We start from the raw sequence: 57,394 nt of genomic DNA, 5'->3' as shown, positions 1-57,394 counted from the left end.
GTAGAGCAACAGCCCGGCGTTGGTGACGTACGGGACGGCGTACAGACGCCCGTCGTATGTCGCCGTGTCGACGACCGGGGGCAGGAAGGAGTCGAGCGGAAAGCGGTCCTGTGCCAGCGGGCGAATCCAGCCGGCCGCCGCGAACTCGGAGGTCCAGGCGACATCGATGTTGAGGATGTCGAAACGGCCGCGGTCACCGCCGCGCAGATCGGTGATCATCTGTGCACGGGTCTCGTCGGCCGAGTCCGGCAACTCGACGAGGGTCACCTTCTCGTCGGGATGGGCGCGGTTCCATCCCGCCAGCAGAGGGCCTAGATACCCGGTGAGGTCTCCGGCGGTGGCCAGGGTCAAGGGTCCCCGGTCGCCCTTGGCCGCGTCGTCGGCCCGTGCGCCCGAGGCCACATATCCTGTCAAGATCACGACGAGGACGAGAAGACCCCTACCGGCGGCGTGTATCCACCGCATAGGTTCCTCCCTGTGCACCGGCGCCGAGCACCTTCGCCCGGAGTCAGAGGACATATATACCTGTTAGGTATGGGCGATACTAGGGTCTGCCGCACATTACAAGGACGCGAGGAGGAGAGAACGAGTGCGCCTGCCGCTCCTGGCACTCCTCGCGCGCGGACCGGCCCACGGCTACGAACTCAGGCAGGACCTTGAGCAACTGCTGGGCTCCGCGTACCCTCAGCCGAACATCGGCCAGATCTATGTGACCCTCGGACGACTTGAGAAGACGGGCCTGATCGAGGGCGAAGAGGTCGAGCAGTCGAGCCGGCCCAACAAGAAGATCTACCACCTCACCGACGCCGGGCGCGAGGCGCTGCACGCCTGGTACGAGGAGACGGCGGACGAGCCGCGAGTGCGGGACGAGTTCTTCATGAAGCTCGCCCTCGCCCCCCAGACCGGTCTGGCCGACCAGATCGCGCTGATCAACAAACAGCGGCGCCAGTACCTGAACACCATGCGCAACCTGTCGAAGCTGGCCGCCGCCGAGAACCGGGACAACCGGGTCGCCCACCTGTTGATCGAGGGCGCGATGCTCCATCTGCAGGCCGACCTCGACTGGTTGGAGCGCTGCCAGGAGGAACTGGAGGAGCCGGAGTGAGCGACAGCCCCACTCCTCTGCTGCGCGCCGAGGGACTGGTCAAGACGCACTACGGCGAGGGCGCCCCGGCACACGCCGTGCGCGGCGTCGATCTGTGCGTGACGGGGGGCGAGTTCGTGGCCGTCACCGGCCCGTCCGGCGCCGGCAAGTCGACGCTGCTGCACCTGCTCGGGGGGTTGCAGCGGCCGGACGGCGGCAGCATCTGGCTGGACGGCGAGTGCACCGACTCCTACACCGAGGCGCGCTGGGCCGTGGAGCGCCGTCGGCGCATCGGGATCGTCTTCCAGTTCTTCAACCTGGTCTCCAACCTCTCCGTCGCCGACAACGTCGAGCTGCCCGCCCTGCTCGCCGGGGCGCCGCCCAAGCGTGCCCGGGCCGAGCGGGAGGCGCTGCTGGAGGAGCTGGGTCTGGCCGGCAAGGAGCGCAGCATGCCGGGTGAGCTGTCCGGCGGTGAGCAACAGCGGGTCGCACTGGCCCGCGCCCTGGTCAACCACCCGCCGCTGCTGCTCGCCGACGAACCCGCGGGCAGCCTGGACAGCCGGGGCACCCGCGAAGTCATGCGGCTGCTCTCCCGCTTCCACCAGCGCGGCCAGACGATCGTGCTGGTCACCCATGACGCCCGACTGGCCAGCGCCGCGGACCGGGTCATCAGCTTCTTCGACGGCCGCATCGCGGACGACGCAGAACTGACCGGCACACCCTCGCGCCGAGTCGGCACGTCCGGCGTGCTGGAGCTGAAGGACTGACCCGCGGTGTACGACAAACTGGCGCCGGACGGACCGGGCGCAGACGACGAGCGGGCGGTCACTCGCCCGACCGCAGACGAGGAGTGGGCGGTCACTCGCCCGAGCACAGACGAGGAGTGGGCGGTCACTCGCCCGACCACAGACGACCAACCGGCAGTCGCTCGCCCGAACACAGACGACCAACCAGCTCCAGGCCACCCAGACGCCGACCGCGAACCGACGGCAGGCAGCCCGAGCACAGACGACGAGCCAGCACCCGGCCACCCAGGCACAGACGACCAACCGACGGCCAGCCGCCAGGGCACATACGGCGAACCGACAGCCAGCGGCCAGGGCACATACGGCGAACCGACAGCCAGCGGCCAGGGCACATACGGCGAACCGACGGCAGGTAGTCCGGGCGCGCGCGAGTCGGGACAGGCGGCGCTGAAGATCACGCGGCGGCGCTCTGGGTGTTCCGGCGCACCCGGGTTGGGGCAACCTGCCCCGCGGATGCGCCACCGCAACCACGCCCACCCCGACGCACACAGGCCGAACCAACCGGCCCTGCTGTCCCCGGGGCGCGGCCACAACCGCCCCGGCGCACCCGGGGCGAGTCAGCCTGCGTTGCGCGTCCCACCGTGCGGCCACCGCCGCGGCGCACCCGGCTCAAGGGGCTGAGGCCATGCGAGCAACCCTGCGCTGGGTGCACTCCGACCTGCGCACGCACCGCGGCGAGGCACTGTTCATCATGCTCGCCACCGCCGGAGTCGTCGTCTCCCTGCTCCTCGCGACGGCACTCTTCGGCTACGCGACCAACCCCTGGCAGCGTGTGTTCACCCAGTCGCGGGACGCGCACGTGTGGATCCACACCGGCCCCTCCGCCGACGCGCGCGAGCTGGCCGCACTGGACGGAGTCGAGTCCGTCGCGGGCCCCTACCCCACCGAGTCGGCCACCATCGCCTCCCGCGGCGTCCGCGCATCCGTCGAGCTGCGCGGCACGGCCGCCCGGCCCGCCGTCGGGCGCCCGCTGCTGACGTCGGGCCGCTGGCTGGACGACGCGCGCCCCGACGGTGTGGTGCTGGAGAGCCACCTGGCCGCCGCCCTGCTCGCCGAGCCCGGAGACGTCCTCGCCCTGCCCGGCACCGCGCGCACCCTGACCGTCGCCGGGGTCGCCGACAGCGCCGAGCCGTACTACCGCCCCGGTGAGCGCCCGGGACTCGTATGGGCACTGCCGTCCGCCGTGCGCGCCCCGGACGGCGAGGTCACCGGGCTGCGCCTGACGGACCCGGAGGAAACGGACTACGCCGTCCAGCGTGCCGTCACCGTGCTCGGCGCCGGCGCGGTCAGCGAGGTCTCCACCTGGCAGCAGGCCCGGTCCGAGGCGCAGGGCGACACCCGCCTCCTCGGCCAGGTGCTGGGCCTGTTCGGACTCGGCGCGCTGCTCGCCGCCGGACTGGCCGTGCACGGGGCGATCGGCACCCGCATCCGGGGCCATCTGCGCGACATCTCGGTCCTGAAGGCGATCGGCTTCACGCCCGGCCAGGTCGTCCGGGTCTTCCTGTTCCAGCACGTGGCCTACGCCCTGCTCGGCGCGGTGGCCGCGGCGGCGCTCACCCGGGCGCTGGGAAGCCGGATCCCGGGCCGTCTCGGTGACGCGGTCGGCGTGTGGCAGGGGCTGCCGGGGCACACCGCCGCCCTGCTCGCGATACCGGTGGGCGCCGTGCTGTTCATCGCCGCGACCACCGGGCTCGCGGCCTGGCGAGCGGGACGCGTGTCCCCGGTGCCCGTGTCGCGGACCGCCGCGCCGACGGGCGGCGGGCTGTCGGGCCCGGCGCGCGGAGCGCTCGGGCTGCGGCTGCCGCCGGCCCTGGTCCTGGGCTGGCACAAGGCGTTTCCCCGCCGGCCACGGACACCGGCCACCGTCGCCCGGCTCGCGCTCCCCCTGCTGCTGATCGTGGTGGCGATGAGCGCCTGGGCCACCATCGACCGCTTCCACAGCAGGCCCGACCAGGTCGGCCTCGCCGCCGCGCTCACCGTCCGCCCCGACGGCGAGGTCAGCGACCGCGATGTCCGGGCCCTCTTCGACCGCGATCCGCGCATCGCCGCAGCCCACCCGGGCGTCGAGGTGGCGGCCCTGGTACCGGGCCAGACCGCCACGATCGCCCTGCGCGGTCTCGGCACCCGCCAGGACCCTTACCCGTACGCCCTGGCCGAGGGCCGCCCCGCCCGCGGCCGGGACGAGGCGGTGGCCGGGCAGGGGCTGCTCGATCTGCTGGACGTGCGGGTCGGCGACTGGGTGCGCATGACCGTGGGCGACCAGCCGCAGATCCTGCACATCGTGGGCCGCAGCATCGAACCGGAGAACGCCGGCCGGGTCATCTCCACCTCCCTCGACACCCTCCGCGAGAACGACCCCCGGCTGCGTCCCACGCTCTACCAGTTGCGCCTCCAGCCGGGTGCCGCCCCCCGCGAGGTCGCGGGCGACCTCGCCACCGCCGCCCGCGGGCACGTGGACGTGCACGCCGTGCCGAATCCGGTGGACGGGCTGTCACCGCTGCGCGGAGTCGTGCTCGGGCTGATCGCCATCCTCGCGCTCATCGGGATCGTCGAACTGCTGACGATGATCGGCGGCACAGTCCGCGAGGGCGAGCGGGACCTGCTGGCGCTCAAGGCCGTCGGCCTGACCCCACGGCAGATCACCGCCGTCACCGTCACGGCGACCGCCTGCACCACCCTGGCCGCGGTCGTGCTCGGCACGGCGCTGGGGCTGCCCCTCGCGCACTGGCTCATCGACGCGCAGGGCAGGTCCAGCGGCATCGGCGCCGGGATAGCGCAGGGTCCGTCGCCCGTACTCCTGGTGCTGTTCGGCGCAGCCGCCGTGGTGGGCGCCGCCGCCCTCGCCGCCCTGCCCGCAGCCCGCGCGGCCGGCGGGCGACTCGCCGACACCCTGAGCGCGGCGGCGTAGAGCCGCGGTGGAAGCCGGCTCACCTGTTGTCTCAGGGTGCACGGGCACGCGTCGATGATCGCCAGGGAGTTCACGGGAAGCGGACGGCCTCGCGGCGTCCGCTTCCCGCATCGTGATCGCTACCGGCCGCGCAGCTCCCGGTACTTGGCGACCAGAGCCTTGCTGGACGCGTCCAGGCCGGGCACCTCCGCGCCCTCGGTCAGGGCGGGCTCGACCCGCTTGGCGAGGACCTTGCCCAGCTCGACCCCCCACTGGTCGAAGGAGTCGATGTTCCAGACGGCGCCCTGCACGAACACCTTGTGTTCGTAGAGGGCGATCAGCTGGCCGAGGACCGACGGGGTCAGCTCGCGCGCGAGGATCGTGGTCGTCGGGTGGTTGCCCAGGAACGTCTTGTGCGCCACCAGTTCCTCGGGCACACCTTCCGCACGCACCTCCTGAGGCGTCTTGCCGAAGGCCAGTGCCTGCGTCTGGGCGAAGAAGTTCGCCATCAGCAGGTCGTGCTGCGCCTTGAGTTCGTCACTCAGCTCGGCGACCGGCTCGGCGAAGCCGATGAAGTCGGCCGGGATCATCTTCGTGCCCTGGTGGATCAGCTGGTAGTAGGCGTGCTGCCCGTTGGTGCCGGGCGTGCCCCAGACGACCGGCCCGGTCTGCCACTCCACCGGAAGGCCGTCCCGCCCGACGTACTTGCCGTTGGACTCCATGTCTAGCTGCTGCAAGTAGGCGGTGAACTTGGACAGGTAGTGGCTGTAGGGCAGTACCGCGTGCGACTGGGCGTCGTGGAAGTTGCCGTACCAGATGCCCAACAGGCCCAGCAGCAGCGGCACGTTGGCGTCCGCGGGCGCGCTCTTGAAGTGCTCGTCGACGATCCGGAACCCGTCGAGCATCTCGCGGAACCGGTCCGGCCCGATGGCGATCATCAGGGACAGGCCGATCGCCGAGTCGTACGAGTACCGTCCGCCGACCCAGTCCCAGAACTCGAACATATTGGCCGGGTCGATACCGAAGCCGGAGACCTTCTCGGCGTTGGTCGACAGCGCCACGAAGTGCTTGGCGACGGCTTCCTGACCGGCCTTCAGCTCACCCAGCAGCCAGTTGCGGGCCGAGGTCGCGTTGGTGATCGTCTCGATCGTGGTGAACGTCTTCGAGGCGATGACGAACAACGTCTCAGCCGCGTCCAGGTCGCGGACGGCCTCGTGCAGGTCGGCCCCGTCCACGTTCGACACGAAGCGGACCGTCAGGTCGCGGTCCGTGTAGCTGCGCAGCACCTCGTACGCCATCGCCGGGCCGAGGTCGGAGCCGCCGATGCCGACGTTGACCACGTTCTTGATGCGCTTGCCGGTGTGGCCGGTCCAGGCGCCGGAACGGACCCGCTCGGCGAAGTCGGCCAGCTTGTCCAGGACCGCGTGCACACCCGGGACCACGTTCTCCCCGTCGACCTCGACCACCGCGTTCCGCGGGGCGCGCAGCGCGGTGTGCAGCACGGCGCGGTCCTCGGTGATGTTGATGCGGTCACCGCGGAACATGGCGTCCCGGAGGCCGAACACATCCGTGGCGGCGGCCAGTTCACGCAGCAGCCGCAGCGTCTCGTCGGTGACGAGGTGCTTGGAGTAGTCGACGTACAGGTCGCCGACCTGGAGTGTGTAACCGGAGCCGCGGCCGGGGTCGGCGGCGAACAGCTCGCGCAGCTGCACCTCGCCGAGTTCCTCACGGTGCTTGGCCAGCGCGGTCCACTCGGGTGTCTGGTTGAGCCGGGTACGGCTTTCTGCGTTCATCTCGGACTTCAGCCTTCTTTCCTACCTGTCCTGCCTGCGTACCTTGCCCCGCTGCCGGTCCCAACCTAGTTGATCAGCGCGTGACGTGAGCTGTCGTGGTGCCGTCCTGCCGTGCAACGACAAGTACGTTCGCCTTGAGCGCGGGTATCAGCGCGGTGACGGACAGGGCGAAGAAGGCTGCCGCGAGCAGCGCCGGGGTGTTCAGTCCCCACGCGGTGGCGACGGCTCCGCCCAGCAGGGCGCCCAGCGGTGCCCCGGCGACCCCGACCGTGCGGAAGGCGGCGCTGACCCGGCCCAGCAGTTCGGCGGGGCTGCGCTGCTGCATCAGGGTCGTGGTGTTGACGTTCCACACCATGCCCATGAACCCGAGCACGGCCAGGGCGGCGGCCAGCGCGACGAGGTTTCGCACCGAACCCATCACGACGAGCGCGCCGATCTGCACGGTCCCGGCGAGCAGCACCCCGCGGACCCGGCCCACCCGGGCGATCAGCGGTCTTCCGGCCACTCCGCCGGCCAGGCTGCCGACCGTGTACGCCGTCATCGCCACCGCGTAACCGGAGGTGCCCGCGTCCAGCCAGCCTGTGACCAGGAGCACCATGGTGGCGATGAGGGCACCCATGCCGATGTTGCACAGGGCGGTGGCGGCGCACAGGCCACGCAGGGTCTGGTCCCGCCACAGCGTGCGCAGCCCCTCCGCGATCTCGCGCCGCAGGGTGCTGCCCGCCGGTCTGGGCTTGCGCTCGGGCGGGGCTGTCCGCAGGGAGGCGACCAGTGCGGCCGCCACCAGATACGTGACCGCGTCGGCCGCGAAGGGCACCGCCGCTCCGGCCGCGATCAGCAGGGGCACGACCGGTGCGCCCAGCAGACCGCCCGCGAGACGCTGCCCGGTCATCAGGCGCGCATTCGCGCTGCCGAGCGCCTTGTGGTCCACCAGGGCGGGCAGCAGGGCCGTCGACGCGTTGTCGAAGAGGGTCTGGAGGGTGGTCAGGGCGAAGGCCAGCGCGATCAGCAGGGCGACCGAGGCGTGTCCGAGAGCCACGGCCGCCGCGAAGGAGGCGACCAGCAGGCCTCGTACCGCATCGACCATCCACATCGCGCGCCGCTGGTCCACCCGGTCGGCGACGGCGCCGCCCAGCAGTCCGAAGACGATCCACGGCAGATAGCCGCAGGCGGTCACCGCGGCGATCAGCAGCGGCCGGCCGGTCAGCGTCGCGGCGAGCAGCGGCAGCGCGGCCGTACGCAGCGCATCACCGAAGCTGGAGAGCACGGCGGCGCTCCACAGCCGCCCGAACCCGCCGCGCCACGCCGGCGCGCACCCGTCCCCCGTCTCGACCGCCGCCACGTATCCCCCTCACGATTCGCCCGATGCACAAACCGTAGAGGGCACCACTGACAATCGGCCGGGGCCCGGCGGCCCAGCGGCCCGCAAACAGCTCCGGCCAGGCACCTCTCGGTACCCGGCCGGTTCTCGACTCCTAGGCGTCCAGCGGGGCTTGGCCCGCCATCTGCCGGGCAGACCAGGCCCTAGATCTCGCCCCGCAGTTTGGCGAGTGCCTCGGCGAGGATCGCCTCGCCGTCCGCGTCGCTGCGCCGCTCCCGTACATACGCGAGGTGCGTCTTGTACGGCTCGGTGCGCGGCGGGTCCGGCGGGTTGTCCCGGTCCTGTCCTGCGGGGAAGCCGCAGCGCGGGCAGTCCCAGGTTTCGGGGACCTGCGCGTCGCTGGCGAAGCTGGGCTGCGTCTCATGCCCGTTGGAGCACCAGAAGGAGATGCGCAGCCGGGGCGCGGACTCGCCCCGCTCGGCCTCGCCCATCGGCCCCGCCCCGACCCGGCTTCCTCGGATCGCGTTGCCACTTGCCACGGTCGTAACTCCCTGCGTGATGGTGCCGCGAAGCGAGTCGGCGTTTCGCTTCGCTGCGAGCGCCTCAGTCTACGTAAGGCCCAACGCGCGTCCAGTGATTGGAGTTACAGCCCGCACACCTAGACGCAAGCCCCATGATAGGCCGCGCTCAGCTGCGCGTACCGAACATGGGGCCTTACGTACGGATTGTGCGTGCCGATCAGGCGTCCACCTTCATCAGGAGGCCGAGCACGACGATGCACGCGAACCACAGCAGACCGACGACCAGGGTGATGCGGTCGAGGTTGCGCTCGGCGACCGAGGAGCCGCCGACGGAGGACTGCATGCCGCCACCGAACATGTCGGAAAGGCCGCCGCCCTTGCCCTTGTGCATCAGCACCAGCAGCATCAGCAGCCCGCTGAAGACGATCAGGGCGATCGAGAACCCCATAACCACGGCTGGACCAACTTCCTCGGATCTGGATGGACGACAGGGGCACAGCCACCGGGCTGTGCCCCCGCAAGGGTACGACGTATCGCCGCTACCGCATACTCACTGGTCGCGGAAGCGCACGATCTTGACGAACTCGTCGGCATCGAGCGACGCACCGCCCACGAGCGCACCGTCGACGTCGGCCTGGGCCATGATCTCGGCCACGTTGCCCGCCTTGACGGAGCCGCCGTACTGGATGCGGACCTGGTCGGCGAGGTCCTGGGTGTACAGCTCGGCGAGCTTGCCGCGGATGGCGGCGCAGACCTCCTGAGCGTCCTCGGCGCCGCACACCTTGCCGGTGCCGATGGCCCAGACGGGCTCGTAGGCGATCACGATGGACTCGGCCTGCTCGGCAGGGACGTCCTTGAGGCCGCCCTCGACCTGGGCGAGGGTGTGGGAGACGTGGTTGCCCGCCTCGCGGACCTCCAGCTCCTCGCCGACGCACATGATCGGCGTCAGCCCGTGCTTGTAGGCGGCCTTGACCTTGGCGTTGACGATCTCGTCGGTCTCGGCGTGGTACTGGCGGCGCTCGGAGTGGCCGATCGCCACGTAGGTGCACTTCAGCTTGGCCAGCATCGGCCCGGAGATCTCGCCGGTGTAGGCGCCCGAGTCGTGCGCCGAGATGTCCTGGGCACCGTACTTGATCTTGAGCTTGTCGCCGTCGACCAGGGTCTGCACGGAGCGCAGGTCGGTGAAGGGCGGCAGGACGGCGACCTCGACGGCCTCGTAGTCCTTGTCGGCCAGGGCGAAGGCGAGTTTCTGGACGTGTGCGATGGCCTCAAGGTGGTTGAGGTTCATCTTCCAGTTGCCCGCCATGATCGGCGTGCGCGTGCTCATAAAGGGTCAGTCCTCCAGTGCGGCGAGGCCGGGGAGCGTCTTGCCCTCAAGGTATTCGAGGGAGGCGCCGCCACCGGTCGAAATGTGGCCGAATTCGGTCTCGTCGAAGCCCAGGATGCGGACGGCGGCGGCGGAGTCGCCACCGCCGACCACCGTGAAGCCCGGGGAGTCGAGGAGTGCCTGGGCGACCGCCTTGGTGCCCTCGGCGTAGTCGGGGTGCTCGAAGACGCCCATGGGGCCGTTCCAGAAGACGGTGGCGGCGTCGGCGAGCTTCGAGGCGTACAGCTTGCGGGACTCCGGACCGATGTCCAGGCCCATCTGGTCGTCGGGCATCGCGTCCGCGGCGACGGTGGCGGGGTTCGCGGGTGCCTTGCTCTTCAGGTCCGGGAAGTCTGTGGCGGTCAGCAGGTCGACGGGGAGGACCAGCTCGACACCGCTCTTCTCCGCACGCTCGATGTACTCGGTGACGGCCGGGATCTGGTCCTCCTGGAGGAGGGATGCGCCGACCTCGTATCCCTTGGCCTTGAGGAAGGTGTACGCCATGCCGCCGCCGATGAGCAGCCGGTCCGCCTTGGCGAGCAACTGGTCGATGACGGCGAGCTTGTCGGAGACCTTGGCGCCGCCGAGCGCGACGACGTAGGGCCGCTGGACGTCCTCGGTGAGCTTCTTCAGGACGCCGACCTCGGTGGCGATGAGGTAGCCGGCGTAGTGCGGCAGCCGGGACGGGAGGTCGTACACGGAGGCGTGCTTACGGTGGACCGCGCCGAAGCCGTCGCCGACGTAGACGTCCGCGAAGGCGGCCAGCCGGTCGGCGAACTCGCCGCGCTCGGCGTCGTCCTTGGAGGTCTCGCCGGCGTTGAAGCGCAGGTTCTCGATGACGGCGACCTGGCCGTCGGTCAGGCCGGCGACGGTGGTCGTGGCGGACTCGCCGACGGTGTCGGTGGCGAACAGGACGTCGGCGCCGAGGAGTTCGCCGATGCGCGCGGCGGCCGGCGCCAGGGAGAAAGCCGGGTCCGGGGCGCCCTTGGGGCGGCCCAGGTGCGAGGCCACGATCACGCGCGCGCCCGCCTCGGCCAGCGCCTTCACGGTCGGCAGGACGGCGCGGATGCGGCCGTCGTCGGTGATGACACCGTCGGCCAGCGGAACGTTGAGGTCGGCGCGGACGAAGACCCGTCGGCCGGCCACGCCTTCGGCGAGAAGTTCGTCGATCGTCTTCATGAGGGGACTCCTGAGTGGGCTCTGATGAATTCTCCCGCGAACACATCAGCCATTGATTGAGGAACCACGATGGCGAGCAGCCAGGTCCGCGAGAGCGGCGGCGGTTCAGCCGCAAAAAGGGGGCTCGGACAGCGCGTCAGTGCGCTGGCCGAGCCCTGCTCTCACATCGAGTTGCCTGCTCTGTGGATCAGAGCTGGTTGCCGACGAAGACCGTGAGGTCGACGAGGCGGTTGGAGTAGCCCCACTCGTTGTCGTACCAGCCGAGGATCTTCACCGACGTGCCCTCCTGGACCATGGTCAGGGAGGAGTCGAAGGTGCAGGACGACGGGTCGCTGACGATGTCCGAGGAGACGATCTCGTCCTCGGTGTAGGACAGGTAGCCCTGCAGCTCGCCCTCGGAGGCCTTCTTGAAGGCGGCGTTGACCTCGTCCTTGGTGACCTCGCGGGACAGCTCCACGACGAGGTCGGTGGCCGAGCCGGTCGGGACCGGAACACGCATCGCGATGCCGTCCAGCTTGCCCTTGAGCTGCGGCAGGACCAGGGCGGTGGCCTTGGCGGCACCGGTGGTGGTCGGGATGATGTTCTCCGCGGCGGCACGGGCGCGGCGCAGGTCCTTGTGCGGGAAGTCCAGGATGCGCTGGTCGTTCGTGTACGCGTGCACGGTCGTCATCAGACCCTTGACGATGCCGAAGTTCTCGTCGAGGACCTTGGCCATCGGCGCCACGCAGTTGGTGGTGCAGGAGGCGTTGGAGATGACGTGGTGGTTCGCCGGGTCGTACTTGTCGTGGTTGACGCCCATCACGATGGTGATGTCCTCGTCCTTGGCGGGAGCCGAGATGAGGACCTTCTTCGCACCGCCCGCGATGTGCTTCGCGGCGTCGTCCTTCTTGGTGAAGATGCCGGTCGACTCGATGACGATGTCGACGCCCAGCTCGCCCCACGGGATGTCGGCGGGGTTGCGCTCGGAGAGCACCTTGATGGTGTGGCCGTCGACGGTGATCGTGTCGGCGGTGTGGGTGACCTCCTGCTTGAGGCGCCCAAGGATCGTGTCGTACTTCAGCAGGTGAGCGGTGGTCGCGGTGTCACCCAGGTCGTTGACAGCCACGATCTCGATGTCTGCACCCTGCTCCAGCAGCGCGCGGAAGTAGTTACGACCGATGCGGCCAAAGCCGTTGATGCCTACGCGGATCGTCACGAACCGATCTCCTCGTTGGTACGCCGGTTTCGAGACCGGCGAGCTGTATGGGATGTCCCCGACCGCCTACGACCCTACCTCCCTGCGGCCTCGGTGGTGACATCGAGATGCCCCATACACGGCAGGGCGGCCCGTACCCGCCAGTAGGGGTACGGACCGCCTCGGCAGAGCGGCGTGATCCCTCACAGATCACTCGATTTCGCTACGAGGTGCCGGTCAACATTGACCGGCAGATTCACCCCTCGATCGCCTCCAACGCCTTGCCGATCAGGATCGTACGGCCGATGGGCGCGGCGACGTGCTCCAGGCCGAAGCCCAGCAGCACGGTGTCGTCCGTGGCGACAGCCCCGTACGTCTTGAACAACTCGCCCGTGCGTCCCCAGTCCTTGACCACCGCGGGACTGCCCGCGGGCGGTCCGGGGGTGCTCCAGGCACCGAGCGACGTCTCGAAGCCCTCGGTCTGGGCCGCGTCGCCGCCGACCACGACGGACGCGTTGTCGGCGAGGACGCCGCGGCCACCGACGCTGGAGTCGGACACGTAGCTGAGGGAGACCTCGACCGTCTTGCCGGCGTACGCGGAGAGGTCGAACGAGACCTCCTGCCAGCCGTCCGACGCCCCGGTGAGGCTGTTCCAGGAACCGGACGTGCCGGTGGGCGTGCAGGCCCCTCCGGCGAGGGTCAGATACCTCTTGAGGGCGGGATGCGCCTGGATGAAGTACCCGGCGCCGCACTCGGCGGGCACCGCGGTACTGGTCGCGCCCCCTGCCTCCGGCAGCGTGGTCCAGTCGTCGGCACCGGATGTGCGCGCCTCCAGGAGGACGTGGTCATAGGCCTCCTCGGTGTCCCACAGCAGCCTGGTGCGGAGAGTCGGCTTTTCGGACGCACTCACCGAGGTGAGGTCGATGGTGCGGGTGAGGCGGTTCCAGGCGTAGTCGCTGTGCGTGACGGCCGCCATGGAGGCGCCTTCGTACGGGCCGAACGGGTTGACGGTGCCGGGGTAGGCACCCGCTCCCGTGCTCTCGAACTGCGGGTAGCTGTCCACGGGCAGCGTGTCGGAGGTGACGCTGTACGACCCGGCCGCGTTCAGCGGGTTGCCGGGAGCGCCGCCCAGCGGTGTGCCGGCGCCCGCAAGCGGACCCGAGCCCTCGAAGGACGTGGCGTCCGGCAGGGGCGTACGGGTGTAGGCGCCCAGGTAGTACTGACTGAAGTCGTTCGACAGGGTGCCGCCGAGGTCGACGGAGCCGCCGGCCTGCTCGCCCGCCTCGATCAGCTTGCCGCCCTCGTTCAGGTAGGCGCGCAGCTGGAGCTGGGTGGCGTTGCCGGGGACGCCCGCGCCCGTGTAGTGGACGACCGTGTCGAAGTGGCTCAGCACGCCGAGCGCGTCGGGCGGGCCCTGTGTGGCGACGTCCCAGACGGTCGCCCTGCGGCCGTTGGCCTTCAGCGCGTCGACGTAGGTCTTCGCCTGCGTGGCGGCCGCGCCCTCTTCGGCGACCACCAGCGTGTCGGCTCTGGGCCGTTCGGCGATCGTGTAGGTGAAGTGCTCGCTGGAGACGGGCTTTCCGCTCCTGGTCTCGCCGGTGAACCAGACCTCGACCTTGTCGCCGGGTTCGCCGTTCTGGACCTTGGCCCGGTACTCGTCGAAGTGGATATTGTCCTCACCGCCGTACGTCTCACCGCCCTTCCAGGGCCGCAGCGCGTTGTCCCATGTACGGCCGCCGTTGACGCGGTACTTGAGTTCCTTGTCGCGCAACGACTTCCGTGCGACGACGGAGATTTCCTGGTCGGCGCCGCGGGAGTACGACGTCGTGAACGGCGCCGGCGTGAAGTCGGCGGCCTTCAGGCCGACCGAGGACGACGGCTGGTCGGGGTGCGCGGCGGACTCGGCGACGGAGAGCGCGAAGGGGATGTTCTTCGCGAACTCCTGCTGGATCAGCGTCTCGTCGTCCGGGAAGGTGAAGATCGACTGGCAGTCGTCCGGGTTCCACTGGTCGTCGGGGTTCACGTTCGAGGCGGTCTCGCAGGTCGACATCTCGGGGGTGAACATCGCCATGCCGTTGACGTTCGCCGCGTGGCCGTCGGCCTCGCCGTTGGTGACGTACAGCTCCGAGGAGACCTGCGGGTGGTAGCCGGGGATCGCGGAGTTCTCCGGGGTGCCGGCGAGGGTTTCGTAGACGACGTCGTCCGGGGTGGGGGTGGCGACCTGCCAGCCGACGCCGTAGAGGAGGAGTTCGGCTGCGGAGTGGTAGTTGATGCCGTACTCGAATCCGATCCGCTTCTCGAAGGCGTCCAGCGCCCGGGTCTCGGGCTCGGAGCCGGGGGCCGCGCCGCGGTAGGTCTGGCTGGTGGGATCGGGGGACGAACCCTCGTCGTCGTAGCCCCACTTGTAGGCGAAGTTGCGATTGAGATCGACGCCGTCGCCGGTACTGATGACTCCGTCGCCGTTGACGTCCCGCAGGTTCTTGCGCCACAGGCGGTTGTCGGAGTTCTCGAAGGTGTAGTCGTAGCCGTCCGGGTTGGCCGAGAGGACGAACCACAGCTCGGTCGAGTCGACGATCTTCTTGATGCGCTTGTCGGTGGCGTAGTTGTCCACGTAGTGGTGCATCAGCCGCCGGGTCATCTCCGGCGTGATCCATTCGCGAGCGTGCTGATTGGACATGTAGAGGACGGAGGGCTTGGCGCCGTCCTTCGTCTTCTTGGCGTTCTTGGTGAGCTTCAGCGCCAGGATGTCCTGGCCGTTGACCGTCTTGCCGATGGAGACGACCTTGGTCAGGTTTGGGTTGGCCTGCGCGGTGGCGAGGATCTCCTGCTGCAGTCCCCCGTCTCCGCCGTACGGGCGGAACACGCCCTCGGCCGCGGCCTCGACGCGGTCCTCGGCCTTGCCGGAGAGCGTGTGCTCGGTGAGGTCGACGCCCTGCTTCCCAAGCCTGTCGGCCTGTTGGTCGGTGAGATAGACCTCGACGGTGGCCGTGCCCTTGTCGGGCACCTGCTCGCCGAGTTCGTGGCCGTCCTGTCCGGCGGCCAGCAGCAGGGGTACCTGCTCCTTGGTGACGTCGGCGCGGAATACCTTGACCTCGTCCCCGCCGGAGGACGGAGTACCGCTCTGTGCCTGTGCGATGGGTGCGATACTCGCTCCGCCGATCAGGAGCGTGCCGACAGCGAGGATCGATCTCGCTCTGCGTCTCATGAACCCCCCTAGCAATGGTCGCCACAGCAGCGATCAGGTGCCAGGCTCATGACAATCCATGATCGAGTCAAGGGCGCCTCAAGGACGTGCAACACGCCGGTGCCGACGCCCGGTCAGGCGTCGGCACCGGCGTGTTGCGAGCGCGTCCGGTCAGCCCGCGTCGGCCATCTCCTCCGTGAGGCTGGACTCCGTGCCCGGGATGCCGAGGTCCTGGGCACGCTTGTCCGCCATCGCGAGCAGACGGCGGATACGGCCCGCCACGGCGTCCTTGGTCAGCGGAGGGTCGGCGAGCGCGCCGAGTTCCTCAAGGGATGCCTGCTTGTGCTCCATGCGCAGCCGGCCGGCCGCCGCGAGGTGCTCGGGCACATCGTCGCCGAGGATCTCCAGAGCGCGCTGGACGCGGGCGCCGGCGGCGACGGCCGCGCGCGCGGAGCGGCGCAGGTTGGCGTCGTCGAAGTTGGCGAGCCGATTCGCCGTGGCGCGGACCTCGCGGCGCATCCGGCGCTCCTCCCAGGCCAGCACGGACTCATGGGCGCCGAGCCGGGTCAGCAGGGCGCCGATGGCGTCGCCGTCACGGACGACGACCCGGTCGACGCCGCGTACCTCGCGGGCCTTGGCGGCGATCGACAGCCGACGGGCGGCGCCGACCAGGGCGAGCGCGGCCTCGGGCCCCGGGCAGGTCACTTCGAGGGAGGAGGAGCGGCCGGGCTCGGTCAGTGAGCCATGGGCGAGGAAGGCGCCGCGCCAGGCCGCCTCGGCGTCGCAGGTGGCCCCCGAGACCACCTGCGGGGGCAGGCCGCGGATCGGGCGGCCACGGCCGTCGACCAGGCCGGTCTGCCGGGCCAGCTGGTCACCGCCGGCGACGACCCGCACGACGTAGCGCGAACCGCGGCGCAGCCCGCCGGGCGCCATCACGATCAGCTCGGAGCTGTGGCCGAAGATCTCCAGGATGTCCCGCTTGAGCCGGCGGGCCGCCATCGCGGTGTCCAGCTCCGCCTCGATCACGATGCGCCCGCTCACCAGGTGGAGGCCGCCGGCGAACCGCAGAACGGCGGAGACCTCCGCCTTCCTGCAGCAGGTCCGGGTGACGGGGAGCCGGGAGATCTCATCCTTCACCGCTGCCGTCATCGCCATGGGCCGATCCTTCCATGCATCCGAAAAATACGGTCGTACGCGGCGGCCAGCAGCTCCGGGTCATGCCTGGGGCTCCCGTCCCTCCGGGCCACCGGCGCCAGCTCGACCGCCGCACCGAGCCGCTTGGCGGCCTCGGTGAGTAAACCGCGGTCGGGCACGGCGGCCTCGTCGGCCAGCACCACGTCCAGGGCGAGTTTAGGGGCGTGTCGTCCCAAAACCTCCAAATGACGCTGCGGGGAGAAGCCCTCGGTTTCTCCGGGCTGCGGGGCGAGGTTCAGGGAGAGTACCCGGCGTGCCTTCGTCTGCGTGAGGGCGTCCAGCAACTCGGGCACGAGCAGATGCGGGATGACCGAGGAGAACCAGGAACCGGGGCCGAGCACCACCCAGTCCGCGTCGAGGACCGCCTCGACGGCCTCGGGGACGGCGGGCGGGTCGTGCGGTACGAGGTGCACGGACTGCACCTCTCCGGGGGTGAGTGCGACGGTGGCCTGGCCGCGGACGGTGTCGATGTCCTCGGGCCGGTCGGGGGCGTGGCCCTTGACCAGGGCCTGGAGTTCCAGCGGTACGGCGGACATGGGCAGCACACGGCCGTGCGCGCCCAGCAGCCTGCCGACCAGGTCGAGGGCCTGGACATGGTCGCCGAGCTGTTCCCAGAGGGCGACGATCAGCAGATTGCCGACCGCGTGGTCGTGCAGGTCGCCCTTGGACTGGAAGCGGTGCTGGATGACGCGGGACCAGGTCTGGCCCCAGTCGTCGTCCCCGCACAGTGCGGCCAGCGCCTTGCGCAGGTCGCCGGGCGGCAGCACGCCCAGTTCCTCGCGCAGGCGCCCGCTGGAGCCGCCGTCGTCGGCCACCGTGACGACGGCGGTGAGGTCGCCGGTGATCCGGCGCAGTGCGGCGAGCGAGGCGGACAGGCCCATGCCGCCGCCGAGGGCGACGACCTTGGGCTGCGTGCCGCGGCGGCGCGCACGGCCGCCGCGTGCCTCGGCGGGCCGGCCGGCCCGGGCCTCGGGCACGGCCCGGCGCAGCCTGCTCAGCCGCGGAGTACGTCCTGTCATTCCCGTCCCATGTCCCGGTGTACGACCACTGTCTCCACACCCTCGGCCGCGAGACGCGCGGCGAGCTTCTCCGACATGGCGACCGAGCGGTGCTTGCCGCCGGTGCAGCCGATGGCGATGGTCACGTAGCGCTTGCCCTCACGGCGGTACCCGGCCGCGATCAGCCGCAGCAACTCGGCGTACCGGTCGAGGAACTCCTTGGCGCCGGGCTGGTTGAAGACGTAGGCGGCGACCTCCTCGTGGGTGCCGGTGTACGGGCGCAGCTCCGGGACCCAGTGCGGATTGGGCAGGAAGCGCATGTCCGCGACCAGGTCGGCGTCGACCGGGAGGCCGTACTTGAAGCCGAAGGACATGACGGTGGCCCGCAGCTCCGGCTCCTCCTCGCCGGCGAACTGGGCGTCCATCTTGGCGCGCAGCTCGTGCACGTTGAGGCTGGAGGTGTCGATCACCAGGTCGGCGTCGCCGCGCAGCTCGCGCAGCAGCTCACGTTCGGCGGCGATGCCGTCGACGATGCGGCCGTCGCCCTGGAGGGGGTGCGGGCGGCGCACCGACTCGAAGCGGCGGACCAGGGCGTCGTCGGAGGACTCCAGGAAGACGATCCGGCGTGTGACGTGCTTGGTCTCCAGGTCGGCGAGGGACTCGCGGAGGTTGTCGAAGAAGCGCCTGCCGCGGACGTCGACGACGACCGCGATCCGCGCGACGTTTCCCTGAGAGCGGGCGCCGAGCTCCACCATGGTGGGGATCAGCGCGGGTGGGAGGTTGTCCACGACGAACCAGCCGAGGTCCTCCAGACACTTGGCGGCCGTCGAGCGGCCGGCCCCGGACATGCCGGAGATGATCACCAGTTCGGGGATGGCCGCGTCGGGGGCCCCGGCCGTGTCGATGCCCGTACTCACTTGCTCTCCGTTGTCCTGCGGCGTGGGCTGCTGATCTTCCCGTGCTTCCTTGTGCGCTTGATCTCGCTGGGCTGTGGGTTGCTTTTCCTGCTCGCTCATCTCTCCATCCCCCGTCGCTCGTCCGGGGTGCCCGCGGACACGGGCTCCCCCGGGGTGCCCGCCGTCGTCTCGGACGCCCCGTCTTCCATGTCGTCCATGATCTCTCCGGTCGCCGTGTTCACAGCGGGTGCCGCCGAGGCCGCCTGGGCGAAGGCCACGGCGATGGTCTCGGCCGTCTTACGACCTATGCCCGGAACCTCGCAGATCTGGCCAATTGTCGCGGATCGCAACTTTTTCACCGACCCGAAGTGCTTGATCAATGCCTGTTTGCGTGTCTCCCCGAGTCCCGGCACATCGTCCAGGGGGCTCGACCGGAAGCGCTTGGCACGCTTGGTGCGCTGATAGGTGATCGCGAAACGGTGGGCCTCGTCCCGGACCCGCTGGAGCAGATAGAGGCCCTCGCTGGTGCGGGGCAGCACGACGGGGTCGTCCTCGTCGGGCACCCACACCTCCTCCAGGCGCTTGGCCAGCCCGCACACGGCGATGTCGTCGATGCCCAGCTCCTCCAGGGCCCGCTGGGCGGCCGCGACCTGCGGCCGGCCGCCGTCGACGACGACGAGCTGCGGCGGGTAGGCGAAGCGCTTGGGCCGTCCGTTCTCCTCGACGAGACCGTCCTCCTCGCTCCACTCCCCCGTCTTCTCCTTCTCTGCGAGGTACCGCCTGAAGCGGCGGGTGATCACCTCGTGCATGGAGCGGACGTCGTCCTGGCCCTCGAAGCCCTTGATCTGGAAGCGGCGGTACTCGCTCTTGCGCTGGAGGCCGTCCTCGAAGACGACCATGGAGGCCACGACGTCGTCGCCCTGGAGGTGCGAGATGTCGTAGCACTCGATCCGCAGCGGGGCGCTGTCCAGGTCGAGGGCCTCGGCGATCTCCTCCAGGGCGCGCGAGCGGGTGGTGAGGTCGGAGGCGCGCTTGGTCTTGTGCAGGGCGAGTGCCTGCTGGGCGTTGCGCTGCACCGTCTCCATGAGGGCCTTCTTGTCGCCGCGCTGCGGGATGCGCAGGGAGACGATCGAGCCGCGGCGGTCGGTGAGCCACTGCTGGACCGGTCCGACCGGGTCGGGCAGCGCCGGGACGAGGACCTCCTTGGGGACCGCGTCTCCCGTCTCCTCCCCGTAGAGCTGCTGGAGGGCGTGCTCCACCAGGGCGCCGGTGGTGATCTCCTCGACCTTGTCGGTCACCCAGCCGCGCTGGCCGCGCACGCGTCCGCCGCGGACGTGGAAGATCTGCACGGCCGCTTCCAGCTCGTCCTCGGCGACCGCGATGAGGTCGGCGTCGGTCGCGTCGGCGAGCACGACCGCGTTCTTCTCCATGGCCTTCTTCAGGGCCTCGATGTCGTCGCGCAGGCGGGCCGCCCGCTCGTACTCCATCTCCTCGGCCGCCACCGTCATCTGCTTCTCCAGACGGCGCAGGTACGTGCCCGTGCGGCCGGCCATGAAGTCGCTGAACTCCTCGGCGAGTTCGCGGTGCTCCGCGGCGGAGACCCGGCCGACGCAGGGCGCGGAGCACTTGCCGATGTAGCCGAGCAGGCAGGGGCGGCCGGTGCGGGCGGCGTTCTTGAAGACGCCGGCCGAGCAGGTGCGCACGGGGAAGACGCGCAGCAGGAGGTCGACGGTGTCGCGGATCGCCCATGCGTGCGCGTACGGCCCGAAGTAGCGCACGCCCTTCTTCTTGTGGCCGCGCATCACCTGCACACGCGGGAACTCCTCGTTCATCGTCACGGCGAGGTACGGGTAGCTCTTGTCGTCTCGGTACTTGACGTTGAACCGGGGGTCGTACTCCTTGATCCAGGAGTACTCCAGCTGCAGTGCCTCGACCTCCGTGGACACCACGGTCCACTCCACGGACGCGGCCGTGGTGACCATGGTGCGGGTGCGGGGGTGCAGGCCCGCCAGGTCCTGGAAGTAGTTCGCCAGGCGCTGGCGCAGGCTCTTCGCCTTTCCGACGTAGATCACCCGGCGGTGCTCGTCACGGAACCTGTACACCCCGGGAGAGTCGGGGATCTGTCCCGGCTTGGGGCGGTAGCTGGAGGGGTCGGCCATGTTTCACACCCTACTGGCGAGGGGTGACAGAGCGACGAGCCTGTGGATAACGCCCACCAAGCCTCGAAAAAGGTCAGGACGGCGAGGACACGGCGGGGGGAAGTCGGTGCCCTGCTGGACGTTCAGCCTGCTCCGGACGCTGGGGACGGACGTGCTTTCGACGGTGCCCGGTGACGCTGAGGCGGGACAGCGGGTCGTGGTGGCGCCGGGCGGAGAACAGCGTCGACAGCGGCACGCGCCGACACGACGACGATGCCGGTGCCGGGGGAGCGCCCGCGGATCTTGCGGGCCGCCTTCAGGCCCGCGGTGGGGTGTCCGGCGGCATCGTCATATCGACTATCCCGAGGTCGGGTCCGCGCTCGGCGATCAGTTCCAGGTGCCGTTACGCGTCACCCGCCCGGCCCACCACGCCGTATCCGACGTGCCGGCTTGACCTCGTGGACGACGGCACGGCCGGGAGTGCGCCGTCCGTTCCGCATCAGGTGTTGTCGGGGCCTGGTCGACACGCTTCAATGCGGGGGAACTCAGGGCGTTGAACGCAGGCGCACGGATGTGAAGACTTCCCCGGCGCCGACGGGGGTGGCCCCTGACAACCCGCGCGAACGGCCTGACCAGCCGTTGAACATCGACAGAAAGGCCCCTGCATGCCGCACGCCACCCAAGCCGCGGACGTCGCCGCCGCCGAACTGGACACGGCCCTGCGAGGCGGCCCGTTCCACGTCGCGCTGCGCGCCGCGATCGCCGCCCGTGCACTGCCGCTGCAGCGCGTGCAGCACCATCTGTCCCGCTACGGCGTCAAAGTCGGTGTGACGAGCCTGAGTTACTGGCAGCAGGGAGCACGGCGCCCGCAGCGCCCCGAGTCGCTACGGGCCGTACGGGCACTGGAGGAGATTCTCGGGCTGCCGGAGGAGTCCCTGATCCGGCTGCTCTCCGACACCGACGAAACCTGCGCCGCGCAGCGGCCCGCCGGTCGCTCCTACCGCGCCTGCGTCGAGGCCTCGGGCGTCCTGGAACGGCTGCTGGCCGACCTCGACTCGCCGCCCGACGGCGGGCTGCATGCCCTCGGCCACCACGAGCGGATACGGATCGGGGCGCACCGCGAACTCCAGGGCCGCGAGTCGCACCACATCGTGCGCGCCCACCGGGACGGCGTCGACCGCTTCTTCGCCGTCCACCACGGCGACGAAGGATGCGCTCCGGAGCGTGTGGCCGTGCACGCCCTTGAGAACTGCCGCACGGGACGCGTCCGTTGGGATCACGCCACGGGTGTGCTCGTGGCCGAGCTGCTCTTCGACGCCCGGCTGCGGGTCGGCGACACCTTCCTCTTCCGGTACGGCGTCGAGGACGGCACCGCCGGCGTGTCCCGCGAGTACGTTCGCGGGTCCGGGCCCGCGGGCGGCCAGTACGCCCTCCAGGTGCGCTTCGACGAACACGCCCTTCCCGTGCGCTGCCACCGGTTCCACCAGCACTCGCCGGCCGCACCGCGCAGCAGCCGCCAGGAGCTGACGCTCAGCGGACGGCACCACTCGGTGCACATCGTCGAGCCGCGACTGCGGACGGGGACAGTGGGGATCGGGTGGGACTGGAAGTGACGGGGCGAGGCCGCGGGCCGACTCCGGTTCAGCCAGGTCAAGCCGGTATCCCGTCCGAACGGCAGACCTAGACGTAAACGCTTGCGCAAGCGTTTACGTCTACTGCCGGATGGGATACCTTCCCGGTCGGAGGGCTTGCGCGGGCCCGAGGAAGGGGAACGGCAAGTGCCGACCATGGCCGATGTCGCCCGGAGCGCCGGCGTGTCCGTGGCGACCGTGTCGCACGTGCTGAACGACACCCGCCCGGTGCTGCCCCACACCCGTCAGGCAGTCCTGGATGCCATGGAGGAGCTCGGCTACACGCCGAACACCCTCGCCCGCTCGCTGGTCACGTCCCGCACGCGCTCGATCGGGCTCGCGGTGTCGGCGATCAGTAACCCGTACTTCACGGAGATCCTCCAGGGTGTCGAAGCCGGCGCCCTGGAGCACGGCTACGGCCTGCTCATCGCCGACCCGCACGACGACCCCGGGCACGAGCGCAAGGTCGCCCAACTCCTGCACGAGCGACGCGTGGACGGCATGATCATCGCCCCCTCCGCGGATCCGCGTGAACTCCTCGCGTACCTCGACCGGCACGCCGTACCGACCGTGCTCCTCGACCGGGTGGTCGACACCGGCGGGGCGCCACGCTTCGACCAGGTCTGCGCCGAGAGTGCGGCACCGACGACGCAGTTGGTCAGCCATCTCGCCGAGCTGGGCCACCGGCGTATCGGCCTGGTCGCGGGCCTGCCCGGGCTCAGCACCACCGCCGAGCGGATCACCGGCTACCGGCACGGCCTCGCCGCCGCCGGGCTGCCGTACGACGAACGCCTCGTCGTGCACGGCGACTCGCAGTCGAAGGGCGCCGAGCGGGCCACCGCTGCCCTGCTGTCCCTCGGCGCACCACCCAGCGCGCTGGTCACCGCCAACAACGCGATGACGCTCGGCGCCCTGCGCGCGCTGCGCAAACACGGCCGGTCCGTGCCCGACGACATCGCCCTGTGCTGCTTCGACGACTTCGCCTGGGCGGACCTGTTCTCGCCCCGGCTCACCGCGATCGCGCAGCCCAGCAGGGAGATCGGGGCCGAGGCGGTCCGGGTGCTGCTGGACCGCCTCACCTCGCCGGACCGGCCCGCCCGGACCGTTCGGCTCGACTGCACTTTCGTCCACCGCACGTCGTGCGGCTGCGCCGAGCAGCCCGTACAGCCCCGCACGCCCGAGAGAGGAACCGACTCGTGATCGTCGTCGCCGGTGAGGCCCTGATCGACCTGGTACCGCAGGGCCGGGGCGCCCTCGCGGGCCTGAAGCCGGCACTCGGCGGCGGACCGTACAACACGGCGGTCGCCCTCGGCCGTCTCGGCTCTCCCACGGCCTTCTGCTCCCGGACATCGCACGACGCCTTCGGCGAGGCGCTGCTCGACGGGCTCCGGCAGGCGGGCGTGGACGTGTCGGCCGTGCAGCGCGGCGCCGAACCGACCACCCTCGCGGTCGCCACGATCGACGGGAACGGCTCCGCCGCCTACTCCTTCTACGTCGAGGGCACTGCCGACCGGCTCTTCAGCGCGCCCGACCGGCTTTCCGAATCGGTCCGCGCGGTGTCCTTCGGCACCTGCTCGCTCGTCCTGGAACCAGGTGCGACCGCGTACGAGGGGCTGATGCGCACCGCGTCCGCGCAAGGCGTGTTCACCGTGCTCGACCCGAACATCCGCGCCGGACTGATCCCTGATGCGGACGCCTACCGCGCTCGCTTCAAGAGCTGGCTGCCGTCGGTGTCCCTGGTCAAGCTCTCCGAGGAGGACGCCCTGTGGCTGGGCGGCACTCCGCGCGAGTGGCTGTCCGCGGGACCCTCGGCGGTCGTGATCACGCAGGGCGGCGACGGACTGACCGCCTTCACCCGGGACGGCGCGGTGCATTCCGTGCCGGGCGAGGCGGTCGACGTCGTCGACACGATCGGCGCCGGTGACACCGTGAACGCGGCCCTGTTGCACGGCCTGTCCGCGTGGGACGCCCTGTCTCCGGAGGCGCTGACGGAGCTGGGTGCCGAGGGCTGGACCCGGCTGCTGCGGTTCGCTGCGCGGGCAGCGGCGATCACCTGCTCACGGGCGGGGGCGGAGCCGCCGTACGCCTCTGAGCTGGATGATCTGTAGCCGATGCTTCCGGTGGGGTGCCGCCACGCAGGGTTTCCGTGCGCGGCGGCACCAGCTCTCGGGCGGACCGGCTCAGGCCTTGCGGGCCCGCGTCGTCTTCTTCGCGGGCGCGGCCTTCTTGCTGGCGCCGGCCGCCTTCTTGGTCGCCGTGTTGTTGGCAGTCCTGGCCGTGGCCGTCTTCTTCGCCGTCGACTTGGCCGCGACCGTCTTCTGGGCCGTGCTGCGCGGGGCCTTGACGTCGGCCGCGTCGCTGATGCGGTCGGCGCCGAGGATCTCCTGCAGGAACTTGCCCGTGTGGCTGGTGGGAACTCCGGCGACCTCCTCGGGCGTGCCCTCGGCGACCACGAGGCCGCCGCCCGCTCCGCCCTCGGGGCCCATGTCGACAACCCAGTCGGCCGTCTTGATCACGTCGAGGTTGTGCTCGATGACGATGACGGTGTTGCCCTTGTCGACCAGGCCGCCCAGCACCGCCAGCAGCTTGCTGATGTCCTCGAAGTGCAGACCGGTCGTCGGCTCGTCCAGGACGTAGACCGTGCGTCCGGTGGAGCGCTTCTGGAGTTCGCTGGCGAGCTTCACGCGCTGGGCCTCACCGCCGGACAGGGTGGTCGCGGACTGGCCGAGACGGACGTACCCGAGACCGACGTCGTGCAGCGTCCTGAGGTGGCGGGCGATCGCGGGGACGGCCTCGAAGAAGTGCAGGGCCTCCTCGATCGGCATGTTCAGGACCTCGGCGATGGACTTGCCCTTGTAGTGGACCTCCAGGGTCTCCCGGTTGTAGCGGGCGCCGTGGCAGACCTCGCACGGGACGTACACGTCCGGGAGGAAGTTCATCTCGATCTTGATCGTGCCGTCGCCCGCGCAGTTCTCGCAGCGACCGCCCTTGACGTTGAAGGAGAAGCGGCCCGGCATGTAGCCGCGGACCTTCGCCTCGGTCGTCTCGGCGAACAGCTTGCGGATGTGGTCGAAGACACCGGTGTACGTCGCCGGGTTCGACCGCGGCGTACGGCCGATGGGCGACTGGTCGACGTGTACGACCTTGTCGACGAGGTCGTCGCCGTCCACGCGCGTGTGCCGCCCCGGAACGCTCCGCGCGCCGTTCAGTTCACGGGCCAGGTGGGTGTACAGGATGTCGTTGACCAGCGTCGACTTGCCGGAGCCGGACACGCCCGTGACGGCGGTGAACACGCCGAGCGGGAACGAGACGTCGATGTCCTGGAGGTTGTTCTCGCGGGCGCCGTGCACCGTGAGCCGGCGCGTGGGGTCGTGCGGACGCCGGATGTCGGGCAGCGGGATGGACTTCCTGCCGGACAGGTACTGCCCCGTCTGCGACTCGGCGTTGTCGAGCAGCCCCTTCAGGGAACCGCTGTGCACGACCTTGCCGCCGTGCTCACCTGCGCCGGGGCCGATGTCGACGACCCAGTCGGCGACCTTGATGGTGTCCTCGTCGTGCTCGACGACGATGAGCGTGTTGCCCATGTCGCGCAGCCGCACCAGGGTCTCGATGAGCCGGTGGTTGTCGCGCTGGTGCAGGCCGATGGACGGCTCGTCGAGGACGTACAGGACGCCGACGAGGCCGGAGCCGATCTGGGTGGCCAGCCGGATGCGCTGGGCCTCGCCGCCGGAGAGCGTGCCGGCCGCGCGGTTCAGCGAGAGGTAGTCGAGGCCGACGTCGACCAGGAATCTCAGCCGCTCGTTGACCTCCTTCAGTACGCGCTCGGCGATCTTCTTGTCGCGCGCGCTGAGCTTCAGCTCGCCCAGGAATTCGGCGCAGTCGCTGATGGACATCGCGGAGACCTCCGCGATCGACTTCTCCATGATCGTGACCGCTAGGACGATCGGCTTCAGGCGCGTGCCCTCGCAGGTGGGACAGGGCACCTCGCGCATATAGCCCTCGAAGCGCTCGCGGCTGGCGTCGCTCTCGGCCTCGCTGTGCCGGCGCTTGACGAAGGGGACGGCGCCTTCGAAGGGCGTCGTGTACACGCGCTCGCGGCCGTACCTGTTCCGGTACCGGACCTCGATCTGCGTCTTGTGGCCGTACAGCAGGGCCTTCCTGGCACGCTGCGGGAGCCCCGCGAAGGGGATGTCCGTCCGGAATCCCAACGCATTCGCGAGGGCGCCGGTCAGGCGGCCGAAGTAGTCCTTGGTGTGGCCGTGCGACCAGGGGTGGATGGCGCCCTCGTCGAGGGACTTGTCCTCGTCCGGGACGATCAGCTCGGCGTCGACCTCCATGCGCGTGCCGATGCCGGTGCACTCGGGGCAGGCGCCGAAGGGCGAGTTGAAGGAGAAGGAGCGGGGCTCCAGCTCCTCGAAGGACAGATCGTCGTATGCGCAGTAGAGGTGCTCCGAGTACATGCGCTCGCGCTCGGGGTCGTCCTCGGGGAGGTCGACGAAGTCGAGCACGACCATGCCGCCGGAGAGGCCGAGGGCGGTCTCGACGGAGTCGGTGAGGCGGCGCTTGGCGGAGTCCTTCACCGTGAGTCGGTCGACGACCACCTCGATGGTGTGCTTCTCCTGCTTCTTCAGCGTGGGCGGGCTGGAGAGCTGGATGGTCTCGCCGTCCACCCGCGCGCGGGAGTAGCCCTTGGTCTGGAGATCTGCGAAGAGGTCGACGAACTCGCCCTTGCGCTCGCGCACCAGCGGCGACAGCACCTGGAAGCGGCTCCCCTCCGGCAGCTCCAGGACCTTGTCGACGATGGCCTGCGGCGACTGCCGCGAGATCGGGCGGCCGCACTCGGGACAGTGCGGCTTGCCGATGCGGGCGAAGAGCAGGCGCAGGTAGTCGTAGACCTCGGTGATGGTGCCGACCGTGGAGCGCGGGTTGCGCGAGGTCGACTTCTGGTCGATGGAGACGGCCGGGGACAGGCCCTCGATGAAGTCGACGTCCGGCTTGTCCATCTGCCCGAGGAACTGGCGGGCGTACGAGGACAGCGACTCCACATACCGCCGCTGGCCCTCCGCGAAGATGGTGTCGAAGGCCAGCGAGGACTTGCCCGACCCCGACAGGCCCGTGAAGACGATGAGCGAGTCGCGTGGCAGGTCGAGCGAGACATTCTTGAGATTGTGCTCGCGCGCGCCACGGACGATGAGACGGTCGGCCACGCCGGTCCGCACCTTTCTTGAGAGAAGTGACAGGGGCGAGGCCCCCGTGCTTTCTCAGACTAGGGGGAGCCACTGACAACGCCGGGTCGGATTCCCGAAGGCATAACAATGCCGAGCCATCCAGCATGCCCGACACCGCTCCCGACGATATAGCACGGGCATTCGATTTACGGCACCCGTTCACCACCTTCACCCAAAGGTGTGGCGGAGCTAGGGTCAGCACCATGATTGATCACGCTCGTGACCTGGTGTCTGTACGTGACGCGACGGAGCGGCTGCTCACCGCAGCCGCCAAGCTGGACGACGCGGCACTGACCGAGCCGTCACTGCTCCCCCGCTGGACCCGTGGCCATGTACTCGCCCACCTCGCCCGCAATGCGGACGCCCTCGTGAACGTCCTTGAGGGCCGGCCCATGTACGTCTCCGGCGAGGCCCGGGACGCCGACATCGAGCGCGACGCCCCGCGCCCCCTCGACATCCAGCTCGCCGACGTACGCGACACCGCCGCTCGCTTCCAGGAGGCGGGGGCCGCGCCCGCGGACTGGTCGCGCACGGTGGAACTGCGGGGCGGGGTGACCGACTCGGCGTCCCGGGTGCCGTTCCGGCGGTGGATGGAGGTGGATCTGCACCATGTCGACCTCGGGATCGGGTACGAGCTGGAGGATCTGCCGGAGGAATTCGTCGAGCGGGCGGTCGACTTCCTCGCGGCGCGGTTCACGGGCCACCCCGACGTGCCGCCCACCCGCATCACGGACGGCACGCGCGCGTGGAGCACGGGCCGGGGGGCCGGTGCCCCGGACATCACCGTCACGGGGAGCCGGCCCGACCTGCTCGGCTGGCTCGCCGGGCGCCGGGACGGCTCCGGGCTGACCGCGGGCGGTGGTCCACTGCCTGCGCTGCCTTCGCTGTAGGGGCGTGGCCGGTTCTCGGGACACCTGCCCGCTATAGGCTGCCGCCATGACGTACAGCGGAGAGGTGACGGTCGGCGGCCCGGCGGACGTGCACGAGCTGAAGGACCTGATGATCACCAAGATCGCGGTCGGTCCGATGGACAACAACTGCTATCTGCTGCGCTGCCGGGCCACGGACGAGCAGCTGCTGATCGACGCCGCCAACGACGCGGAGACGCTGATCGGCATGATCGGCGACGACGGCATCGCGTCCGTCGTCACCACGCATCAGCACGGGGACCACTGGCAGGCACTCGCAGCAGTCGTCGCGGCCACCGGCGCACGCACCCACGCCGGCCGGAACGACGCCGACGGAATCCCCGTGCCGACCGACGTCCTGGTCGACGACGGCGACACCATCCGGGTGGGGCGCGTGGAACTCACCGCACGCCACCTGGTCGGACACACACCGGGCTCCATCGCCCTCGTCTACGACGACCCGCACGGACATCCCCACGTCTTCACCGGCGACTGCCTCTTCCCGGGGGGTGTGGGCAACACCCGCAAGGACCCGAAGGCGTTCGCCAGCCTGATCCACGACGTCGAGACGAAGATCTTCGACGCCCTCCCGGACGAGACCTGGGTCTACCCGGGGCACGGCAACGACACGACCCTGGGCGCGGAGCGACCGCATCTTCCGGAGTGGCACGCGCGCGGCTGGTGAGAGCGGGGGTGGTGAGCCCGGAACGGGAGAGGTGGCCATGGGAGAGGTGAGCGCGCACCCGGCGCTCACCTCGTAGCGCGTCGCGCGCACAAGCCGCTCCCACACACCCCGCGCCGGCGTCCCGCACACGCGCCCCGTGTGAACCTTTCACACGTGCCGGAGCCATGCGCACGCTCCCGGCGTATGTGGTTGCGCGGTCAACTGGAAGCAGCCCCACACAGGATGACGGCTCCTGCGTGGCACGGGCCGCCGGTCCTTCGATCCCCGCCCTCGGCCGGCGGCCCCGGCGTATGCCTCACAGTGGGTGACGCGGATCGTGAAAGCGGGCGGCGGTAAGGGGCGGTCGCCAGGCTGACGGGACTTACGCCTCGGCCCGTGCCGCGCCCACGAGCGCGGCGACCCGCTCCACGCCGAACACGTACCCCTGGACCCCGCACCCCGCGATGACCCCGTTGGCACGCAGGGAGACATACGAGTGGTGCCGGAACGACTCGCGCTGGTGGATGTTGGAGATGTGGACCTCCAACACGGGCATTCCGTCGCACGCGTTGAGTGCGTCCAGAATCGCTACCGATGTGTGTGAGTAGGCGCCGGGGTTGATCACGATGCCGCAGTGGTTCAACCGCGCCTCGTGGATCCAGTCGACCAGCTCACCCTCGTGGTTGGACTGCCGGAAGTCCACCGTGCCGCCATGCGCTGCCGCTGCCTTGGCGCACATCGCCTCGATGTCGGCAAGCGTGTCGGAGCCGTAGATCTTCGGCTGGCGCTGACCGAGGAGGTTCAGGTTGGGGCCGTTGAGGATCATGATCGGGGCGTTGGCCAGGGTGCGGGGCACGGTTCCTCCGGGTCCGTCGCGGGTGGGGCGATCCGTGGAGGATCGCTGCTCAGACCCGGTTTATCACGGTGCACCGACAGCGCGACCGGTCGTACCCTCCCCGGATGACGACGATCTCGTACGCGCCCAAGCCGTCACCCGGTGACCTTATCGCCGTGATCTCGCCGTCCGCGGGTCTCCCCGGGCTCTTCCCGCGCCCTTACGAACTGGGTCTGGAACGGCTGCGCAAGGAGTTCGGCCTCGAACCGGTCGAGTACCCGGCGACCCGAAGGACGGGCTCGACGCCTCAGGAGCGCGCCGCCGACATCCACGCGGCCTTCGCCGACCCGGACATCAAGGCGGTCATCGCGTCCATCGGCGGGGATGACCAGATCACCGTGCTGCCGCTGCTGGACCGGGAGTTGATACGGGCGAACCCGAAGCCGTTTTTCGGGATGAGCGACAACACGAACCTGCTCGCGTATCTGCGCAACACGGGAATAGTGGCTTACCACGGCGCATCCGTGATGGTCGAGCTGGGCCGTCCCGGCGCCATGCATCCGCAGACCGCCGACTCCCTGCGGGCGGCGCTGTTCACCTCGGGCGAGTACGTGCTGCGGCCCGCCGAGCACTGGCGGGACATCGACCGGGACTGGGCCGATCCGGCGACCTTCGACGCGGAACCGGAGACCCGGCCGGGCACCGGATGGACCTGGCGAAACGCCGACCAGGTGGTCGAGGGCCGCAGTTGGGGCGGCTGCCTGGAGATCCTCGGCATGCTGCTGATGGCCGACCGGGAGATCTCGCACGACCTCACGGAGTACGACGGCGGAGTGCTGTTGCTGGAGACCTCGGAGGAGTTGCCGAGCAGCGACGAGGTCTTCCGCACGCTGCGGAACATGGGCGAGCGCGGGCTGCTCCAGCGGTTCGGCGCGCTCCTGATGGGCCGCCCCAAGACCTGGTCGTTCGAGCGCCCCAACAGCCCCGAAGAGGCCACGCGTTACGCGGCCGGGCAGCGCGAGGCCGTAGTGCGCGCGCTGGAGGTGTACGCCCCCGATATCCCGGTCATCTTCGATGTGGACTTCGGGCACACCGATCCCCAACTCGTCATCCCCTATGGAGGCACGATCCGCGTCGACGGCCCGGCCCGGCGCATCACGGTGACGTACTGACGCACGTCCCGCGCCCCCGCGCGCTCCCGTAACCGTTGATCACCGTGGGTAGTTGACGCGACATGCAAGACGTACGCACCGTAAGGGCACCTTCCATGCTGCGGCTCGCGACCGCCTCACTCGCCGGGACGGCCATCGAGTTCTACGACTTCTTCGTCTACGGGACCGCAGCGGCGCTGGTCCTGGGGCCATTGTTCTTCCCGACGTTCTCACCGGTGGCGGGGACACTGGCCGCGTTCGGAACGTTCGGCGTGGGCTTCATCGCCCGGCCGCTCGGCTCGGTGCTGTTCGGGCACGTCGGGGACCGGCACGGCAGACGTCCGGTCCTGGTCGTGTCGCTGCTCCTCACCGGCGCCTCAACGGTCGCGGTCGGCTGCGTGCCGACGTACGACACGATCGGTGTGGCCGCTCCCGTGCTGCTCCTCGTCCTGCGGTTTCTGCAGGGGCTCGGGCTCGGCGGGGAGTGGGGCGGGGCCGTGTTGCTGACGGCGGAGCACGCGCCCGCCGAACGGCGCGGGCTCTGGTCGAGCTTTCCGCAGGTCGGGCCCGCGCTGGGCTTCCTACTCGCCAATGGCGTGATGCTGGCGCTGTCGGCGACGCTGACCGACACGCAGTTCGCGAGCTGGGGGTGGCGGGTGCCGTTCTGGGCGGCCGGGGTGCTCGCCGTGGCGGGGCTGTGGCTGCGTTCCTCCCTCACCGAGAGCCCCAGCTTCCTCGGAATCGACGACCACGCGCGCGTGCCGATCGCGGAGGTGGTGCGCGACCACTGGCGGCTCGTCCTGCTGACCGCCGGTGCGCTCGCGGTGGGGTACGCGATCTTCTACGCCGTGACGACCTGGTCGCTCGCCTATGCGACCGAGCGACTCGGGGTGAGCCGAACCGTCATGCTGACCTGCATCATGGCCGCGGTGGTGGTGAAGGGGGCCCTCACACCGGTGGCGGCGCTGCTGGGCGACCGCTGCGGCCGGCGGCCCCTGTGCCTGGCGGGGTGCGCTGCCGCCGCCCTGTGGATGTTCCCGATGGTCGCGCTGCTCGCGACGGGGGCGCCGCTGCTGATGTTCCTCGGCTTCCTGGGGGCGATGCTGGCGTTCATCACGATGTTCGCCGTGATCGCCGCGTATCTGCCGGAGCTGTACGAGCCACGGGTGCGCTGCACCGGCGCCGCGGTGGGCTACAACCTCGGCGGGGTCCTCGGCGGCGCGCTCACACCGATCGTGGCGACCGCGCTGGCCGAGCAGAGCGGCCGTGTGCCGTGGGGTGTGGCCGCGTATCTGACGGGGATTTCGCTGCTCAGCCTGGGGTGCTTCGCGCTGCTTCCGGAGACCCGCCCGGTGCGGGTGGTGGCGACGGAGGCTGCGACGGGATGAAAGCTGACGCGTAATCGCTTGCGTAAGCGCTTACGCAAGCGATTACGCGGGTGGAGTCAATGAATCCGCCTCATGGATTGATCGCCGGCTCCAAGTACGCCGCGAACAGCACCAGATGGACCCCTCCTTGGAGTGGCGTGGCCCGTCCCGGCACGGCGGTCAGAGCCTAGCGAGCGCTCTGCCTACTTGAGCTCGCTCATGTCCAGCACGTCGCAGTTGGTGCGTTCACCGATGCTCGACGCGCCCAGTTGTTCCGCCAACTTGGTCGTCTCGGGGTCTTCGCTGTTGCGCATGGCCTCGTCGTACGAGTCGAACTTGAGCAGGGCGAGGTAGCGGCCGGGGTTGTCGCGGTCCCTCAGGAGGATGCGGTGTATTAGGCCGCCGCCCTTGCCCGCGTTGTGCTGGACGAACTGCTGGAGTTGCTGCTCCATTTCCTCAAGACGCTCGGTCTCGAAGTCGATGATCTGCACGAACTTCATGGGCCTCCAGCCGGACGCGGCGTCCCCGGGCCGAGGAACGCGCTCACGACCAAAACAAGCACCGGGAGCGGTGCCCGGCAATTCGCCGCGCGCCGCTCCCGGTGATGGTGTTTCTACGTCCGAAGCGGTCAGGCTTCGATGTCGGCCTTCGGAGCGCCTTCGGTCTCCTTCTGCGCCTCGTCGGCCGCCGCCTGCTTCTTCGACGCCCGCAGACTGGTGATCGTGGTCACGATGAGCACCGAGCAGATCACGCCGAGCGACACCGGAATGGAGATCTCGGGGACATGCACCCCGGACTCGTGCAGTGCGTGCAGCACCAGCTTGACGCCGATGAAGCCGAGGATGATCGACAGGCCGTAGCTGAGGTGGACCAGCTTCTTCAGCAGACCGCCGATCAGGAAGTACAGCTGCCTCAGACCCATCAGTGCGAACGCGTTGGCAGTGAAGACGATGTACGGGTCCTGGGTCAGGCCGAAGATCGCGGGGATCGAGTCGAGTGCGAACAGGACATCGGTGGAGCCGATGGCGAGCATCACGACCAGCATCGGGGTCATGACCCGCTTGCCGTTCTGCCGGATCCACAGCTTGGTGCCGTGGTAGCGGTCGGCCACACCGAAGCGGCGCTCGGCGGCCTTGAGGAGCTTGTTCTCCTCGAACTCCTCATCCTCCTCGTCGGCCCGGGCCTCCTGGATGAGCTTCCAGGCGGTCCAGATCAGGAAGGCACCGAAGATGTAGAACACCCACGCGAAGCTGGCGATGATCGCGGCGCCCGCGGCGATGAATATCGCGCGCAGTACCAGGGCTATGAGCACGCCGACGAGCAGCACCCGCTGCTGGTACTGCGAGGGCACGGCGAACTTCGCCATGATCAGGACGAACACGAAGAGGTTGTCGACGCTCAGCGACTTCTCGGTGATGAATCCGGCGAAGAACTCACCGGCGGGTTGTCCGCCGCTGAAGACGAGCAGACCGAGCCCGAAGAGGCCGGCGAGGGCGATCCAGACGATCGTCCAGATTCCGGCTTCCTTGATGGATACGTCGTGCGGCTTGCGGCCGATGAAGAAGTCGACCGCGATCAGGGCGGCAAGCCCCAAGATCGTCAGGACCCACAGGGTCACGGAAACATCCACTGCGCCTCCGGCAGTACGTAACGGCAAATGTCAGCGTCGTCGCTGCCGGAGGTCTCTTCCACCCAAATGGGCCGACGCCCCGGGATCTGGCCTGATCCGTATTGACGGGTACGCCGCAGTAGACAGGGAGTACTCCCCTCCGCACGGAAAACAGTACCCCAATCACCAAGGAACGGTAAAGCGCTTGGCAAAAGAAAGGCCAAAAACCCTGGTCAGTGAGGCTTTACCTGAGCTTGGTGCGGGCCATGGCGACTTGGGTGAGCACCTGCTGGAGCACCTGGCTGCCGTGCGGCACAAGGCACGGCTCATACGTCCACGCATGGCCGACCCACGGGTCGGCGAGGTGGTCGTCGGGCACCGGGGTGAGTCGCATCAGCGAACGCCACAGCGGGTCGAGCAACGGGCCGTAAGCAGCGGCCTCCTCGCGGTCCGCGACCATCATCAGATGGACCCCGACGGCCGGACCCTCGTCCGCGAGGTAGCGCAGCTGGGTCACGGCCCGGTCATCGAAGCCGTGCGGGAAGTCGTTGACGATGAGCAGCTGCTCGGAGGTATCGAGGCCGGGCGGGAGCGAGTCGGCCGCGCCGCCGCGCACCGCCATCTGCACCAGGTCGACGCGCTGAGTGAGCCGTACGAGGACCTCCGACACACCGGCCGCCCCGATGGCAGGCGGCGCGGCGAGCACGCCGGTCTGTACGAGCGGCGCGAGCGCCTGTGCACCCGAACCCGCGGGGTCGATGGCGTGCACGGTGAACTCACCCGCCGGGTAGACGGCGAGCAGCCGGGCTGCATGCGCCACCGCTGTCTCCATGGCCAGCTGCCGCAGGTCATGCGAGTCGTTGTACCCACCGTCGAGCGATCCGGCCCGTCCGCTGTCGATCCACAGGCCCCGCTCCAGCGGCAGCCGGACCAGCATCGGTATGCGCAACTCGGGACACTCGGGCAGACGCAGGTCGCCGAGGCGCAGGGCCATGGGAATCTCCATCGGCACCCGGTAGCCGTGCCACACGGGATTGTCCCAGCGGGCGAACGCCAGAGGCAGCGCCGGCTCGACGACTTCGACCTCGGCGGTGAGCTGGGCGAGGTCCCGGTCGAGGGCTGTCCTGGCCCGGTCGACGAGCTGGGTGTGCTTTGCCCGTGCCGCCTCCCGGGCGGCGTCACCCTGGCCCCCGATCCTGCTGCGCGGGTCGGACAGGACCTGGTCGAGTTCCTTCTCCATCCGCGAGTCGGCGAAGTCGACGGCGCTGCGATAGGCGGCCGTGGTGCGGGCCAGGTCCTCGAAGATGCCCCAGACCTGGTTGTAGAGCCGCTCTTCCATGGACCAGCCGGTCGCGTCGCCCGCGACGGGCCGGGCGGGCTGCCCCGGCTGGGCCGCGGGTGCGGTCGGCGGTGGCGGGGGCGGAGCCGCGTTCCGCCGGCGTGGATGGCTGTAGTCGATCGGGCCGCCGGCGCCGGACCCGGACGGCTGGGCGACGGCCGAGGGGTCCACCGATCCGGTGGGATAGCCAGGCCGGGGCTCCGCGGCGCCCTGAGCGCCGTACGGAGAGCCGGTCTGGTCCGGGCCGAAGGCTGGTGCGGCCGCCTGCCGGGAGCGGTCGCCGTCCGGGGTGCGCGGCGCCTGCACCGAGCGGGCCATGCCCTGGGCCACCGCCTCGTTGATCCCTCCGGCGAGCTGGTGGGCCTGGGGCAGGCCCTGGTCGGCGAGCAGCTCGGCGAGGCCGCCGGCATACCCCTGGCCGACCGCACGCACCTTCCAGGCGCCCTGTCTGCGGTACAGCTCCAAGGCGACGACGGCCGACTCGGCCTTCAGGCCGGTGATGGTGTAGCTGGCGATCTCCGTGCCGTCGAGGCCGGTGACGGCTACGAAGGGGGCGGCGACGGCGCCGAACTGGACCGGGCCACCCGCCGCGGAGGGCAGGGCGAGCAGCACACTGACCCGGTGCACGGCCTCCGGCATGGCGCCGAGGTCCACCGCGAGGCGGTGGTCGGCGGCGGCCTGCCGGGAGACCTCCAGGCCAGGCAGGGTGGGTGTGCCCGGGTGGGCCACCCACTCGACGCCCTGCACCTTGCCGTGCTCGTCGCTGAGCGTTGCTCCGGCGACGATCGGCTTGCCGGCCGAGACCCGGATCTCGATGCGGGCCTGGGAGAGCGGGTGGTTCTGCCCCCGCACCAACTCGGCCGTCATGCCTGCTCCCCCTGTGCTTCGTGATGTCGTGTGCCGCCCCGCCGAGCGCTTTACAGGTGCGGCAGGATCGCCGGCATCAGGTCCTGGAAGGTGCGGCCGTTGGCCGGGGTACCCAGAGCCGTCATCGTCCAGCCCGGGCCCGTACGGTGCACCTTCGCCATGATCTGGGCCGTGTAGGCGCCGCCACCGGCGAGTGTGTACCGGGCGAGCTCCTGGCCGTTGCTCTCGTCGACCAGGCGGCAGAACGCGTTCTGCACTTCCTGGAAGGTCTGGCCCGTGAAGGAGTTCACGGTGAAGACGATCTGGTCGATGTGGACCGGGATGCGGGCCAGGTCGACGAGGATCGCCTCGTCGTCGCCGCCCTGGCCGACACCGCCGACCAGGTTGTCACCGGTGTGCCGCACCGAGCCGTCATCGCTCACCAGGTGGCGGAAGAAGACGACGTCGACCGGCTGTTTGTCCGCGAACAGCACGGCGGAGGCATCGAGGTCGATCTCCCGGGTGCGCGAGCCGAACAGGCCGCGCCGGGGAGCCGCCTGCCAGCCGAGACCCATGCGCACCGCAGTCAGGCTGCCACCGTCGTTCTTCTGCAGACTGATGGCCTGACCCTTGGTCATATTGACGGTCACGCGCTGATTCCCCTCTCGAGCTGTCCCCTGTTGCCGCGGAGTCCGCGGATGACGTGAACCCTACGCAGAGCCACGGACGGTGACGTACCCCGGTCCGCACTTTGTGTCGGTCTTGCAACACAGCGCGTTCGACGCGAGATCAGGACAGACCTGCCTCCTTCATCTGCCGCAGTTCCTTCTTCATCTCGGAGACCTCGTCGCGCAGCCGGGCCGCGATCTCGAACTGGAGGTCTGCCGCGGCGGCACGCATACGCTCGGTCATCTCTTCGATCTGCCCGGCCAGCTCGGCCGCCGGGCGGTCGGTCGGCACCGTCTCCTTGGCCTTGCCCTTGGCGGACTTGCCGCCCTTGGCCGCCTTGGCGCCGAGCGAGGGCACGGGGGCCTTGGCGCCCTTGCCGTCCTTCATCTTGCGATAGCCCGAGCCGAGCAGCTGCTCCGTGTCGACGCCCTCACGTGCGATCTGCGCGACGATGTCATTGATCTTCTTGCGGAGCGGCTGGGGATCGATGCCCTTCTCCTTGTTGTACTCGATCTGCTTCTCCCGGCGGCGGTTGGTCTCCTCGATGGCCTTCTCCATCGCCGGGGTGATCTTGTCGGCGTACATGTGGACCTGGCCGGAGACATTGCGCGCCGCGCGGCCGATGGTCTGGATCAGGGACGTCCCCGAGCGCAGGAAGCCCTCCTTGTCCGCGTCGAGGATGGCCACCAGGGACACCTCGGGCAGGTCGAGGCCCTCCCGGAGGAGGTTGATGCCGACGAGCACGTCGAACTCGCCCGAGCGCAGCTCGCGCAGCAGCTCGACGCGGCGCAGGGTGTCGACGTCGCTGTGCAGATAGCGCACCTGGATGCCGAGTTCGAGGAAGTAGTCCGTGAGGTCCTCGGCCATCTTCTTGGTGAGTGTGGTGACCAGAACGCGCTCGTCGTTCTCGGTGCGCTTGCGAATCTCATGCACCAGGTCGTCGATCTGGCCCTCGGTGGGCTTGACCACGACCTCCGGGTCGACGAGGCCGGTGGGCCGGATGATCTGCTCGACGGCTCCGTCGGCACGCGACAGCTCGTACTTGCCGGGGGTGGCCGACAGGTAGACGGTCTGCCCGATGCGCTCCTGGAACTCCTCCCACTTCAAGGGGCGGTTGTCGAGCGCGGAGGGCAGCCGGAAGCCGTGGTCGACGAGGGTGCGCTTGCGGGAGGCGTCGCCCTCGTACATGGCGCCGATCTGCGGGACGGTGTTGTGCGACTCGTCGATGACAAGCAGGAAGTCGTCCGGGAAGTAGTCCAGCAGGGTGTTCGGCGGGGAACCGGGGAGTCGGCCGTCGAAGTGCATCGAGTAGTTCTCCACGCCGGAGCAGGAGCCGATCTGGCGGAGCATCTCGATGTCGTACGTGGTGCGCATCCTCAGGCGCTGGGCCTCCAGGAGCTTGCTCTGCTTCTCCAGCTCCGCCAGGCGCTCCCCGAGTTCCTTCTCGATGTCGTTGATGGCCCGCTCCATGCGCTCGGGCCCTGCGACGTAGTGGGAGGCCGGGAAGACGTACAGCTGGTTGTCGTCGCTGATGATCTCGCCGGTGACCGGGTGGAGTGTGGACAGGGCCTCGATCTCGTCGCCGAACATCTCGATGCGGACGGCCAGCTCCTCGTAGACCGGGAAGATTTCGATGGTGTCGCCGCGGACGCGGAAGGTGCCGCGGGTGAAGGCCATGTCGTTGCGCGTGTACTGGATGTCAACGAAGCGGCGCAGGAGCTGATCGCGGTCGATCTCGTCGCCGACGTTGAGGGGGACCATGCGGTCCACGTACTCCTGTGGAGTACCGAGGCCGTAGATGCAGGAGACGGAGGCGACAACGATGACGTCGCGGCGGGTGAGCAGCGAGTTGGTCGCGGAGTGGCGCAGTCGCTCAACCTCCTCGTTGATGGAGGAGTCCTTCTCGATGTAGGTGTCCGACTGAGGGACGTAGGCCTCGGGTTGGTAGTAGTCGTAGTACGAGACGAAGTATTCGACGGCGTTGTTCGGCAGCAGTTCCCGGAACTCGTTGGCCAGCTGGGCGGCCAGCGTCTTGTTCGGGGCCATCACCAGAGTGGGCCGCTGAAGTTTCTCGATCATCCACGCGGTGGTGGCGGACTTGCCGGTGCCGGTCGCGCCGAGGAGGACCACGTCCTTCTCACCGGCCTCGATGCGCCGGGCTAGCTCGGCGATGGCCTGTGGCTGGTCGCCGCTGGGCTGGTAGGGGCTGACGACCTCGAAAGGCGCCACCGTGCGTTCGATGCTGGAAACGGGCCGCATGGAATCCACCGTACGACCACCCACTGACAACGCGGCCTGATCACCTGTTTTGCGGGGTGCGGGAACTCCGGCTGCCCACTGTGCGGCGGGCGCGGATCACCGGGCGCCGGGTGGTGTGCCGGACGGTGGAGTGGGCCGGGATGCCGGGCTTGTTCTCGATGGGGGCCCCGGCGGGCTTCCCCATGACCATGAGCGGGTCGAACATCACCACGACGCCCGCGAGGAGGAGGAAGGCCAGCGGGCCGACCATGATGAGCGCAAGGAAGCCGGCCGACGAGTCTCCCGAAGTGGGGGCGCTCGCGGTGTGGAGGTGGATGTTGAGGGCGGCCATGCCGGTGTAGTGCATGCCGCTGACGGCGAGTCCCATGACGAGGCTCGCACCCACACTCCACATGAAGCCTCTGACCTGTCCGGCCGCCCAGAGGGCGGCGGTGGCCGCCACGATCGCTATGACGACGGACGCGGCGACGGTCAGGGTGTCGTACTCCAGTTTTCCGTCGAGGCGCATCCCGGCCATGCCCAGATAGTGCATGGAGGCGATGCCCAGGCCGGTGATGGTGCCTCCGGTGAACAGAGCCGATCCCCGCGCGCCCTTGTAGCCGACCATGAAGATCCCAATGCCCACCATGACGATCGCGACGCCCAGGCTGGCGAACGTCGTCAGCACGTCGTAGCGGATCGGCGTGCCCACGACGGTGAAGCCCATCATCGCGACGAAGTGCATGGTCCATATGCCGGAGCCGATCGCGGCCGAGCCGAGGGCCAGCCATCCCGGTCTCCAGGACCGGAAGACCAGCATGGACCGTGTGGTGCAGCGCAGACCGAGCGCACCGCCGAGGCAGGCCATCAGGTAGGCCACCAGCGGTGTGACGAGTCCGTAGCTGAATCCGTCGACCGTGCCCTGCATGCGCGGCTGCCCTTCCACCTGATACGTCCCGGACTGCTGAACCAAGCCCCCCTCCTACGACCACCGACCAGCGGTCAAGGTTGTGGCAGAGAGTATGTCTCTCCCGGAACGGTCGAACGATTTCCCCGCAAAGAAACACGCCCTTGCCGCACTTGTGCGGCACCAGTGAGCGGATTCCGGCAACACCATTCAACCTGTGGCCATTCTGTACCCCTCCGCCGTTGACCCTCCGCTGTCACAGTCGACCTGTCCGTGATCGCTCGACGCGAGGAGTACGCATGCACGCGCGCGCAGTTGCCACCGCGAGCACCGCGCTGGTCCTGGGCACCGCCGCCCTCTTGCTCGCCACCTCCGGCGCGCGGGCCGACGCCGCCGCCGAGCCCCCTGCGGTCATCGCACACCGAGGGGCCTCCGCGTACGCGCCCGAGAACACTCTGGCCGCGATCGACAAGGCGGCCGAGCTGGGCATCGACTGGGTCGAGAACGACGTCCAGCGCACCAAGGACGGCGAGCTGGTCGTCCTGCACGACGACAGTCTGGCGCGCACGACCGACGTCGAGGACGTCTTCCCCGGCCGGGCTCCCTGGAAGGTGAAGGACTTCACCGCGGCGGAGATCGCCCGTCTCGACGCGGGCAGCTGGTTCGACCCCGCCTACGCGGGCGCGCGCGTGCCGACGCTGCAGCAGTACGTACGGCACGTGGAGCACCACCACCAGAAGCTGCTCCTGGAGATCAAGAACCCCGGGCTGTATGACGGCATCGAGCGGGAAACCCTCAAGGTCCTCGCAAACGAGGGCTGGCTGGACCGGGGGCACGTAGCAGGTCGGCTGATCGTGCAGAGTTTCAGCGCGGACAGCATACGGACCGTCCACGAGGCCAAGCCCGACGTCAAGACCGGCTTTCTCGGCACGCCGTCCGTGGCGGACCTTCAGGAGTACGCACGCTTCACCGACCAGATCAACCCGTCCCACCTCGGCGTTTCGACCGGCTACGTCTCCGCCGTCCACGGGTTCACCGGTCCGCACGGCAAGCCGCTGGAGGTCTTCACCTGGACCGTCGACGACGCACAGACCGCCCGCCGGGTCGCCGGGTACGGCGTCGACGGCATCATCACCAACAAGCCGGACGTGGTACGGGACGCGGTCGAAAGGTCCTGAGTCCCACGCAGCCGAGGTGTTGTCAGTGGCGGGCCGTACGGTGGAGCGCATGGACAGCCATGGGCAGTATGAGCAGCAGGTCGTGTGGACCGTCGTCGGCACCGACATCGGTCCGCTGCTGCTGGCCGCGACCCGCGACGGCCTGGTAAACGTCGTGTTCCACGCCACGGAAGCGGTGCGCGACAAGGCGCTCGACCGGCTCGGATCCCGGCTCGGCAGCGAGCCCGTCGAGGCCCCGGACTCCCCACTGCTGGCCGAGGCGATACAGCAGGTCGAGGCGTACTTCGCGGGTGAGCGGCGCGGCTTCGAGCTGCCGCTTGACTGGTCGCTGATCGCGGGGTTCAACCGAGAGGTGCTGCGCGAGCTTGCCTCCGGCGTGCCGTACGGCTCGGTCGTCGGCTACGGCGATCTCGCCGGGCGGGTCGGCCAGCCCGGCGCGGCCCAGGCGGTCGGACTGGCGATGGGCGCCAATCCCCTGCCGGTCGTCGTGCCCTGCCACCGGGTCGTGGAGAGCGACGGCGGCATCGGGGGGTTCGGGGGTGGCGTCGAGACCAAGCGGCAGCTGCTCGCGCTGGAGGGCGTGCTGCCCGAGCCGCTGTTCTGAGGGGTTCGGGCGGGCACGCATCTCCAAGACGGCGTCGGCTCCGCTGCTCCGCTCCGGCGCGGAGGCCGGCCGGAAGGCGTAGCCGGTAGCAGACTCCGCCATGCGCACAGCCACCGGCATCCGAGGGCTCGGAGCCGAAGGGACGGCGATCGCGCATTGAGCGTGTGCACATCGCCAAGGCGGTCAACGCGACCGTCATCGGCCTTGAGGACGCGCCGCGCGGCTGCGCCGGGTTCGGCCAGGGCGCGAGCCGCAAGCACATGCTCGATCCGCATGCGGCACTGAAGGCCGTACAGCCGGTCTGAGCGTCCGGCGAGGGGGTGCCCGCGCACGTGAGCGCCCCCCTTGAGTGGACCTAGTCGTAGTGGCGGGCCTCGAAGACGTTCCCGTCCGGGTCACGGAAGTAGAAGCTGCGCTTCGCCGGGCCGCGGGCGCCGAAGGAGTCGTACGAGATGTCCGACACGGGGACGGCGCGTTCCGCCAGGCGGCCGCGGAGGGCGTCGAAGTCGTCGGCGGTCAGGGCGACGCAGACGTGGTTGACCGGGTGTCCGGCGCTGTCCGCGGCGCCGGGGAGCATCTTCATGCCTTCTGCCATGGTCTGCGGCATCAGGTCGAGGATGGTCTCCTCGTTGAGGCGTACAGAGGGGAAGGGGACCTGGCCGGCGGCGAAATCGGTGAGCCTCAGGGGCTCCATGCCGAGGGTCTTCTCATAGAAGTCGGCTGAACCGATCGGGTCGTTCACCCAGAGAACGACATGGTCGAGACGTGCGGTGCTGTCCGTCATGCATCCCAGGCTGGTGCTGTCCCCCACAGGTCGCAAGGGTTTGACCTGGCGTGCCGCCCGCCAGAGATGAGGGAAGACCCAACGACAGGAGGCAGGCGCGTGGTGCTGATGGTGTCGGAGGAAGTGCGGGCGGCGATCGACGCGCGTCGACCGGTGGTGGCCTTGGAATCCACGATCATCGCGCACGGGCTGCCACGCCCCCGCAATCTGCAGGTGGCGCTGGAGCTGGAGGGCGTCGTACGGCAGCACGGTGCGGTACCGGCGACGATCGCCGTGCTGGACGGGCGGCCCCATGTCGGCCTGGACAAGGAGCAGCTGGAGCGGGTCGCCAACGAGGACGGGATCCGTAAGCTGGGCCATCGTGACCTGCCGCTCGCCGTGGCGTCGGGCGCGAGCGGGGCGACCACGGTGTCGGCGACGGCGCTGCTGGCGGCCTCGGCCGGCGTCCGGGTGTTCGCGACGGGTGGTCTGGGCGGGGTTCACCGGGAGTGGACGGTGACGCAGGACGAGTCGGCCGACCTGGGGCTGCTGGCACGTACCCGGATCACGGTGGTGTGCGCGGGCGTGAAGTCGATCCTGGATGTGCCGGCCACGCTGCAGCGGTTGGAGACGCTGGGCGTCGCCGTGGCGGGGTACGGCACGGACCGCTTCCCCGGCTTCTATCTGTCCGACTCGGGGCATCCGGTGGACTGGACGCTTGAGACGCCGGAGCAGGTGGCGGACGTCATGCGCGCGCAGGACGCACTCGACGGGCCCGGGTCGGCGCTGATCGTCGCCAATCCGGTGCCCGAGGACGAGCAGCTGGATCCCGAGCTGCACGCGCGCGTACTGGCCGACGCGCTGCACGCATGCGAGGGGGAGGGTGTCAGTGGACAAGCGGTCACGCCGTTCCTGCTCGGCTACCTGGTACGCCACACCGAGGGGGCCTCGCTGAGCGCCAATCTGGCAGCGGTGCACGGCAACGTACGGCTGGCGGCGCGGATCGCGGCGGCCTGGGCCGGGGCGTGACCGCGGGACCGCACGGCGCGCTGCTGGTCGTCGGGGATGTCGTCACGGACGTCATCGCCCTGCACCGGCGGCCGCTCGCGTCGGGTACGGATACGGCCGCGACGATCCGCACGGTACCGGGCGGTGCGGGCGCCAATGTGTCCTGCTGGGCGGCTCATTGGGGCTGTCCCGAGGTACGGCTGCTCGGCCGGGTGGGCGCTGATGCGAGCGCGTGGCACGACCAGGAGCTGGTCGACAGCGGAGTCCAGCCCCGCCTCGTCGTGGACCCGCAGGCCCCGACCGGAACGGTGATCTGCCTGGTCGACACGGATGCCGCGGCCCAGCGGACATTCCTCACCGACAGCGGGGCGTCGTTGCGGCTTGAGCCCCGGGACTGGTCGCCGGCGCTGCTGGACGGGGTCGCATGGCTGCATCTGTCGGGCTACCTGCTCTTCTCCGCCCCGAGCCGAGCACTGGTGGCCGTGGCCCTGGAGTCGGCACGCGCGCGTGCCGTGCCGGTGAGCATGGACCCGGCGTCCGCCGGCTTTCTTGCCGAGCTGGGCGTCGACCGCTTCCTTGCCCTGATGGAAGGTGTGGACGTCCTGCTGCCCAGCCGTGACGAGGCGTACCTGCTGACCGGGCTGCCCGACTCGGCGGACGCGGCGGCCAAGCTGAGTCGCCACGTCCCGCTGGTGATCGCCAAGCAGGGCGATCAAGGCGCGCTCGTGGCCCGGTCCGGCACCGTGTCCGCCCACATCCCCGCGACATCGGCGACACCGAGGGACACCACGGGAGCGGGCGACGCCTTCACAGGCGCCTTCCTCGCGACGCTCCTGGCAGGCGCCGGGCCCGAGGACGCGGCGGCGGAAGGGTGCCGCGCGGGTGCGCTGGCGGTCGAACGGGTGGGGGGCAGACCGCCGGTGCGGGAGTGACGCCGGGGCGGGTGACAGACCAGCGGTGCATGACGGTCGAGAGGCAGATGCCAGACCACCGGTGCGCGAAAGACAACGAGGCGGATCACAGACCAACGCTCCACGACGGTCGAGAAGGCAGATGCCAGACCACCGGTGCATCGCTGACGACGGGACAGATGCCAGACCACCATGGCAGACGGAAGACGGGCGTATGACGGACCACTGGTGCACGACAGACGATGCGCTGCCCCCGCTCGCGATGCCCCCCGCCACCCGGCACCCCGCCACCGGCCCTGCGCCCTATGCCCCGTGCCCTATTACCTGCGCCCCCACGCCGAGATCATCGGTGCGGTGGCCAGATCCATCGTGCCGGAGGCGACGTTCGTCAAGTGACGGTCAATGTCGGCGTCCGTGGCGAGGTCCGCGGTGACGAGCTGGTCGCGGATCTGACGGATCGTCGCGGATTCGAGGGCGGCACAGGCGGGTGAGGCGACCGGGAAGTACGCATCGGCCTCCACACCGCGCAGTCCGGCCTCCCGCAGCAGGCGCGGGAGCCGTCGGCCGTAGGCGAGGTCGGCACCGCGGTCGGCGAGCAGTTGGCGGAAGCCGGTCCGCAGCCGGTTAGCCAGCTGCTGGTCGGGGCCGTACTCGTCAGGGCAGGTCAAGGGCTGCAGGGCGGGGTCGGCGTCCTCGATCAGGAGCCGTCCGCCGGGACGCAGGGCCTTGACCATGGAGCGCAACGCCCGTTCCCGTTCCGGCACATGGACGAGGACGAGCCGGGCGTGCACCAGGTCGAACCCCTCTCCCGGCGGCTCGTGGACACCCACGTCATGGACGCGGACCTCGACGGGAGGTCGGGCGGCCGGGGCGAGGCAGGAGATGTCGATGTCGGTCGCGACGACCTTTCCGGTCGGACCGACCTTCTTGGCCAGCCAGGACACCACGGAGGTGCCACCGGCGCCGACCTCCCAGCAGCGCCAGCCGGGTCCGATGCCGAACCCTTCGAGGTGCCGGAACGTCGTGGGATCGAAGAGGGTGGCGAACGCGTCGAAGCGCTCGGCCGCCTCGGTCTGCCGGTTGTCGAGAAGGTATCCATCGCTTCGCGTCATGCCGTGATCATCCCATTCGCTCCACTTGCCCCGACCCTCGACGCTCCGGTACGACGATCTGTTCGGAGGCGTCCCCGCCCTGTCTTCTCAACACGTCGCGCGCGACGCCAGACGTTGTCCACAGTCGGGAACAAAGCGGAATTCGCTGCTCCCACAGGCTCGCCCAACAGTCCGACGGAGCTGGCAAACTGGCACGCCAGGGCGCAGAAATGCGGCGCGGAGATCCACGCAAGGAGATCCATATGGCGATGGCCGGGAATCTGCGGAAGGTGACGGGCCTCGGCAGGGTCGGTGGCCTGCGCAGAGTGGCACGGCTGGCCCGGCGGCGCCCGCGTGTCGACCTGAGCCATCCCGCCCGGTCCCCGCTGGGTTCCTCGGTGGTGAACTGCGTGACCTACCGGGACGGCGCCCGGGATGTCGTCGGCGGCGATCTGGTCGATGCGGTGCGGCGGGTACGCAAGCACGGCGACGGTTTCGTGTGGCTCGGGCTCCATGAGCCGACGGACCAGGAGTTCGCGGGCATCGCCGAGCTCTTCGACCTGCATCCGCTGGCGGTCGAGGACGCGATCGAGGCCCACCAGCGCCCGAAGCTGGAGCGCTACGACGAGACGCTGTTCGCGGTGTTCAAGACGGTCTGCTACGTCGAGCACGAGGAACTCACCGCGACGAGCGAGGTGGTGAACACCGGCGAGATCATGGTGTTCGTCGGCAGGGAATTCGTGATCACCGTACGGCACGGACGGCACGGCTCGCTGGGCCCGCTCCGCGAGGAGCTGGAGTCCGCCCCCCAGCAACTCGCGCAGGGCCCCGCGGCGGTGCTGCACGCGATCGCGGACCACGTGGTCGACGACTATCTGAGCGTCACCGACTCGGTGCAGGCGGACATCGACCTGGTCGAGACGGCGGTGTTCGCGGAGAACGGCGCTCGGGTGGACCCGGGGCGCATCTACCAGCTCAAGCGCGAACTCCTCGAACTGAAGCGGGCCGTGGTCCCACTCAGCCGCCCCCTCGAAGATCTCGCCACCCGGCAGATCCGGGTGGTCGACCCGGAGATACAGGCCTATTTCCGTGACGTCTCCGACCACTTGCTGCGCGCCAAGGAGCAGATAGCCGCTTTCGACGAGCTGCTCAACTCGATCCTGCAGGCGCATCTGGCACAGGTCACGGTCGCGCAGAACGAGGACATGCGGAAGATCACGGCGTGGGCCGCGATCATCGCCGTACCGACCATGGTCTGCGGGGTGTACGGCATGAATTTCGACCACATGCCGGAGCTGCACTGGCGACTCGGCTACCCCTTGGTCATAGCCGTGATATCCGTCGCCTGTCTGACGCTGTACCGCGGTTTCCGGCGCAACGGCTGGCTCTGAGCGGCTCATGGCGGACGGTGCCCGCCCCCGTCCGGCACCGTCGTCCGGGCGGGGGCGGCGTCAGCGGACCCGGTCGAGGTGACCGAGCGGGTCAGCGCGTGCCGGTCCTCGCATAGACGGACTCGGCCCAGGTGGCGATCTGATCCTCCGTCAGATGCTGAGCCAGATCGGCCTCGCTGATCATGCCGACCAGGCGCTTGTCCTCGATGACCGGGAGCCGGCGGATCTGGTGCTCCTGCATCTCGTGGAGTACGTCGCTGACATCGGCGCTCGACGAGATCCAGCGCGGGGTGCCCTTGGCCATCTCTCCGGCGGTCACCTTGGCCGGGTCGTGACCCATGGCCACGCAGCCGACGACGATGTCGCGGTCGGTGAGGATGCCGCAGAGTCGGTCGTTCGAGTCGCCGATGGGCAGGGCTCCGACGTTGAGCTCGCGCATCAGCTGGGCGGCGCGGTCAAGGGTTTGGTGGGCGGGAATCCACTGGGCGCCACGGTGCATGATGTCTCCGGCGGTGGTCATGGGCGTACCTCCCGATGCCGGACGGCCGGCGCGGCGCGGAGCGCACCGCTAGTCCCGGCGTCCCTCATTCTCGCCGTGTCGCCGGGCGCATGCACCAGGAACGCCGGGATGACGGGCGTGAGCGGGACGATCACACGCACCTCGCCGTCCTTCTCACCGGGTGGGTCGACGCCGAGAGACTTGTGCGAAATCTCGAACGAGAGCCGCTTGTGCCCGCAGGGAGGGATCTCGGCGACACCGCGGATCTCGACCGAGGCGCAGGGGTTGGTGAGGTCGAAGACCGGCAGGCCGATCCAGGGGTCGCCGTGGAGGTTGCCGCACCTGCTGGCGCCCCGATGGAGGAGAACAGCACGGTGCCGCCGTCGCGCTTGACACAGGCCACCGGGTTCTGCGGGTGACCGTCGGGCCGAGGGTGGCGACGCCGGCGAAGTTCTTGTCGTCGAGAAGGGTGCGGACCGAGTCGTCGAAGGTGAGTGAGGGGGAAGGAGGGCCGATGCGGCCGAAGCCGCGGAATCGCCGGTGGAGGTTGCCATACCGCCAGGTAATTAAATGCGCATGCATGCAAAAGGGGTGGGCGCGTATGAGATGGGCGCGCACATGCGAGAGGTGTGCCGGGTCAGCCGCTCCAGGCCGGATGCCGGGGGTCGTCGGCACGCACCAGGACGTCAGCCGTGCCGACGGGGTCGGTTTCGTCGTCGTAGCGCTCGAAGGCGGGGACGGTCCACTGCTCGGCTTCGGGTGTACGGCGGCGGAGAGCGCCGGAAGTGAGGCGGACGTGGACGGACAGGTCGAAGGGGAACCAGTGGCGCAGCAGGAAGGGGCCGTGGAGCAACAGGAAGCCGCCGGGCGGGAGTTGGACGTAGGGGCTGCGGGTGGCGCGGTCGGTGGCCGGGTCCCACAGGTCGGGCAGGACGCGGCCGTCGCCGGAGGGTTCGAGGGGGCCGAAGACCTCGCGCCATACGGCGCCGGTGTCGAACCAGCCGTTGTAGTAGGCCTCGATGTCCCGGTGGCCGTACTCCAGACGCACCGAGGCGGGGCGCAGGAAGCCCTCCATGGCCACGACGAGTGAGGGGCGGCCGCGTATGCGCAGTGCTTCGGAGACGCGTTCGGCGAGGTCTCCCGGGCGGGCGGCGGGTGCGCCGTCGAAGGCGATGCGGGGCCACGGACCGCCGTCGACGGTCTTCAGATCGAGCAGCCGCTCGGCCAGGAGATCGCCGAGCCGGTCCCAGGTGATCGCTTCGAGTCGCACACGGCCATGATGCGTCAGTTTCCGGTCGAAGTGCGTGGCCTTCTCGGCCCGAGGACGGCGAGCAGCTAGGGAAGGCGGGGTTCGTTCCAGGTGCGAGCGGTGACGCGGGGCGGAAATTCGGCGTGGATCGCGGTCACCGTCGTGCATCGCCGGTCACCGGCGTGGATCACGGTCACCAGCGTGGATCACGGTCACCAGCGTGGATCACGGTCACCAGCGTGGATCGCGGGTCATCGGAGGGAATGAAGCGCATATGGCACCTCTGGCAACTTCCATGCCCCGCACCGGACTTCTGGTCTTCCAGCCGATCAAGAGACGGAACTGTTCCGCCTGTCACCGAGGGCCGCTGCAACTGCTCGTCGTGGAGGAGGGCACGCCACGGTGTCTCGACTGTGCCGACCTCGGGCATCTGGTCTTTCTGCCGCGGGGCGACATGGCGTTGACGCGCAGATCGCGGGAGGAGAGTGGGCTGTCGGCGGTGGTCGTGCGGTTCAACCGGCGCCAGAGTCGGTACGAGCGGCAGGGCGTCCTGGTCGAGGAGGCGGCACTGGCCCGGGCGGAGCAGCGGTGTCTGGTGGACGCGGAGGCGCGGCGGCGGCGCCGGGTGCGGGATGCCGAGCGGCGGGCGGCGGCGGATCTGCGGTTCACGGAGGCGTTCGCGGGCGAGATACGGCGGCTGTTTCCCTGCTGTCCGCCGGAGCGGGCGTGGGAGATCGCGGCGCATGCGTCCGTGCGCGGCAGTGGGCGCGTGGGGCGGAGTGCAGCGGGGCGGGCGCTGTCCGAGGGGGCGGTGACATCGGCGGTCGTGGCGTCCGTGCGGCATGTGGACACGACGTACGGCCAGCTGCTGATGAGCGGGGTTCCGCGACATGAGGCGCGACGGCGGATCACGGCGGACGTGGAGGTGAGGGTGGGAGCCTGGCGACGCGCGACGGGGGTGGTCTGAGGTCGGGTGAAGGTGAGGCTGGGGGTGGGGGCGCAGGTGGGGACCGGGGGGCGGTCGTCCGGCAGCTTTCCCACTGGCCGGTGAGCCGGTGCCGATGCGGAGAGGTCGGCCTACTGCTCCAAGTGCGCGTCTGACTCTGGACTCTTGCGTATGTCGGCGCGCGGATGGGCCATGGTCGCTGATCCCGCAGGAGATTTCACTTGTGGTGACGGGAGTGCCGGGCAGGGTCTCGGCCGACGTGAGAGTGGGTGTTGAGATGACGATCGACGGACCGTACTTCGTGATGACGGTACTGGGCGTGGTGGGCACCGGGCTGGTGGCCGGGGTCTTCTGCGCGTTCTCGACCTTTGTGATGCAGGGGCTGGCCGCGCTGCCGCCCGCGCAGGGGGTCGCCGCGATGAAAGCGATCAACGTGACGGCACTCCGCCCGGCCTTCATGCTCATGTTCATCGGCTCCTCTGTGCTCTGCGCGGTGATCGCGGTGGTGACGTTCGTGGTGTGGCCGGACGAGGGCACCGTGGAGTTGCTGCTGGGCAGTGCGCTGTATCTGTTCGGCTCGTTCGGGCTGACGGTGATCGCGAATGTGCCGCGCAACGAGGCGTTGCTCAAGCTGGACGCGGGCACTCCGGAGGCGGCCGCGTACTGGCCGACGTATGTGCGCGAGTGGACCGCATGGAATCACGTCCGCATGGTCGCGTCGGCCGGCGCGGCAGTGGCGTATGTGCTGGCCATCGCTTGAGGGAACCGGTGCCTCATCGCCGGAAACCTCGGAAGAAAGCGCTGTCGGGCACTCTGCGGGTGTGGCCGGAGGGACGTATCGTGGCCGGAAGAGTGCTGCCCGATGGCGCACGGCCTGTCACACGCGTATCTGAGGAAGACGGCCATGGCCGATCCCAAGGGTTTCCTGACCACGCCTCGCGAGGACTGGGCCCGCAGGCCTGTCGAGGAGCGGGTCCGGGACTGGGACGAGGTGTATGTCCCCGGGGCGTTGCTGCCCATCATCAGCAAGCAGGCCGATCGTTGTATGGACTGCGGGATCCCGTTCTGCCACGAGGCGTGTCCGCTCGGCAATCTGATCCCGGAGTGGAACGACCTCGTCGCCCGCAAGGACTGGCAGGCCGCCGCCGACCGGTTGCACGCCACCAACAACTTCCCCGAGTTCACCGGCCGGCTGTGTCCGGCGCCCTGCGAGGCGGGGTGCGTGCTGGCCATCAACCAGCCCGCCGTCACCATCAAGAACGTCGAGTGCGCCATCGCCGACCGGGCCTGGGAGGAAGGGTTCGCGCCGCCGCAGCCGCCGGACCGGCTCTCCGGGCGGACGGTCGCGGTGATCGGGTCCGGGCCCACCGGGCTCGCCGCCGCACAGCAGTTGACGCGGGCGGGACACACGGTCGTCGTGTACGAGAAGGACGACCGGCTCGGCGGGCTGATGCGGTACGGCATCCCCGAGTTCAAGATGGAGAAACGGCATCTGGAGCGGCGACTGGAGCAGATGCGGGCCGAGGGCACGAAGTTCCGTACGTCGACGGCGGTCGGGCAGGATGTCGGCGCCGCGGAGCTGCGGGCGCGGTACGACGCCATCGTCATCGCTACGGGAGCGACCGCGTGGCGTGAACTTACCGTGCCGGGAAGGGAGTTGGCCGGAATTCAGCAGGCCATGGAGTATCTGCCGCTGGCCAACCGGGTGTGCGAGGGGGATCTGGAGTCCTCGCCGATGTCGGCGGCCGGGAAGCATGTCGTCATCGTCGGTGGCGGTGACACCGGCGCGGACTGTCTGGGCACGGCGGTACGGGAAGGCGCCGCGTCCGTCACGCAGTTGGACATCTACGCCCAGGCGGGCGCGGAACGGGACGACGACGTCGAGCCCTGGCCCACGTATCCCAAGGTCTACCGGCTGTCGGCCGCGCACGAGGAGGCCGGTGAGCTGCGGACGGCGCCGGCGGCGGATGCGGATGCGCGGCTGTTCGCGGCGTCCACGCTGCGCTTCACCGGCGACGAACATGGGCATGTGCGGTCACTGCACCTGGTCGAGGTGGACGCGGAGCGGCGGCCCTTGCCGGACACCGGACGGATGCTGCCCGCCGATCTTGTGCTGCTGGCCCTCGGGTTCTCCGGGCCCGACCGGAGGGACGGGCTCGTCGACCAGTTGGGGCTGGCGATGGAGGCTCGGGGCACGGTCGCGCGGCACGCCGACTTCACCACGAACGTCCCCGGCGTTTTCGCCGCCGGGGACGCCGCGCGGGGGCAGTCGCTGATCGTGTGGGCGATCGCGGAGGGACGGGCGGTGGCAGCGGCCGTCGACCGTCATCTCACAGGGAGTTCGCGGCTGCCGGCGCCGATCGGGCCGTACGACCGGCCCATGGTGGTGTAGAGCGGGCCGAAGCGCCGTGCCGCGGAGAAGAACACCGCGCCACTGACACCGTGTCGCTGACACCGTGTCTCTGACACCGCGCCGCTGTGGAGACCCACCCGCAACGAGGCCCGCCTCAGCGTTCGTCCTTCCCTGCCACCTTCCCTGTCGACAGGGCCACGCGGTTCCACGTGTTGATCGTGAAGATCAGGGCGAGTACGTGGGCGAGTTCCTCGTCGTCGAAGTGTGCTGCGGCCTCCGCGTAGATGTCGTCAGGGACGCCTCCATCGGCGATCAGGGTGACCGCTTCGGTCAGGGCGAGGACGGCTTGTTCCTGCGGGGTGAAGAAGTGGCGGGCCTCGCGCCAGACGGGGACCATGTGGAGCCGGTCCTCACTCTCACCGGCCTTGCGGGCGTCGTTGGTGTGCATGTGAAGGCAGTAGGCGCAGTGGTTGAGGTGCGAGGCGCGGATCTGGATGAGTTCGACGAGGGCCGGGGCGAGGCCCTCGCGGGCGGCGGCGTCGAAGCCGATGAGGGCACGGAAGACCTTCGGGGCGGTCTTAACGAAGTTGATGCGAGTCTTTTCGGCCATGGCCTGCGTTGTCTGCGTGGCCTGCATGGTCACCGCGGAAGCGGTTGCCGTCGTCGTGTCCGTCGTCGTGTCCGTCGTCGTGTCCGTCGTCATGTGCATCAATCTACGAAGCCAAAAGACCGCCTGTAGGGTGCATTTCCATGACGGAATCGTGGGTCAATTCCGCGGAGCGCATCGGTGCCGACCTGCATCTGGAGCTGTCGGGACCGGGTGGGCGGCGGGCCGCGCTCATCCGGGCGCTGCGTGATGCCGTCCGCAGCGGGCGGCTCGCTCCGGGCACCCGGCTGCCGCCGTACCGTTCGCTCGCCGCCGATCTCGGGGTGGCCCGCAACACGGTGGCCGACGCGTACGCGGAACTCGTCGCGGAGGGCTGGCTCACCGCCCGTCAGGGCTCGGGCACACGGGTCGCGGACCGGACCGAGTCCCTACGACACGCCGAGCGGGTGCGCCGAAAGGCACCTCCACGCGCGCGTGCACCACGACACGACCTGCGCCAGGGCACCCCGGACGCCTCGGCGTTCCCGCGCGCGGCCTGGCTGGCCTCCTACAGGCGGGCCGTCCAGCAGGCGCCGAACGAGGTGTTCGGGCCCGGCGATCCGGCGGGCCGGCGCGAACTGCGGGACGCGCTCACCGAATATCTGGCACGCGCGCGTGGCGTACGCACCGAGCCGGGCCGGATCGTCATCTGCTCCGGCTTCGCGCACGCCCTCCGGCTGCTGTTCGGAGGCGGTGTGCTGCGCGGACCGGTGGCGGTGGAGGCGTACGGACTGGCCTTTCACAGGGAACTTCTCCGAACGGCAGGAGCCCGGACCGTGCCGCTCCCCCTCGACGACGACGGCGCCCGCGTCGACCGGCTGGCACGCGAACGGGCGGTGCTGCTCACGCCCGCGCATCAGTTCCCCACCGGCGGCCCGCTGCACGCCGAGCGGCGGACCGCCGTCGTCGACTGGGCACGCGCGCGTGGCGGCGTGGTTCTGGAGGACGACTACGACGGGGAGTTCCGTTATGACCGCAAGCCCGTCGGTGCCGTCCAGGGCCTCGACCCCGAGCGGGTGATCCACATCGGCTCGGTCAGCAAGAGCCTGTCGCCCGCGCTGCGGCTGGGCTGGATGGTGCTTCCGGAGCGGTACGTGGGCGCCGTACTGGAGGCCAAGGGCGAGCGGGAAGCGTGGGCGAGCGTTCTTGACCAGCTGAGCCTGGCCGACTTCATCGCCTGCGGGTCGTACGACCGCCATGTGCGGCGTATGCGGCAGCGCTACCGGAGTCGCCGTGACCGGCTCGTCGCGGCGCTCGCCGAGCGCGCCCCGCACGTAGCGGTCACCGGTGTGGCGGCCGGACTGCACGCCGTGCTGAGACTGCCGCCCGGCACCGAACGGTCCGCCGTCAAGGCCGCCGCCCGGCAGGGCGTCGCGCTGGACGGGCTCGCCGAGTTCCGGCACCCGGAGACGGACATGCCGGCCGCCGACGGACTCGTCGTGGGCTACGCGACGCCCTCGGAGCACGCCTACGGAGCGGCACTGGAAGCGCTGTGCCGCGCAGTGCCGTCGCCGAACTGAGCCGGTGGCCGCTGACCGCTGACCGCGCGCGCAGAGCCGATGGCCGCCCTCGCCGAACCGGAGTGAATTCGCATATGGCCGGAATATGACCCAGGCCTGTCATGTTGGACAACAGAAGTGGGACCCTTGATCTCAGGAGGCGCGTCGTTGCCGGCGCCGGACCTCGATCCGGTCCCGGAAGGGACACGTCCCATCCTTCGTTCCGCCGTCAGGCGCAGGGCCACCCCAGCGCGTCCCCCCTGTTGGCGGCCGGTCCTGGAGGGTGTTCGATGACGACGATCGACGAACGTCACGGAGATGGTGCGCGGGGCAGGGAAGAGCCCCGGGTCGAAGGGGCCCTGGGTCCCGCCGAGGCTCACGGCGCCGTGATCCCCCTGGAGCAGCCCACCGCCGCACTCCCCCGACTCACGGGTTCCAAGGCTGCGAACCTGGCCCGCGCGGCCCGCGCTGGCCTGCCCGTACTCCCCGGCTTCGTGATCCCCAGGGGAGCGGGCGGCGATCCGGCAGCCCTGCGAGAGGCCTGGGAGGACCTCTCGGCCGGCGGGACGCGCCCACTGGTCGTACGGTCCTCCTCTCCCCAGGAGGACACGGAGGAGTCGTCCCTGGCGGGCCAGTTCGACTCCGTACTCGATGTACGCGGCTGGCGGGACTTCCGTACGGCCGTACAGACCGTGCTCGATTCGGCGCACCGGCCCGATGGGTCCACGGCGCCCATGGCAGTGCTGGTGCAACCCATGCTGGCGGCCCGGGTCGGCGGGGTGGTGTTCGGTGCCGACCCGGTCGAGGGACGGGCGGACCGCATGCTGGTGAGCGCGGTGCGCGGCGGCCCGGACAGCCTGGTCAGCGGTGCGCAGGCCGGCACCGATCACTGGCTGAGCAGGAGCGGACGGGTACGGCGCACGGAGGCGCCGGAGACTGGTTCGCCGCTCACCCGCACCGAGTTGTTCCGGCTGGCGCGTCTCGCACGGCAGGCCCGGCAGGTGTTCGGCGGGCCGCAGGACATCGAGTTCGGGTTCGACGAGGACGGGCGGCTGTGGCTGTTCCAGAGCCGCCCGATCACGGCGATGGCGGCACGGCCCGCGCGCGGGGCGCGGCTGCTCGGGCCCGGGCCTGTCGCGGAGACGCTGCCCGGCCAGCTGGAGCCGCTGGAGGAGGATCTGTGGGTGGCGCCCATGGCCCGCGGGCTGGCCGCCGCGCTCGACATCGCGGGCAGCGCGCCACGCCGGCTGCTGCGGACGACTCCGGTGGTCACCACAGCGGGCGGACGGGCCGCCGCCGACCTGCGTCTGCTCGGCGAGGTGCCGCCCGAGCACCGGTGGCTCGCGCTGTTCAACCCGGCACCGAGGGCGCGCAGACTCGGCGCCGCCTGGCGGGTGGGCCGCCTCGCCCCGGCGCTGCCCGGCCTGGCGACGGACCTGACCGCCGACGTCGACCGCCGTCTCACCCAGCTCCCGCCACCCGCCGCGCTGCCCACGCCCGACCTCACGGCCGAGCTCCGCTGGACCCGCGCGGTCCTGGTCTCCCTGCACGCCCAAGAGGCCCTCTCGGGCGCCCTCCTGCCCGAACAGGCCAAGGCCCGCACGGCAGCGGGCGCGGCCCTCACCGCCCTCGCGACGGCCCGGGCCCGCGGCGTGCCGGACGACCGCATCCCTATGACAGACCCGGTCGTGCTGGCCGTCACGGCGCCGAGTCTGCGGGGAGAGGGGCAGCTTCCCGGGCAACTGGGCGCAACGGTCTCGGAGACCAACGCGCACACGACAGCAGACGGACACACAGCGGCCAACGGCCGGCCGGCATCCAACGGCCATGCGGCAGCCGTCGGCCACTCGGCGATCGACGCCCACACAGCAGGCACCGGCCACACCGCACCCAACAGCCACACCACCACCCTCAGCCACACCACCACCCTCAGCCCCTCCACACCCAACAGCCACAACACCACCCTCAGCCCCTCCACACCCAACAGTCACACTGAACCGCCCCGAGTTCGATAGAGATCTCAGATGGTTGTTGTGACCTGGTGTTTCGTGGTTCCCAGGTAGTAGTTGGTCTCGTATTCGACGGGCGGGATGTGGCCTATTTCACCGTGGAGTCGGCGGTGGCAGTACCAGTCAACCCATTCGGCGGTAGCCAGCTCGACCTCGCTCAGGGTCTTCCAGGGGCGGCGGGGCTTGATGATCTCGGTCTTGTACAGGCCGATCGTCGACTCCATCAGCGCGTTGTCGTAGGCGTCGCCGACCGAGCCGATCGAGGCCGCGATGCCGGCGGCGTCGAGGTGTTCGGCGAGCTTGAACGACGTGTACTGGCTGCCCGCATCTGAGTGATGAATCAGCTCGCCAGGGATGTGGGGGCGGCCTTCACGGTCGCGCTGCCAAAGCCCCATCTCCAATGCATCCAGGACGAGTTGGGTCTCTTTGGAGGTGGAGGCGGACCAGCCGACGATGCGGCGGGAGAAGGTGTCCACGACGAAGGCGACGTAGACGACCCCCGCCCACGTGGCCACATGCGTGAAGTCGGCGACCCAGCAGCGGTTCGGTGCGTCGGCGACGAACTTGCGGTCCACCCGGTCCGGTGCCCGGTCGGCCGTTTCGTCGGGGATCGTGGTGATCACTCTCTTGCCCCGCACGGCGCCGGCGATGCCCATCTCGCGCATCAGCCGCTCGACGGTGCAGCGGGCCACCCGGTGGCCCTGGCGGTTCAGCTCGCGCCAGATCTTCCTTGCCCCGTAGACACGGAAGTTGGACGTGTAGACCTCCTGGATCAGCTCCTTGAGTTCCTCGTCCCGCACGGTTCGCGCGGACGGGTTCTGGAGTCGTTTCTTGTGGGCGTAGTAGGTGGATGGGGCGATCTTGCAATCGTGCTCGGACAGCACGCGGCAGATCGGCTCGACACCGCCGAAGCGGTCCCGGTGCTCGTCGATGAACGCTACGAGCGCAGGTGTGGCCGGTCGAGCTCGGCCGCGAAGAAACTCGCCGCAGCCTTCAGGATCTCGTTCGCCCGCTTGAGTTCAGCGTTCTCCCTCTTCAACGCCTTGATCTGCGCGGACTCCTCCGTCGTCGTCCCCGGCCGCTGCCCGGAGTCGACCTGGTCCTGCCGCACCCACTTGCGCAGCGTCTCATTCGAGCCGATGCCCAGTTTCTCGGCCACGGCCTTGATCGCGGCGGACTCGGTCGGGTAGTCGCCGCGAACTTCGGCGACCATGCGCACCGCGCGACGGCGCAGCTCAAGCGGATAGGAGGAAGGTCGTGCCATGACTCGATCCTTTCACGAAATCGAGTCTCCATTCGAGCCGGGGCGGTTCA

Annotated in this window: 49 protein-coding genes (1 of these 49 cut by a window edge); 22 read left to right on the top strand and 27 right to left on the bottom strand. The window is 69.8% G+C overall.

What is annotated here, in order from left to right:
* Positions 1–465 carry the 5' end (the start) of an ABC transporter substrate-binding protein gene (locus GFH49_RS15440; protein ID WP_155056455.1) on the bottom strand. The gene continues 807 nt to the left of window position 1, outside the view, so 465 of the gene's 1,272 nt are visible here — the first part of the coding sequence; it begins with the start codon at positions 463–465; the stop codon falls past the left edge of the window.
* A gap of 124 nt (positions 466–589) precedes the next feature.
* Between GFH49_RS15440 and GFH49_RS15435 the strand changes: the two genes are divergently transcribed.
* The 3 genes from GFH49_RS15435 to GFH49_RS15425 all read left to right on the top strand — a co-directional run bounded on the left by GFH49_RS15435 (position 590) and on the right by GFH49_RS15425 (position 4,798).
* Positions 590–1,105 carry a PadR family transcriptional regulator gene (locus GFH49_RS15435; RefSeq protein ID WP_155056454.1) on the top strand — a complete coding sequence of 172 codons (516 nt, stop codon included), beginning with the start codon at positions 590–592 and terminating at the stop codon, positions 1,103–1,105.
* Positions 1,102–1,851, top strand: coding sequence for an ABC transporter ATP-binding protein (locus GFH49_RS15430; RefSeq protein WP_155056453.1), 750 nt, complete (start codon positions 1,102–1,104; stop codon positions 1,849–1,851). The genes GFH49_RS15435 and GFH49_RS15430 overlap by 4 nt, the downstream gene beginning before the upstream one ends.
* A 664-nt stretch (positions 1,852–2,515) precedes the next feature.
* The gene (locus GFH49_RS15425; protein ID WP_155056452.1) at positions 2,516–4,798 is read left to right on the top strand and encodes an FtsX-like permease family protein; all 2,283 of its coding nucleotides are present in this window, start codon (positions 2,516–2,518) and stop codon (positions 4,796–4,798) included.
* A 119-nt stretch (positions 4,799–4,917) separates the two neighbouring features.
* On the opposite strand, the gene pgi is transcribed toward GFH49_RS15425, so the two are convergent.
* The 12 genes from pgi to uvrC form a co-directional block, all read right to left on the bottom strand.
* Positions 4,918–6,570 carry a glucose-6-phosphate isomerase gene (gene pgi / locus GFH49_RS15420; RefSeq protein ID WP_155056451.1) on the bottom strand — a complete coding sequence of 551 codons (1,653 nt, stop codon included), beginning with the start codon at positions 6,568–6,570 and terminating at the stop codon, positions 4,918–4,920.
* 73 nt (positions 6,571–6,643) lie between these two features.
* Positions 6,644–7,912 (bottom strand): MFS transporter, encoded by a 1,269-nt coding sequence (locus tag GFH49_RS15415; RefSeq protein WP_155056450.1) that lies wholly within the window; start codon positions 7,910–7,912, stop codon positions 6,644–6,646.
* A gap of 182 nt (positions 7,913–8,094) precedes the next feature.
* Positions 8,095–8,430 (bottom strand): RNA polymerase-binding protein RbpA, encoded by a 336-nt coding sequence (locus GFH49_RS15410; RefSeq protein WP_003976875.1) that lies wholly within the window; start codon positions 8,428–8,430, stop codon positions 8,095–8,097.
* Between the two features lie 199 nt (positions 8,431–8,629).
* Positions 8,630–8,860, bottom strand: a complete 231-nt coding sequence (gene secG, locus GFH49_RS15405) for a preprotein translocase subunit SecG (RefSeq protein WP_155056469.1) — start codon at positions 8,858–8,860, stop codon at positions 8,630–8,632.
* Between the two features lie 102 nt (positions 8,861–8,962).
* Entirely contained in the window at positions 8,963–9,739 is a 777-nt protein-coding gene (tpiA, locus tag GFH49_RS15400) for a triose-phosphate isomerase (RefSeq protein ID WP_155056449.1), read from the bottom strand.
* A 6-nt stretch (positions 9,740–9,745) separates the two neighbouring features.
* Positions 9,746–10,957: a phosphoglycerate kinase gene (locus tag GFH49_RS15395; protein ID WP_155056448.1), complete on the bottom strand. Its 1,212-nt coding sequence runs from the start codon at positions 10,955–10,957 to the stop codon at positions 9,746–9,748.
* Positions 10,958–11,144: 187 nt separating this feature from the next.
* Positions 11,145–12,152 carry a type I glyceraldehyde-3-phosphate dehydrogenase gene (gene gap, locus GFH49_RS15390; protein ID WP_155056447.1) on the bottom strand — a complete coding sequence of 336 codons (1,008 nt, stop codon included), beginning with the start codon at positions 12,150–12,152 and terminating at the stop codon, positions 11,145–11,147.
* A gap of 235 nt (positions 12,153–12,387) precedes the next feature.
* Positions 12,388–15,336 carry a M14 family metallopeptidase gene (locus GFH49_RS15385; RefSeq protein WP_155056446.1) on the bottom strand — a complete coding sequence of 983 codons (2,949 nt, stop codon included), beginning with the start codon at positions 15,334–15,336 and terminating at the stop codon, positions 12,388–12,390.
* Between the two features lie 150 nt (positions 15,337–15,486).
* Positions 15,487–16,470, bottom strand: a complete 984-nt coding sequence (gene whiA / locus GFH49_RS15380) for a DNA-binding protein WhiA (RefSeq protein WP_155056445.1) — start codon at positions 16,468–16,470, stop codon at positions 15,487–15,489.
* A complete protein-coding gene (locus tag GFH49_RS15375) occupies positions 16,461–17,528 on the bottom strand; it encodes a gluconeogenesis factor YvcK family protein (protein WP_155056444.1) in 1,068 nt (355 codons plus the stop codon). The genes whiA and GFH49_RS15375 overlap by 10 nt, the downstream gene beginning before the upstream one ends.
* Positions 17,525–18,523 (bottom strand): RNase adapter RapZ, encoded by a 999-nt coding sequence (rapZ, locus tag GFH49_RS15370; RefSeq protein ID WP_155056443.1) that lies wholly within the window; start codon positions 18,521–18,523, stop codon positions 17,525–17,527. The genes GFH49_RS15375 and rapZ overlap by 4 nt, the downstream gene beginning before the upstream one ends.
* Entirely contained in the window at positions 18,520–20,562 is a 2,043-nt protein-coding gene (gene uvrC / locus GFH49_RS15365) for an excinuclease ABC subunit UvrC (protein WP_155056442.1), read from the bottom strand. Before uvrC ends, rapZ begins: the two co-directional genes overlap by 4 nt.
* Before the next feature lie 644 nt (positions 20,563–21,206).
* On the opposite strand from uvrC, the gene GFH49_RS15360 reads away from it, so the two are divergent.
* The 3 genes from GFH49_RS15360 (at position 21,207) to GFH49_RS15350 (ending at position 24,280) form a co-directional block, all read left to right on the top strand.
* Positions 21,207–22,154: a hypothetical protein gene (locus GFH49_RS15360; RefSeq protein WP_155056441.1), complete on the top strand. Its 948-nt coding sequence runs from the start codon at positions 21,207–21,209 to the stop codon at positions 22,152–22,154.
* Between the two features lie 165 nt (positions 22,155–22,319).
* Positions 22,320–23,372, top strand: coding sequence for a LacI family DNA-binding transcriptional regulator (locus GFH49_RS15355; RefSeq protein WP_155056440.1), 1,053 nt, complete (start codon positions 22,320–22,322; stop codon positions 23,370–23,372).
* Positions 23,369–24,280 (top strand): carbohydrate kinase family protein, encoded by a 912-nt coding sequence (locus tag GFH49_RS15350; protein WP_155056439.1) that lies wholly within the window; start codon positions 23,369–23,371, stop codon positions 24,278–24,280. The genes GFH49_RS15355 and GFH49_RS15350 overlap by 4 nt, the downstream gene beginning before the upstream one ends.
* 72 nt (positions 24,281–24,352) lie before the next feature.
* On the opposite strand, the gene uvrA is transcribed toward GFH49_RS15350, so the two are convergent.
* A complete protein-coding gene (gene uvrA, locus GFH49_RS15345) occupies positions 24,353–27,379 on the bottom strand; it encodes an excinuclease ABC subunit UvrA (RefSeq protein ID WP_155056438.1) in 3,027 nt (1,008 codons plus the stop codon).
* Positions 27,380–27,603: 224 nt separating this feature from the next.
* Here uvrA and GFH49_RS15340 point away from each other — a divergent pair, with 224 nt between their 5' ends.
* The gene (locus tag GFH49_RS15340) at positions 27,604–28,290 is read left to right on the top strand and encodes a maleylpyruvate isomerase family mycothiol-dependent enzyme (protein WP_155056437.1); all 687 of its coding nucleotides are present in this window, start codon (positions 27,604–27,606) and stop codon (positions 28,288–28,290) included.
* Between the two features lie 46 nt (positions 28,291–28,336).
* A complete protein-coding gene (locus GFH49_RS15335; RefSeq protein ID WP_155056436.1) occupies positions 28,337–28,993 on the top strand; it encodes an MBL fold metallo-hydrolase in 657 nt (218 codons plus the stop codon).
* 361 nt (positions 28,994–29,354) lie between these two features.
* Here the strand turns inward: GFH49_RS15335 and aroQ are convergent, their stop codons facing one another.
* Positions 29,355–29,828, bottom strand: coding sequence for a type II 3-dehydroquinate dehydratase (gene aroQ / locus GFH49_RS15330; protein ID WP_155056435.1), 474 nt, complete (start codon positions 29,826–29,828; stop codon positions 29,355–29,357).
* Between the two features lie 104 nt (positions 29,829–29,932).
* On the opposite strand from aroQ, the gene GFH49_RS15325 reads away from it, so the two are divergent.
* The gene (locus GFH49_RS15325; RefSeq protein WP_155056434.1) at positions 29,933–30,979 is read left to right on the top strand and encodes a S66 family peptidase; all 1,047 of its coding nucleotides are present in this window, start codon (positions 29,933–29,935) and stop codon (positions 30,977–30,979) included.
* Between the two features lie 95 nt (positions 30,980–31,074).
* Entirely contained in the window at positions 31,075–32,346 is a 1,272-nt protein-coding gene (locus GFH49_RS15320) for an MFS transporter (protein ID WP_230396308.1), read from the top strand.
* A gap of 182 nt (positions 32,347–32,528) precedes the next feature.
* On the opposite strand, the gene GFH49_RS15315 is transcribed toward GFH49_RS15320, so the two are convergent.
* The 6 genes from GFH49_RS15315 to GFH49_RS15290 all read right to left on the bottom strand — a co-directional run bounded on the left by GFH49_RS15315 (position 32,529) and on the right by GFH49_RS15290 (position 39,954).
* Positions 32,529–32,825 carry a hypothetical protein gene (locus tag GFH49_RS15315; protein ID WP_155056432.1) on the bottom strand — a complete coding sequence of 99 codons (297 nt, stop codon included), beginning with the start codon at positions 32,823–32,825 and terminating at the stop codon, positions 32,529–32,531.
* A gap of 128 nt (positions 32,826–32,953) precedes the next feature.
* Complete coding sequence (locus tag GFH49_RS15310; protein WP_196217999.1) at positions 32,954–33,955, bottom strand: TerC/Alx family metal homeostasis membrane protein; 1,002 nt, start codon at positions 33,953–33,955, stop codon at positions 32,954–32,956.
* A gap of 223 nt (positions 33,956–34,178) precedes the next feature.
* Positions 34,179–36,140, bottom strand: a complete 1,962-nt coding sequence (locus GFH49_RS15305; RefSeq protein WP_155056430.1) for a TerD family protein — start codon at positions 36,138–36,140, stop codon at positions 34,179–34,181.
* Positions 36,141–36,190: 50 nt separating this feature from the next.
* The gene (locus GFH49_RS15300) at positions 36,191–36,769 is read right to left on the bottom strand and encodes a TerD family protein (RefSeq protein WP_155056429.1); all 579 of its coding nucleotides are present in this window, start codon (positions 36,767–36,769) and stop codon (positions 36,191–36,193) included.
* 139 nt (positions 36,770–36,908) lie between these two features.
* Positions 36,909–39,047, bottom strand: a complete 2,139-nt coding sequence (uvrB, locus tag GFH49_RS15295; protein ID WP_155056428.1) for an excinuclease ABC subunit UvrB — start codon at positions 39,045–39,047, stop codon at positions 36,909–36,911.
* Positions 39,048–39,087: 40 nt separating this feature from the next.
* Positions 39,088–39,954 (bottom strand): MHYT domain-containing protein, encoded by an 867-nt coding sequence (locus tag GFH49_RS15290; protein ID WP_155056468.1) that lies wholly within the window; start codon positions 39,952–39,954, stop codon positions 39,088–39,090.
* 278 nt (positions 39,955–40,232) lie between these two features.
* On the opposite strand from GFH49_RS15290, the gene GFH49_RS15285 reads away from it, so the two are divergent.
* The 3 genes from GFH49_RS15285 to GFH49_RS15275 all read left to right on the top strand — a co-directional run bounded on the left by GFH49_RS15285 (position 40,233) and on the right by GFH49_RS15275 (position 42,020).
* Positions 40,233–41,111, top strand: coding sequence for a glycerophosphodiester phosphodiesterase (locus tag GFH49_RS15285; RefSeq protein ID WP_155056427.1), 879 nt, complete (start codon positions 40,233–40,235; stop codon positions 41,109–41,111).
* Between the two features lie 49 nt (positions 41,112–41,160).
* Positions 41,161–41,715: a methylated-DNA--[protein]-cysteine S-methyltransferase gene (locus tag GFH49_RS15280; RefSeq protein ID WP_155056426.1), complete on the top strand. Its 555-nt coding sequence runs from the start codon at positions 41,161–41,163 to the stop codon at positions 41,713–41,715.
* Positions 41,716–41,879: 164 nt separating this feature from the next.
* On the top strand, positions 41,880–42,020 hold the full coding sequence (locus GFH49_RS15275; RefSeq protein WP_230396307.1) for a hypothetical protein: 141 nt from the start codon (positions 41,880–41,882) through the stop codon (positions 42,018–42,020).
* Between the two features lie 50 nt (positions 42,021–42,070).
* Here the strand turns inward: GFH49_RS15275 and GFH49_RS15270 are convergent, their stop codons facing one another.
* Entirely contained in the window at positions 42,071–42,499 is a 429-nt protein-coding gene (locus GFH49_RS15270; RefSeq protein WP_155056425.1) for a VOC family protein, read from the bottom strand.
* Between the two features lie 99 nt (positions 42,500–42,598).
* On the opposite strand from GFH49_RS15270, the gene GFH49_RS15265 reads away from it, so the two are divergent.
* A complete protein-coding gene (locus GFH49_RS15265) occupies positions 42,599–43,507 on the top strand; it encodes a pseudouridine-5'-phosphate glycosidase (protein WP_155056424.1) in 909 nt (302 codons plus the stop codon).
* The gene (locus GFH49_RS15260) at positions 43,504–44,418 is read left to right on the top strand and encodes a carbohydrate kinase family protein (protein WP_155056423.1); all 915 of its coding nucleotides are present in this window, start codon (positions 43,504–43,506) and stop codon (positions 44,416–44,418) included. The genes GFH49_RS15265 and GFH49_RS15260 overlap by 4 nt, the downstream gene beginning before the upstream one ends.
* Before the next feature lie 299 nt (positions 44,419–44,717).
* Here the strand turns inward: GFH49_RS15260 and GFH49_RS15255 are convergent, their stop codons facing one another.
* Positions 44,718–45,509 carry a methyltransferase gene (locus GFH49_RS15255; protein WP_155056422.1) on the bottom strand — a complete coding sequence of 264 codons (792 nt, stop codon included), beginning with the start codon at positions 45,507–45,509 and terminating at the stop codon, positions 44,718–44,720.
* 242 nt (positions 45,510–45,751) lie between these two features.
* On the opposite strand from GFH49_RS15255, the gene GFH49_RS15250 reads away from it, so the two are divergent.
* On the top strand, positions 45,752–46,879 hold the full coding sequence (locus tag GFH49_RS15250) for a magnesium and cobalt transport protein CorA (RefSeq protein WP_155056421.1): 1,128 nt from the start codon (positions 45,752–45,754) through the stop codon (positions 46,877–46,879).
* A gap of 91 nt (positions 46,880–46,970) precedes the next feature.
* Here GFH49_RS15250 and GFH49_RS15245 read toward each other — a convergent pair whose 3' ends face one another.
* Positions 46,971–47,399, bottom strand: a complete 429-nt coding sequence (locus GFH49_RS15245) for a CBS domain-containing protein (protein WP_155056420.1) — start codon at positions 47,397–47,399, stop codon at positions 46,971–46,973.
* 89 nt (positions 47,400–47,488) lie between these two features.
* Here GFH49_RS15245 and GFH49_RS15240 point away from each other — a divergent pair, with 89 nt between their 5' ends.
* Positions 47,489–47,797: a hypothetical protein gene (locus GFH49_RS15240; protein WP_155056419.1), complete on the top strand. Its 309-nt coding sequence runs from the start codon at positions 47,489–47,491 to the stop codon at positions 47,795–47,797.
* Between the two features lie 218 nt (positions 47,798–48,015).
* On the opposite strand, the gene GFH49_RS15235 is transcribed toward GFH49_RS15240, so the two are convergent.
* On the bottom strand, positions 48,016–48,648 hold the full coding sequence (locus tag GFH49_RS15235; protein WP_155056418.1) for a nucleoside/nucleotide kinase family protein: 633 nt from the start codon (positions 48,646–48,648) through the stop codon (positions 48,016–48,018).
* A gap of 253 nt (positions 48,649–48,901) precedes the next feature.
* Here GFH49_RS15235 and GFH49_RS15230 point away from each other — a divergent pair, with 253 nt between their 5' ends.
* The 3 genes from GFH49_RS15230 to GFH49_RS15220 all read left to right on the top strand — a co-directional run bounded on the left by GFH49_RS15230 (position 48,902) and on the right by GFH49_RS15220 (position 51,965).
* Positions 48,902–49,594 carry a DUF2293 domain-containing protein gene (locus GFH49_RS15230; RefSeq protein WP_155056417.1) on the top strand — a complete coding sequence of 231 codons (693 nt, stop codon included), beginning with the start codon at positions 48,902–48,904 and terminating at the stop codon, positions 49,592–49,594.
* 256 nt (positions 49,595–49,850) lie between these two features.
* Positions 49,851–50,333 carry an anthrone oxygenase family protein gene (locus tag GFH49_RS15225; RefSeq protein WP_155056416.1) on the top strand — a complete coding sequence of 161 codons (483 nt, stop codon included), beginning with the start codon at positions 49,851–49,853 and terminating at the stop codon, positions 50,331–50,333.
* 144 nt (positions 50,334–50,477) lie between these two features.
* Positions 50,478–51,965: a glutamate synthase subunit beta gene (locus tag GFH49_RS15220; protein ID WP_155056415.1), complete on the top strand. Its 1,488-nt coding sequence runs from the start codon at positions 50,478–50,480 to the stop codon at positions 51,963–51,965.
* A 115-nt stretch (positions 51,966–52,080) separates the two neighbouring features.
* On the opposite strand, the gene GFH49_RS15215 is transcribed toward GFH49_RS15220, so the two are convergent.
* Positions 52,081–52,563 carry a carboxymuconolactone decarboxylase family protein gene (locus GFH49_RS15215; RefSeq protein ID WP_230396309.1) on the bottom strand — a complete coding sequence of 161 codons (483 nt, stop codon included), beginning with the start codon at positions 52,561–52,563 and terminating at the stop codon, positions 52,081–52,083.
* 113 nt (positions 52,564–52,676) lie between these two features.
* Between GFH49_RS15215 and pdxR the strand changes: the two genes are divergently transcribed.
* Both pdxR and GFH49_RS15205 read left to right on the top strand, forming a co-directional pair.
* Positions 52,677–54,092, top strand: coding sequence for a MocR-like pyridoxine biosynthesis transcription factor PdxR (gene pdxR, locus GFH49_RS15210; protein ID WP_155056413.1), 1,416 nt, complete (start codon positions 52,677–52,679; stop codon positions 54,090–54,092).
* Between the two features lie 269 nt (positions 54,093–54,361).
* Positions 54,362–56,086 (top strand): PEP/pyruvate-binding domain-containing protein, encoded by a 1,725-nt coding sequence (locus tag GFH49_RS15205; RefSeq protein WP_155056412.1) that lies wholly within the window; start codon positions 54,362–54,364, stop codon positions 56,084–56,086.
* A gap of 5 nt (positions 56,087–56,091) precedes the next feature.
* Here the strand turns inward: GFH49_RS15205 and GFH49_RS15200 are convergent.
* Positions 56,092–57,344, bottom strand: a protein-coding gene (locus tag GFH49_RS15200) for an IS3 family transposase (RefSeq protein ID WP_230396121.1) whose coding sequence is annotated in 2 segments (ribosomal slippage) — positions 56,092–57,062 and positions 57,062–57,344 — 1,254 coding nt in all. Because the reading frame shifts where the segments join, the coding sequence is not laid out codon by codon here.
* Positions 57,345–57,394: the final 50 nt, after the last annotated feature.

Origin of the sequence: Streptomyces blattellae, from assembly GCF_009709555.1 — a bacterium.
Lineage (GTDB): Bacteria > Actinomycetota > Actinomycetes > Streptomycetales > Streptomycetaceae > Streptomyces > Streptomyces blattellae.
The sequence above is the reverse complement of the archived record's forward strand: the minus strand, read 5'-3'. Positions and strand labels throughout refer to the sequence as shown.

Bases quoted from the DNA above. Each gene is read 5' to 3' on its own strand.
- GFH49_RS15230 (WP_155056417.1), top strand. From the start codon at position 48,902: ATGGCACCTCTGGCAACTTCCATGCCCCGCACCGGACTTCTGGTCTTC.
- GFH49_RS15245 (WP_155056420.1), bottom strand. From the start codon at position 47,399: ATGACCACCGCCGGAGACATCATGCACCGTGGCGCCCAGTGGATTCCC.
- GFH49_RS15250 (WP_155056421.1), top strand. From the start codon at position 45,752: ATGGCGATGGCCGGGAATCTGCGGAAGGTGACGGGCCTCGGCAGGGTC.
- GFH49_RS15305 (WP_155056430.1), bottom strand. From the start codon at position 36,140: ATGACGGCCGAGTTGGTGCGGGGGCAGAACCACCCGCTCTCCCAGGCC.
- GFH49_RS15395 (WP_155056448.1), bottom strand. From the start codon at position 10,957: ATGAAGACGATCGACGAACTTCTCGCCGAAGGCGTGGCCGGCCGACGG.
- GFH49_RS15255 (WP_155056422.1), bottom strand. From the start codon at position 45,509: ATGACGCGAAGCGATGGATACCTTCTCGACAACCGGCAGACCGAGGCG.
- uvrC (WP_155056442.1), bottom strand. From the start codon at position 20,562: ATGGCCGACCCCTCCAGCTACCGCCCCAAGCCGGGACAGATCCCCGAC.
- GFH49_RS15240 (WP_155056419.1), top strand. From the start codon at position 47,489: ATGCACCAGGAACGCCGGGATGACGGGCGTGAGCGGGACGATCACACG.
- uvrB (WP_155056428.1), bottom strand. From the start codon at position 39,047: ATGCGGCCCGTTTCCAGCATCGAACGCACGGTGGCGCCTTTCGAGGTC.
- GFH49_RS15385 (WP_155056446.1), bottom strand. From the start codon at position 15,336: ATGAGACGCAGAGCGAGATCGATCCTCGCTGTCGGCACGCTCCTGATC.
- GFH49_RS15285 (WP_155056427.1), top strand. From the start codon at position 40,233: ATGCACGCGCGCGCAGTTGCCACCGCGAGCACCGCGCTGGTCCTGGGC.
- GFH49_RS15325 (WP_155056434.1), top strand. From the start codon at position 29,933: ATGACGACGATCTCGTACGCGCCCAAGCCGTCACCCGGTGACCTTATC.
- GFH49_RS15360 (WP_155056441.1), top strand. From the start codon at position 21,207: ATGCCGCACGCCACCCAAGCCGCGGACGTCGCCGCCGCCGAACTGGAC.
- GFH49_RS15225 (WP_155056416.1), top strand. From the start codon at position 49,851: ATGACGATCGACGGACCGTACTTCGTGATGACGGTACTGGGCGTGGTG.
- GFH49_RS15320 (WP_230396308.1), top strand. From the start codon at position 31,075: ATGCTGCGGCTCGCGACCGCCTCACTCGCCGGGACGGCCATCGAGTTC.
- GFH49_RS15425 (WP_155056452.1), top strand. From the start codon at position 2,516: ATGCGAGCAACCCTGCGCTGGGTGCACTCCGACCTGCGCACGCACCGC.
- pdxR (WP_155056413.1), top strand. From the start codon at position 52,677: ATGACGGAATCGTGGGTCAATTCCGCGGAGCGCATCGGTGCCGACCTG.
- pgi (WP_155056451.1), bottom strand. From the start codon at position 6,570: ATGAACGCAGAAAGCCGTACCCGGCTCAACCAGACACCCGAGTGGACC.
- GFH49_RS15335 (WP_155056436.1), top strand. From the start codon at position 28,337: ATGACGTACAGCGGAGAGGTGACGGTCGGCGGCCCGGCGGACGTGCAC.
- GFH49_RS15280 (WP_155056426.1), top strand. From the start codon at position 41,161: ATGGACAGCCATGGGCAGTATGAGCAGCAGGTCGTGTGGACCGTCGTC.
- GFH49_RS15315 (WP_155056432.1), bottom strand. From the start codon at position 32,825: ATGAAGTTCGTGCAGATCATCGACTTCGAGACCGAGCGTCTTGAGGAA.
- GFH49_RS15270 (WP_155056425.1), bottom strand. From the start codon at position 42,499: ATGACGGACAGCACCGCACGTCTCGACCATGTCGTTCTCTGGGTGAAC.
- GFH49_RS15215 (WP_230396309.1), bottom strand. From the start codon at position 52,563: ATGCAGGCCACGCAGACAACGCAGGCCATGGCCGAAAAGACTCGCATC.
- GFH49_RS15220 (WP_155056415.1), top strand. From the start codon at position 50,478: ATGGCCGATCCCAAGGGTTTCCTGACCACGCCTCGCGAGGACTGGGCC.
- secG (WP_155056469.1), bottom strand. From the start codon at position 8,860: ATGGGGTTCTCGATCGCCCTGATCGTCTTCAGCGGGCTGCTGATGCTG.
- tpiA (WP_155056449.1), bottom strand. From the start codon at position 9,739: ATGAGCACGCGCACGCCGATCATGGCGGGCAACTGGAAGATGAACCTC.
- GFH49_RS15290 (WP_155056468.1), bottom strand. From the start codon at position 39,954: ATGCAGGGCACGGTCGACGGATTCAGCTACGGACTCGTCACACCGCTG.
- GFH49_RS15375 (WP_155056444.1), bottom strand. From the start codon at position 17,528: ATGACAGGACGTACTCCGCGGCTGAGCAGGCTGCGCCGGGCCGTGCCC.
- whiA (WP_155056445.1), bottom strand. From the start codon at position 16,470: ATGGCGATGACGGCAGCGGTGAAGGATGAGATCTCCCGGCTCCCCGTC.
- GFH49_RS15340 (WP_155056437.1), top strand. From the start codon at position 27,604: ATGATTGATCACGCTCGTGACCTGGTGTCTGTACGTGACGCGACGGAG.
- GFH49_RS15205 (WP_155056412.1), top strand. From the start codon at position 54,362: ATGACGACGATCGACGAACGTCACGGAGATGGTGCGCGGGGCAGGGAA.
- rapZ (WP_155056443.1), bottom strand. From the start codon at position 18,523: ATGAGCGAGCAGGAAAAGCAACCCACAGCCCAGCGAGATCAAGCGCAC.